The organism is Paenibacillus tengchongensis, from assembly GCF_008973665.1.
Taxonomy (GTDB): Bacteria; Bacillota; Bacilli; order Paenibacillales; family Paenibacillaceae; genus Paenibacillus_AQ; species Paenibacillus_AQ tengchongensis.
Window position 1 is genome coordinate 1 of record NZ_WACP01000019.1, and the last position, 56,200, is coordinate 56,200.

General features: G+C 54.6%; 57 protein-coding genes, 1 rRNA gene and 1 riboswitch (1 of these 59 cut by a window edge). Of the genes, 39 read left to right on the top strand and 19 right to left on the bottom strand.

The window, feature by feature from the left end; translation table 11 throughout:
- A 5S ribosomal RNA gene (rrf, locus tag F1381_RS24990) occupies positions 1-97 on the top strand; the annotation flags it as partial.
- A 1,137-nt stretch (positions 98-1,234) separates the two neighbouring features.
- Positions 1,235-2,083, top strand: coding sequence for a hypothetical protein (locus F1381_RS24995; RefSeq protein ID WP_151737553.1), 849 nt, complete (start codon positions 1,235-1,237; stop codon positions 2,081-2,083).
- A 639-nt stretch (positions 2,084-2,722) separates the two neighbouring features.
- Here F1381_RS24995 and F1381_RS25000 read toward each other — a convergent pair.
- Complete coding sequence (locus tag F1381_RS25000; RefSeq protein WP_151737554.1) at positions 2,723-4,213, bottom strand: glycoside hydrolase family 43 protein; 1,491 nt, start codon at positions 4,211-4,213, stop codon at positions 2,723-2,725.
- Between the two features lie 174 nt (positions 4,214-4,387).
- Here F1381_RS25000 and F1381_RS25005 point away from each other — a divergent pair, with 174 nt between their 5' ends.
- The 4 genes from F1381_RS25005 (at position 4,388) to F1381_RS25020 (ending at position 8,402) form a co-directional block, all read left to right on the top strand.
- Positions 4,388-5,296, top strand: coding sequence for an ArsR/SmtB family transcription factor (locus F1381_RS25005; protein ID WP_151737555.1), 909 nt, complete (start codon positions 4,388-4,390; stop codon positions 5,294-5,296).
- A 69-nt stretch (positions 5,297-5,365) separates the two neighbouring features.
- Positions 5,366-6,142 carry an NAD-dependent epimerase/dehydratase family protein gene (locus F1381_RS25010; RefSeq protein WP_151737556.1) on the top strand — a complete coding sequence of 259 codons (777 nt, stop codon included), beginning with the start codon at positions 5,366-5,368 and terminating at the stop codon, positions 6,140-6,142.
- Positions 6,143-6,411: 269 nt separating this feature from the next.
- Positions 6,412-7,521: a rhamnogalacturonan acetylesterase gene (locus F1381_RS25015; protein WP_187355559.1), complete on the top strand. Its 1,110-nt coding sequence runs from the start codon at positions 6,412-6,414 to the stop codon at positions 7,519-7,521.
- A 173-nt stretch (positions 7,522-7,694) separates the two neighbouring features.
- Positions 7,695-8,402: a DNA alkylation repair protein gene (locus F1381_RS25020; protein WP_151737558.1), complete on the top strand. Its 708-nt coding sequence runs from the start codon at positions 7,695-7,697 to the stop codon at positions 8,400-8,402.
- A 191-nt stretch (positions 8,403-8,593) separates the two neighbouring features.
- Here the strand turns inward: F1381_RS25020 and F1381_RS25025 are convergent, their stop codons facing one another.
- The gene (locus F1381_RS25025; protein ID WP_151737559.1) at positions 8,594-8,980 is read right to left on the bottom strand and encodes an SET domain-containing protein; all 387 of its coding nucleotides are present in this window, start codon (positions 8,978-8,980) and stop codon (positions 8,594-8,596) included.
- A gap of 239 nt (positions 8,981-9,219) precedes the next feature.
- On the opposite strand from F1381_RS25025, the gene F1381_RS25030 reads away from it, so the two are divergent.
- A complete protein-coding gene (locus tag F1381_RS25030) occupies positions 9,220-9,513 on the top strand; it encodes a hypothetical protein (RefSeq protein ID WP_151737560.1) in 294 nt (97 codons plus the stop codon).
- A gap of 39 nt (positions 9,514-9,552) precedes the next feature.
- Positions 9,553-9,747: a hypothetical protein gene (locus tag F1381_RS25035; protein WP_151737561.1), complete on the top strand. Its 195-nt coding sequence runs from the start codon at positions 9,553-9,555 to the stop codon at positions 9,745-9,747.
- A gap of 202 nt (positions 9,748-9,949) precedes the next feature.
- On the opposite strand, the gene F1381_RS25040 is transcribed toward F1381_RS25035, so the two are convergent.
- Genes F1381_RS25040 through F1381_RS25050 form a run of 3 tightly spaced genes read right to left on the bottom strand, consistent with a single transcriptional unit; the run spans position 9,950 to position 12,803 of the window.
- On the bottom strand, positions 9,950-10,630 hold the full coding sequence (locus F1381_RS25040) for a LutC/YkgG family protein (RefSeq protein ID WP_151737653.1): 681 nt from the start codon (positions 10,628-10,630) through the stop codon (positions 9,950-9,952).
- Between the two features lie 2 nt (positions 10,631-10,632).
- A complete protein-coding gene (locus F1381_RS25045; protein WP_151737562.1) occupies positions 10,633-12,060 on the bottom strand; it encodes a LutB/LldF family L-lactate oxidation iron-sulfur protein in 1,428 nt (475 codons plus the stop codon).
- A complete protein-coding gene (locus tag F1381_RS25050) occupies positions 12,057-12,803 on the bottom strand; it encodes a (Fe-S)-binding protein (RefSeq protein ID WP_151737563.1) in 747 nt (248 codons plus the stop codon). The genes F1381_RS25045 and F1381_RS25050 overlap by 4 nt, the downstream gene beginning before the upstream one ends.
- 171 nt (positions 12,804-12,974) lie before the next feature.
- Here F1381_RS25050 and aldA point away from each other — a divergent pair, with 171 nt between their 5' ends.
- From aldA to F1381_RS25060, 3 genes are all read left to right on the top strand, one after another.
- On the top strand, positions 12,975-14,420 hold the full coding sequence (gene aldA, locus F1381_RS25055; RefSeq protein WP_281349963.1) for an aldehyde dehydrogenase: 1,446 nt from the start codon (positions 12,975-12,977) through the stop codon (positions 14,418-14,420).
- 221 nt (positions 14,421-14,641) lie between these two features.
- Positions 14,642-14,815, top strand: coding sequence for a helix-turn-helix transcriptional regulator (locus tag F1381_RS28490; protein ID WP_187355560.1), 174 nt, complete (start codon positions 14,642-14,644; stop codon positions 14,813-14,815).
- 184 nt (positions 14,816-14,999) lie between these two features.
- Positions 15,000-15,488: a pyridoxamine 5'-phosphate oxidase family protein gene (locus F1381_RS25060; RefSeq protein WP_151737564.1), complete on the top strand. Its 489-nt coding sequence runs from the start codon at positions 15,000-15,002 to the stop codon at positions 15,486-15,488.
- 151 nt (positions 15,489-15,639) lie between these two features.
- On the opposite strand, the gene F1381_RS25065 is transcribed toward F1381_RS25060, so the two are convergent.
- Positions 15,640-15,972: a hypothetical protein gene (locus F1381_RS25065; RefSeq protein WP_151737565.1), complete on the bottom strand. Its 333-nt coding sequence runs from the start codon at positions 15,970-15,972 to the stop codon at positions 15,640-15,642.
- 526 nt (positions 15,973-16,498) lie between these two features.
- Complete coding sequence (locus F1381_RS25070) at positions 16,499-17,323, bottom strand: carbonic anhydrase (RefSeq protein ID WP_151737566.1); 825 nt, start codon at positions 17,321-17,323, stop codon at positions 16,499-16,501.
- Between the two features lie 295 nt (positions 17,324-17,618).
- Here F1381_RS25070 and F1381_RS25075 point away from each other — a divergent pair, with 295 nt between their 5' ends.
- The 11 genes from F1381_RS25075 to F1381_RS25125 all read left to right on the top strand — a co-directional run bounded on the left by F1381_RS25075 (position 17,619) and on the right by F1381_RS25125 (position 29,396).
- Complete coding sequence (locus tag F1381_RS25075; protein WP_151737567.1) at positions 17,619-17,885, top strand: hypothetical protein; 267 nt, start codon at positions 17,619-17,621, stop codon at positions 17,883-17,885.
- A gap of 69 nt (positions 17,886-17,954) precedes the next feature.
- Complete coding sequence (locus tag F1381_RS25080) at positions 17,955-18,830, top strand: hypothetical protein (RefSeq protein WP_151737568.1); 876 nt, start codon at positions 17,955-17,957, stop codon at positions 18,828-18,830.
- The gene (locus F1381_RS25085; protein WP_151737569.1) at positions 18,812-20,158 is read left to right on the top strand and encodes a B12-binding domain-containing radical SAM protein; all 1,347 of its coding nucleotides are present in this window, start codon (positions 18,812-18,814) and stop codon (positions 20,156-20,158) included. Before F1381_RS25080 ends, F1381_RS25085 begins: the two co-directional genes overlap by 19 nt.
- A gap of 24 nt (positions 20,159-20,182) precedes the next feature.
- Positions 20,183-21,637 (top strand): class I adenylate-forming enzyme family protein, encoded by a 1,455-nt coding sequence (locus tag F1381_RS25090; protein WP_151737570.1) that lies wholly within the window; start codon positions 20,183-20,185, stop codon positions 21,635-21,637.
- Between the two features lie 13 nt (positions 21,638-21,650).
- Positions 21,651-21,899, top strand: coding sequence for an acyl carrier protein (locus F1381_RS25095; RefSeq protein WP_151737571.1), 249 nt, complete (start codon positions 21,651-21,653; stop codon positions 21,897-21,899).
- The gene (locus F1381_RS25100) at positions 21,896-22,921 is read left to right on the top strand and encodes a biotin synthase BioB (RefSeq protein ID WP_151737572.1); all 1,026 of its coding nucleotides are present in this window, start codon (positions 21,896-21,898) and stop codon (positions 22,919-22,921) included. The genes F1381_RS25095 and F1381_RS25100 overlap by 4 nt, the downstream gene beginning before the upstream one ends.
- Complete coding sequence (locus F1381_RS25105; protein WP_151737573.1) at positions 22,902-24,431, top strand: radical SAM/SPASM domain-containing protein; 1,530 nt, start codon at positions 22,902-22,904, stop codon at positions 24,429-24,431. Before F1381_RS25100 ends, F1381_RS25105 begins: the two co-directional genes overlap by 20 nt.
- Before the next feature lie 36 nt (positions 24,432-24,467).
- On the top strand, positions 24,468-24,920 hold the full coding sequence (locus F1381_RS25110) for a hypothetical protein (RefSeq protein WP_151737574.1): 453 nt from the start codon (positions 24,468-24,470) through the stop codon (positions 24,918-24,920).
- Positions 24,917-26,701 carry an ABC transporter ATP-binding protein gene (locus tag F1381_RS25115; protein ID WP_151737575.1) on the top strand — a complete coding sequence of 595 codons (1,785 nt, stop codon included), beginning with the start codon at positions 24,917-24,919 and terminating at the stop codon, positions 26,699-26,701. The genes F1381_RS25110 and F1381_RS25115 overlap by 4 nt, the downstream gene beginning before the upstream one ends.
- On the top strand, positions 26,670-28,454 hold the full coding sequence (locus tag F1381_RS25120) for an ABC transporter ATP-binding protein (protein WP_187355561.1): 1,785 nt from the start codon (positions 26,670-26,672) through the stop codon (positions 28,452-28,454). Before F1381_RS25115 ends, F1381_RS25120 begins: the two co-directional genes overlap by 32 nt.
- Positions 28,455-28,562: 108 nt before the next feature.
- Positions 28,563-29,396, top strand: a complete 834-nt coding sequence (locus tag F1381_RS25125; RefSeq protein ID WP_151737577.1) for a metallophosphoesterase family protein — start codon at positions 28,563-28,565, stop codon at positions 29,394-29,396.
- 994 nt (positions 29,397-30,390) lie between these two features.
- Here F1381_RS25125 and F1381_RS25130 read toward each other — a convergent pair.
- From F1381_RS25130 to F1381_RS25140, 3 genes are read right to left on the bottom strand one after another with little or no spacing between them, the layout of a single operon-like run.
- Positions 30,391-31,653, bottom strand: coding sequence for an ABC transporter substrate-binding protein (locus F1381_RS25130; RefSeq protein WP_151737578.1), 1,263 nt, complete (start codon positions 31,651-31,653; stop codon positions 30,391-30,393).
- Positions 31,654-31,691: 38 nt separating this feature from the next.
- Positions 31,692-32,531 (bottom strand): carbohydrate ABC transporter permease, encoded by an 840-nt coding sequence (locus tag F1381_RS25135; RefSeq protein ID WP_151737579.1) that lies wholly within the window; start codon positions 32,529-32,531, stop codon positions 31,692-31,694.
- Positions 32,531-33,412 (bottom strand): carbohydrate ABC transporter permease, encoded by an 882-nt coding sequence (locus tag F1381_RS25140; RefSeq protein ID WP_151737655.1) that lies wholly within the window; start codon positions 33,410-33,412, stop codon positions 32,531-32,533. The genes F1381_RS25135 and F1381_RS25140 overlap by 1 nt, the downstream gene beginning before the upstream one ends.
- 163 nt (positions 33,413-33,575) lie before the next feature.
- Between F1381_RS25140 and F1381_RS25145 the strand changes: the two genes are divergently transcribed.
- The 3 genes from F1381_RS25145 to F1381_RS25155 all read left to right on the top strand — a co-directional run bounded on the left by F1381_RS25145 (position 33,576) and on the right by F1381_RS25155 (position 35,283).
- Positions 33,576-34,046 (top strand): VOC family protein, encoded by a 471-nt coding sequence (locus tag F1381_RS25145; RefSeq protein WP_151737580.1) that lies wholly within the window; start codon positions 33,576-33,578, stop codon positions 34,044-34,046.
- Between the two features lie 3 nt (positions 34,047-34,049).
- On the top strand, positions 34,050-34,748 hold the full coding sequence (locus tag F1381_RS25150; protein WP_151737581.1) for an SDR family oxidoreductase: 699 nt from the start codon (positions 34,050-34,052) through the stop codon (positions 34,746-34,748).
- Positions 34,749-34,974: 226 nt separating this feature from the next.
- Positions 34,975-35,283, top strand: coding sequence for a hypothetical protein (locus F1381_RS25155; RefSeq protein ID WP_151737582.1), 309 nt, complete (start codon positions 34,975-34,977; stop codon positions 35,281-35,283).
- Positions 35,284-35,408: 125 nt separating this feature from the next.
- Here the strand turns inward: F1381_RS25155 and F1381_RS25160 are convergent, their stop codons facing one another.
- Entirely contained in the window at positions 35,409-36,623 is a 1,215-nt protein-coding gene (locus F1381_RS25160; protein ID WP_151737583.1) for a sugar efflux transporter, read from the bottom strand.
- Positions 36,624-36,809: 186 nt separating this feature from the next.
- A complete protein-coding gene (locus F1381_RS25165; protein WP_151737584.1) occupies positions 36,810-37,247 on the bottom strand; it encodes a hypothetical protein in 438 nt (145 codons plus the stop codon).
- Between the two features lie 105 nt (positions 37,248-37,352).
- Here F1381_RS25165 and F1381_RS25170 point away from each other — a divergent pair, with 105 nt between their 5' ends.
- Entirely contained in the window at positions 37,353-37,790 is a 438-nt protein-coding gene (locus F1381_RS25170; RefSeq protein WP_151737585.1) for a DUF5680 domain-containing protein, read from the top strand.
- Between the two features lie 285 nt (positions 37,791-38,075).
- Here the strand turns inward: F1381_RS25170 and F1381_RS28495 are convergent, their stop codons facing one another.
- Positions 38,076-38,435 carry a hypothetical protein gene (locus F1381_RS28495; RefSeq protein ID WP_187355562.1) on the bottom strand — a complete coding sequence of 120 codons (360 nt, stop codon included), beginning with the start codon at positions 38,433-38,435 and terminating at the stop codon, positions 38,076-38,078.
- Between the two features lie 147 nt (positions 38,436-38,582).
- Between F1381_RS28495 and F1381_RS25180 the strand changes: the two genes are divergently transcribed.
- Positions 38,583-39,008 (top strand): RNA polymerase sigma factor, encoded by a 426-nt coding sequence (locus tag F1381_RS25180; RefSeq protein WP_151737586.1) that lies wholly within the window; start codon positions 38,583-38,585, stop codon positions 39,006-39,008.
- Positions 39,009-39,061: 53 nt separating this feature from the next.
- Here F1381_RS25180 and F1381_RS25185 read toward each other — a convergent pair whose 3' ends face one another.
- On the bottom strand, positions 39,062-40,000 hold the full coding sequence (locus F1381_RS25185; protein ID WP_151737587.1) for an MBL fold metallo-hydrolase: 939 nt from the start codon (positions 39,998-40,000) through the stop codon (positions 39,062-39,064).
- Positions 40,001-40,160: 160 nt separating this feature from the next.
- A riboswitch (guanidine-I (ykkC/yxkD leader) is annotated at positions 40,161-40,277 on the top strand.
- Between the two features lie 123 nt (positions 40,278-40,400).
- Here F1381_RS25185 and F1381_RS25190 point away from each other — a divergent pair.
- The 4 genes from F1381_RS25190 (at position 40,401) to F1381_RS25205 (ending at position 44,177) form a co-directional block, all read left to right on the top strand.
- Positions 40,401-40,760 carry a DMT family transporter gene (locus F1381_RS25190; protein WP_151737588.1) on the top strand — a complete coding sequence of 120 codons (360 nt, stop codon included), beginning with the start codon at positions 40,401-40,403 and terminating at the stop codon, positions 40,758-40,760.
- Positions 40,761-41,075, top strand: coding sequence for a DMT family transporter (locus tag F1381_RS25195; protein WP_151737589.1), 315 nt, complete (start codon positions 40,761-40,763; stop codon positions 41,073-41,075).
- A gap of 407 nt (positions 41,076-41,482) precedes the next feature.
- Positions 41,483-42,346 carry an aldo/keto reductase gene (locus F1381_RS25200; RefSeq protein ID WP_151737590.1) on the top strand — a complete coding sequence of 288 codons (864 nt, stop codon included), beginning with the start codon at positions 41,483-41,485 and terminating at the stop codon, positions 42,344-42,346.
- Positions 42,347-42,830: 484 nt separating this feature from the next.
- Positions 42,831-44,177, top strand: a complete 1,347-nt coding sequence (locus tag F1381_RS25205) for a GH1 family beta-glucosidase (protein WP_151737591.1) — start codon at positions 42,831-42,833, stop codon at positions 44,175-44,177.
- Positions 44,178-44,287: 110 nt separating this feature from the next.
- On the opposite strand, the gene F1381_RS25210 is transcribed toward F1381_RS25205, so the two are convergent.
- The 4 genes from F1381_RS25210 to F1381_RS25225 all read right to left on the bottom strand — a co-directional run bounded on the left by F1381_RS25210 (position 44,288) and on the right by F1381_RS25225 (position 47,717).
- A complete protein-coding gene (locus tag F1381_RS25210) occupies positions 44,288-44,920 on the bottom strand; it encodes a TetR/AcrR family transcriptional regulator (protein WP_151737592.1) in 633 nt (210 codons plus the stop codon).
- Entirely contained in the window at positions 44,913-46,115 is a 1,203-nt protein-coding gene (locus F1381_RS25215; RefSeq protein ID WP_187355570.1) for an MFS transporter, read from the bottom strand. The genes F1381_RS25210 and F1381_RS25215 overlap by 8 nt, the downstream gene beginning before the upstream one ends.
- Positions 46,116-46,318: 203 nt before the next feature.
- A complete protein-coding gene (locus tag F1381_RS25220; RefSeq protein ID WP_151737594.1) occupies positions 46,319-47,155 on the bottom strand; it encodes an anti-sigma factor in 837 nt (278 codons plus the stop codon).
- Positions 47,133-47,717, bottom strand: a complete 585-nt coding sequence (locus tag F1381_RS25225) for an RNA polymerase sigma factor (protein WP_246188198.1) — start codon at positions 47,715-47,717, stop codon at positions 47,133-47,135. The genes F1381_RS25220 and F1381_RS25225 overlap by 23 nt, the downstream gene beginning before the upstream one ends.
- A gap of 202 nt (positions 47,718-47,919) precedes the next feature.
- Between F1381_RS25225 and F1381_RS25230 the strand changes: the two genes are divergently transcribed.
- The 3 genes from F1381_RS25230 to F1381_RS25240 are packed head-to-tail and all read left to right on the top strand — an operon-like array spanning position 47,920 to position 51,145.
- Complete coding sequence (locus F1381_RS25230) at positions 47,920-49,095, top strand: COG1470 family protein (RefSeq protein WP_246188199.1); 1,176 nt, start codon at positions 47,920-47,922, stop codon at positions 49,093-49,095.
- A gap of 5 nt (positions 49,096-49,100) precedes the next feature.
- Positions 49,101-50,078, top strand: a complete 978-nt coding sequence (locus F1381_RS25235) for an ABC transporter ATP-binding protein (RefSeq protein ID WP_151737596.1) — start codon at positions 49,101-49,103, stop codon at positions 50,076-50,078.
- Positions 50,075-51,145, top strand: coding sequence for an ABC transporter permease (locus tag F1381_RS25240; RefSeq protein ID WP_151737597.1), 1,071 nt, complete (start codon positions 50,075-50,077; stop codon positions 51,143-51,145). Before F1381_RS25235 ends, F1381_RS25240 begins: the two co-directional genes overlap by 4 nt.
- 150 nt (positions 51,146-51,295) lie before the next feature.
- Here F1381_RS25240 and F1381_RS25245 read toward each other — a convergent pair whose 3' ends face one another.
- Positions 51,296-52,369 carry a M42 family metallopeptidase gene (locus F1381_RS25245; protein ID WP_151737598.1) on the bottom strand — a complete coding sequence of 358 codons (1,074 nt, stop codon included), beginning with the start codon at positions 52,367-52,369 and terminating at the stop codon, positions 51,296-51,298.
- Positions 52,370-52,545: 176 nt separating this feature from the next.
- Here F1381_RS25245 and F1381_RS28500 point away from each other — a divergent pair, with 176 nt between their 5' ends.
- From F1381_RS28500 to F1381_RS25265, 5 genes are all read left to right on the top strand, one after another.
- A complete protein-coding gene (locus tag F1381_RS28500) occupies positions 52,546-52,716 on the top strand; it encodes a hypothetical protein (RefSeq protein WP_187355563.1) in 171 nt (56 codons plus the stop codon).
- Between the two features lie 137 nt (positions 52,717-52,853).
- On the top strand, positions 52,854-53,351 hold the full coding sequence (gene spoVAC / locus F1381_RS25250; protein WP_425495297.1) for a stage V sporulation protein AC: 498 nt from the start codon (positions 52,854-52,856) through the stop codon (positions 53,349-53,351).
- Positions 53,352-53,354: 3 nt separating this feature from the next.
- The gene (gene spoVAD / locus F1381_RS25255; protein WP_151737599.1) at positions 53,355-54,389 is read left to right on the top strand and encodes a stage V sporulation protein AD; all 1,035 of its coding nucleotides are present in this window, start codon (positions 53,355-53,357) and stop codon (positions 54,387-54,389) included.
- Positions 54,386-54,736 carry a stage V sporulation protein AE gene (gene spoVAE / locus F1381_RS25260; RefSeq protein ID WP_151737600.1) on the top strand — a complete coding sequence of 117 codons (351 nt, stop codon included), beginning with the start codon at positions 54,386-54,388 and terminating at the stop codon, positions 54,734-54,736. Before spoVAD ends, spoVAE begins: the two co-directional genes overlap by 4 nt.
- A 205-nt stretch (positions 54,737-54,941) precedes the next feature.
- On the top strand, positions 54,942-56,200 hold the 5' portion of the coding sequence (locus F1381_RS25265) for a methyl-accepting chemotaxis protein (RefSeq protein WP_187355564.1). Its footprint extends 256 nt past the window's final position; 1,259 of the gene's 1,515 nt are visible here — the first part of the coding sequence; the start codon lies at positions 54,942-54,944; its stop codon lies off the right edge, out of view.

The window sequence follows — 56,200 nt, forward strand, 5'->3', positions numbered from 1 at the left end:
GGTTCCACGCGTACCCATCCCGAACACGACCGTTAAGCCCTCCAGCGCCGATGGTACTTGGACCGAAGGGTCCTGGGAGAGTAGGACGCCGCCAAGCACTGAAGACCACTGTTGATTAGTCAACAGTGGTTTTTTTGTTCATGAGTTTTTAAATAAGCAACTTGTCTGCGATGATCGACCTGCATCGCATCCACGATTTCCTCCAGCTTGCCGGTTGCTGATATCCGCATTCGTCCTGGGATCTATCACATTTTCTGATAAGCATTTTACGGAGAAGCCTATGGTAACAGAGCACGGATAAGCACTATGAGCCGGAGAATGCATTATAGATTGCAGCGCACGGAAATTAAAAAAGCAACTTGTCTACTGGCAAGTTGCTTTTTGTGTTTTAATGTCATCTAGTCTTTGTCGAGAGAGTCAGCTTCATCAAACGAGAAAGTTCTTCCGATTCCAAATTTCTACAATAATTACTTGAGTTGTTGTGATACTATATTACTAATTTATAAAAGAAAAAATGGAATGAATAAATTTTTTTAGGATGAAAGGTGTTTGACACAGGTTTATACTGCCTCGTCATTATGCCAATTATCATTATTTATCGGCTGATTATGAACTAATCCGGCATACTTTTGCTATCGGTGTTGAGGCTGTGAACACGGTACAAATGATCACAGCGGCACGGGAGTTAGGTCTTAAGTCCAAGAAAACAACCCCCCTCTTAAACGGCTGTACAAGCTGCCGTTGCCTGCCGTGCTTGCCACCCGCGACGGAACTTATCTGGTCCTCGCTAAAATTCAAGAAGAACAATTCTTAATACTTGATCCCTTAAAAGGTAAGGCCAGCTCGTTTCCAAAGAAGTATTAACTGAGCGATGGAGCGGTGAAATTATTTTCTTCTCTCCCAAAACCAGGTCAGGGCATCCCGAAAAGATCGGCATTGCCATTGGCTGCAGGCGTGACATAATGCAGGAAGGAACAGCTGGGCCAGCCAAAATGTGGTCCTTTCGGAATACAGGTACTCTCCGATAAAGGCGAGCTGTATACTTTGGAATTGGCTGGGGAAGGAAAACCAGAAGCAGAAAAATATGTAGGCACGGTCAATCAATCTTTGACAGGCCGTCTTCCTAAGGGCTCCAATCTGAATAGTCTATCTGAAGTATAAGGATGAGATAAAGCTGATCGGATCGCAATGGGTTCCGATTGCTTATCAAGAATAAATCATTCAAGCAAAAGAGGTGGGATTTGAAATCGCAAATAAGATTGGAATTGGGCTTATTGTCTTTGTTGTCTTGGCCGCTTTGGTAATGATTGCCCCGTTTCTTATTCTGGGAGGCAGCCAGCTTTTTCAAAAACTGACTTGGGGCAAGGAGGAAGAGGCCCGGCTGGCGGAGCGCTATCTGGCTGAGCAATACGGTGAATCGTTCAGTGTCATTCCGGGTTCTGTCTTTTATTACAGCTCTTTTGAGGAAACGACAATGAGAGCTTATCCTGACAGTGATCCCAGCATCACTTTTATCACGAATGTAGACCATGAAAAGATACGGATTTACAGCGATAATTACCTGCTTAACTTTTCCATGTCCAAACTCTTCAGAGAGGCTGGACTGGATAAAGAGTTTTACTACGAAGCGGATATAGAAAGGAACTTTCATGCTCCGTTACCCGAAATTGCAGCAGAGGAATGGAGTGCCGATCCAAGCGAGCAGCTCCAGTATTGGAGTGGTGAAGAGCTTCAGATTAACCTGTTCACCTATTGGAAGACAGAGGAGCCGGGAGGAGAGTTCAATCAATCTCTCATCGGCAAGATCGGGACGCTGATCGAACGAATGCATGAATATGAACTTAGGGGAAAAGTCACCCTCTTTTTTTCAAAAGCAGCAGGCAATAACGCACAGCATGAAGCCTATCTGCAAATGCTTGACCAAAGAAACAACACGGAGCTCAGGGATGAATCGCTGTATCAGCTCGAATCCACAGCCCCCTATAAATCCTGCCGGCTGCCACTGGACAATGTGAAGATCGCAGAAGAAATTCCTGATTACCTAAAGATCAATTGCAGTTCACTTTATGACTTGGCGTTGTAATCGTTGCATTTAATCTATCAAATATAGGAGGATGAACCATATGGATTTATGTTCACAAGCAGGCGACTCGTTTTGGAGGAGAACGGATTCCGTATGACTGCTTACAAAAATACGCTTACCGATGAACTGGTACTGCCTTCTCTTCTCCGGCAGACTCTTGTCCCTAGCTGCAGCACATTGCGGGCTTACTATTGCTCATTGGCATTCCGGCCCTGCCTATCAAACGGAGCAGTTTGTGGCCAAGGACGGAACCCGTATCCAAAACGCGCAAATCGAGCAATTGATTCAGGCTATGGCCACCTATACTTCGAGCACCGGTATAAGCTAGTCCCAAGCAGTCGAGGAGAAAAGGGCTGATGCTCTTCAAATTGTCGCGCAATACTGGACTATAGAAAAATAACAGCGAAGATGGGACTGCATCCCTGTGAACAACCGGAATGCAGTCCTGATAATATGGGCCATGCTCAACAGCTAATATAACAGAACAAAATTAAATAGCATTCCAGCCAAGTCATACATAACTCCTCACAAAACAGCGGCCGCATTCCGGGCCAACATAATTATGTCAGTTTAGTTTTGATGCAAACACAGCACAAAGACGGTTCTCCCGCACATCGCGGAAGAACCGTCTTTTTAAAATTACAGATACTCGCAGCTGAAGCTGGAGAATTCTGCTTCGGAGCCTTTCCCGGCAGTATACAGGCCGATCAGCACGCCCGTGAAGCCGCCGGCGACCTCGGACGAGAGGTAACGGGTCTGTGCCGTTCCGAGGAGTATCTCTCCCGCTTCCGACTGGAGGTAGAAGCTGTAACGTTCATTTGCGGACTTAATTACAAGTGTAGCTTCATTAACGTCCCCCAAATCCACGGTATGTTCAACGGATTTAATATCGCCGATGTTCAGCCGCTCAATCACCCTGTAGCCCTGCTCCGCTTTGGTGATAGCCAGATCGTAATGGTGGTTCTCATCCATATACAGGGTGATGCCTGCTTCACCAGTCTTAAGGCTGACCCGGCAGGAAATCACTGCATCGAAATCCCTCTGCCGGAGGCCGATAAAGGTCGGCGATGCCGGAGCGTCGAGTGTGACTTCGGTGCCCTTCAGCTTCAGGCTGTCTGCACCCAGCTCATAATGGTCGGCAGCGGGATGGCGGAGATAACACCAGTCCAGGTTCCAGTCCGTGTTCCCGAACGTATAGAGCTTCTTCTCCTGCTGAACGGCGCTGTCCGGAATCCGGTCGGTCTCAAAGCTCATCAGCGTAGTGCCGTTGTGCCCTGCCGTGAACCAGCCGTCCTCGCCGAAGGTTACCGGTGTCAGGAAGACCTCGCGGCCCAGGTGATGATAGGTCAGCCACCGTCCGGTCTGGCGGAAGCCGAGATGGAAGATCCACCAGTTGCCGGCCTCATCCTGAACGAGGTCGCCGTGGCCGACGCCCTGCAGCTCATAGCCGCCCAGGTTGCGGTTGGTCAGAACGGGGTTATGCGCATACGGCTCGAAGGGCCCCGTAACCGAGGTTGACCGCGCATAAGTTACCATGTGACCGTACTCGGTTCCTCCTTCCGCCGCCATTAAGTAATACAGGCCATTAATCTTGTACATATGGGGGCTTTCCAGATAACGTCCGCCTGAGCCTTGCCAGATTGAGCGGCTTGGGCTCAGCTTGCTGCCTGTGGCAATATCAATCTGGCATTGCACCACACCGCCGACGCCGAAATCATCCGTCCCGTTGCTCATAAAGAAGGTCTTCCCGTCTTCAAAATACAGATCCGGATCGATCCCTCCCTGGTCGACATAAACCGGTTCGGACCATTCGCCATAAATATCGTCGGTCCAGACATAGAAGTTCTGGCGGGTGGTATCATTGGTTGTCACCATGTAGAACCGCCCGTCGTTGTGCCGGATCGTTGGCGCGAATACCCCTCCGGAGCTGCCGACGGTGCGAAGCTGCACCTGGCTCTCGCGGGTCAGACAGTGGCCGATTTGCGTCCAGTTGAGCAGATCCTTGCTCTTGAACAGCGGCACGCCGGGAAAATATTGAAAAGAGCTGCACACCATAAAGTAGGTGCCGTTTACATTGATCACACTGGGGTCCGGATAAAAGCCCTTGACGACCGGGTTATTGTATTTCATATCATTCACCTCTTGATTAAATTCACATCTATAAGAATTCATTATGCTTGGACTCTAAGCAAATTAAACACCAATAGACTTTAACTTGCAATGGAACGGGATTGAATGTTTCAGCTAAATCAATTAAATTAATATAAATGTGATTTCAACTATGACGGGCAGGGGAATAAGAGGATGATCAGAGCGAACGGGGAACCGAAGTACATGCCGCTGTATGAAGCGCTGGCCAGCGAGGTCCGCTGGCGGATTATGGGCCTCCTGGCCGGCGGCGAAATGAATGTGAAGGATATTGCACAGCAGGTCGGGCTTAGTCCCTCCATTATTACTATGCATATCCGCAAGCTGGAGGAGGCCGGGCTGACCGGAAGCCGCAGAGCGCGGCTGCACGGAGGGACGCATAAGCTGTGCTTCCTTAAGCAGAAGACCATTGAAATTGAGCTGCCCTCCGCAGGCAGGTCCGCCAAGTTCAGCGAGCAGAGTATTCCGGTGGGACATTACACTGCGTTTGAGGTTCATCCCACCTGCGGGCTCGGTACGCATGAGAAGGAGATTGGCGTCTGGGACGATCCGCGCTATTTTCTGGACCCGGAACGGGTAAATGCGGGCATTCTGTGGTTTGGCTGGGGCTATGTGGAATATAAAATGCCCAACTATCTGCGGTCCGACCAGACGGCGGCTGCGCTGGAAATCTCGATGGAGATCGCTTCGGAAGCGCCTGGCCTCAAAGATGACTGGCCTTCGGATATCGGCTTCACCTTCAACGGCGTGTTTCTCGGTACTTGGACAAGCCCGGCGGATTTCGGACGGGCGGCGCGGGGCAAATATACCCCGGAATGGTGGCACCGCAATGTGAACCAGTACGGGCTGCTGAAGACGATTACTATCGACGCTTCAGGCACTTATATGGATGGGGAACGATTGTCGGAAGTGAGCACCGGCGACCTTAAGCTGCAGGAGCCGTTCTGGACCCTGCGCTTCTCCGTGGATGAGCAAGCCGCGAACGTCGGCGGATTAACGCTGTACGGAGCCGGATTCGGCAATCATGACCAGGATATTGTGGTCCGTGTGCAGCTTGGCGGTTAACTTGCAGTTTCACAGGTATATCGCTTCCCGGGCGGGTAATAAATAACAACGAACAAGGGAGGGATATCCATGAAACGGAAGGTGCTGCTGACCGGTGCAGCCGGTGTCATCGGAAATACCATTTACAGGGGTCTGAAGGAAGACGGAAAGTATGACATCGTCGGTACGGATATTGAAGCGGATAACGAACAGGGAATTGTACAGCTCGACATTGCGGATGAGCAGCGGCTGGCTGAATTGACCCAAGGCATTGACACGGTGCTGCATTTCGCCTGGATCAAGGATCATGATGATTTTCTGGGTAAGGTACTCGCAGGAAATGTAAGCGGCGCCTATAAGCTGATGGAAGCGGCGGTGCAGAATGGCGTGCGGCGGGTGATTTTTGCCAGCTCCAACCATGCTATGGGGTATTACAAGACGGATGAGACTCCGGGGCCGCTGGACCCTTACCGCCCGGACAGCTTCTACGGCCTCAGCAAATGTTATATTGAACTGCTGGGACGGCTGTACTCCGATCAGGGAAAAATCTCTTCCATTAATATCCGAATCGGCAATTTCCCCGGGGATGACCGCCCCCATTCCGAGCGTGCCGGGCATATCTGGATTTCGGAGCGCGACATGCTGCAGCTGGTAATCTGCTGTATTGAAGCGAATGAGCAGATGACCTACTTGAACCTGTACGGCACCTCCGCCAACAGCGACAATTACTATAACATCGATTATCTGGAGGAGCTTATTGGTTATAAGCCCCAGGATGACGCAACTGAGCTGCTGGAGCAGGCGAAGGCCGGGGGAGCAGACGTGCGCCAGGATGAGACGATATACCAGGGCGGACAGAAGGCATAGCTTCGGGATGGCCGCAGCTCCGCTCCCAGGGAAGGTCCGGGCCAGCATGACGCTGCCCGCGGGCTTTTCTGCGTACAGACATCGGGCGGTCGCTGCGGGCTCCCCCAGTTCCTCTAATTCATGGATTGGCCGCCGGCTCTTGCGGAAGCAATATAAGCGGCGTTCATTCGTATTCTGCGCATATAGGCGGAGAAGTGCAGTCATTATTGTGATATTTTAAACGATAGTTTGATCCAACCATGCTCATCAAAAAAAGGAGGATAACTATCGTGCCGGACTTGGAATTTGGCTGCGCGTTTGCGCCTGATCTCCAGTGTAAATATGATATGGCGAAGGGCTACGGCTACTCTGACTCAACCGTGCCCTCAAAAAATGAGGATTTAGAGGATTCCTGGCCGGGGGATTATTACATCCCCGCTGTCCCTTCGCTGCTGATTGATGTGCCTAAGGGAAATTACCGGGTGACGCTGACGCTGGGAGCTCCGGACCGTGAAGCGGTAACGACGGTGAAGGAGGGGCTGGGCCATTTGCGGCTGTACGAATGGAGAACCGGGGCCGGCGAGCGCGTAACGAAGACCTTCGATGTGCATGTGAATGACGGCCAGCTGAAGCTTGCTTTCGGCGGTGCGGCGCCTGCCGTGCATTATGTGGAGGTCAAGCGGATGGCAAGCATTGCTACCGTATTTCTGGCCGGAGATTCAACCGTCACCGACCAGCCGTCGGGACAATTCCCCTATACGGGCTGGGGCCAGATGCTCGGCGTGTTCCTGAACAGCGGGGTTGCCCTCGACAACCATGCCCGCAGCGGCCGCAGCAGCAAGAGCTTCATTAATGAGAACCGCCTGATCCGGATCGCCAAAAAATTGCGCAAGGGAGATTGCCTGCTCGTCCAGTTCGCCCATAACGACGAGAAGGATAATGAGGGCGGGACGCAGCCGTTCACCAGCTATCAGGCTTATCTGCAGAGATATATTGACCTTGCCCGGGAAAAAGAAGCGTACCCGGTGCTTATCGCTCCGATGCACCGGCGTTTCTTTGAGCAGGACGGGACGATCCGCAATACGCACGGCGACTATATTGAAGCTATGCGCCAGCTGGCTGAGCGGGAGAAGGTGCCGTTCGTTGACTTGGCTGCCTTAAGCAAAGCGTATTACGAAGAGCTAGGGGGGGAACGGACCAAAGAGGTGCTGCTGTGGGCGAAGCCCGGGCAATACCCGTGTCTGCCGGAGGGCGCCGAGGACAACACCCATTTCTCTGAAAGGGGAGCGGCCGAGATCGCCCGGCTGGTGGCCAAGGGGCTGATGGAGGCCCGGGTGGAGCCTCTTTGGCAGCATGTGCACACGGGTGAAGAAACGGGAGCTGCGAAAGCGTTCATTTAACGCATTGGAATGGAGGTTGGGACCAGACCAGATTCAATGGTTCGGCCTTCGCCATCGGCTCCGGTGCTGTAGCTACTGGTGGAGGATCAGCCAAATGTTACATAGGCTTGCGGCCGGATTATCCCTACAGTACACTTTCTTTAGGGTTATCTCATCATAAAGGAAGTGTGAAGATGAATCTCGAAACGGTTATGCAGGAGCTTGAGGCGCTCGGCAAGGAACGGACCAAGAAGATGTATATGTCAAACGGGGCGCACGAGCCGCTGTTCGGCGTGGCAACCGGGGCGATGAAGCCGATCTTCAAGCGGACCGGCATCAACCAGCCGCTTGCCGAGCAGCTTTATGCTACAGGGAACTACGATGCGATGTATTTCGCCGGCATTATTGCCGACCCCAACGGCATGACGGAAGCGGATTATGACCGCTGGATGGATGGTGCCTATTTCTATATGCTGTCTGACTTTGTCGTTGCCGTGACTCTGGCCGAAGCGGATATTGCCCAGCAGGTAGCCGACAAGTGGATCGCCAGCGGGGAAGAGCTGCGGATGTCGGCAGGCTGGAGCTGTTACTGCTGGCTGCTCGGCAGCCGGCCGGACCATGAGTTTGACCGGGACAAGCTTGCCGGCATGCTGGATCTTGTCAGGCAGAACATCCACACTTCGCCCGAGCGCACCCAATATTCGATGAATAATTTCTTATATTCTGTGGCGGTATCTTACGTGCCGCTTCACGATAAGGCGGCTGAAGCCGCCCGGGAAGCAGGACCGGTGGAGGTTGACCGGGGCAAGCTCAAGACCAAGCACATACATGCTTATGCCAATATCCAGAAGGCCATTGATAAAGGCCAGCTCGGATTTAAGCGCCGGCATGTCAGATGCTGACAGTGAAGCTTATCCGCCGGGGCTTTCCCTTGCTCACCACCATAAACAAAGCTGCAGTAGAACAAAAGTGCCGAGCGGCGACCCGCCATAATGGGGATCGCTGCCCGGCACTTTTTGCTGTACTTAGCATAGTTTGGCTATCAATGGTGCGAAAACTACTTTTGTGACAGTCCCCAAACAGCGGAGTGCCGTTATTCTTCCGGTTGTTCGAACCACAACAGATCCTTGCAATCGATCTCTCCGTTATAGTTGATCAGGATCTCTTCGCCTGCCTTGATATCAGTATAGGCATAGAAGTCGAAGGTATGGTTATCGAAGTTAATTTCATAGACGGCATTGGCATCGGAAGAGGAATGATTGAACAGGCTGCCATAGCCGAGCAGGATGGCCGTGTGGTTCGCGCCGTATTCAAAGGCATAATCGGCCAGAATCGTCTTTTCGATATGCTCATGGTCCTCATTCTCGTATGGAATAACGGGCGCTTCATGGATCAGCTCGCCCTTGACGATGTCCCGGGTCGCGAATACCCCGCGGTTGAATTCTCCCTTGCTGCGTTCAGAAATCATTACTTTAATCATTTGATGGTCACCGCTAGCCCTTTCCAAGTTCTGCGTTCGCATCATTGTAACCCGGCAGGCGGAAAAGGGCAAGCAGGTCAGCATTAAACCATTTCCTCATCGCCGTATAGAGAACGGGGGCAAATGGATTTAAGGGGGGCAATACCTTACAGACAGGGGTAATAAGGATGGTATATGTTGGAATCCGGGAACCGGCCGGAGAGCATAAGAGTAGCAAACTGCCAAAGGAGGCTGTAACAATGATTTTTATTGGCGGCGTAATTACAGCGTTATGCTTGCTGCTGCTGTTCATCTTCGCCTTGAGGGCAGAGGAGAAGCTTAAAGTGCTGTGTCTGGTGTCTGCATTCTTGTTCGCACTCAACGCCATCGTCTTATTGTACCGTTATCTGCCCACTATGCAGGAAGCTACAGAGGTTTCCTACTTGTATCTGTTCAGCTTAAATGCCGACCAGCTGATTCTATTCTTTAGAAGCTCGCTCCTGATCTCGCTGGTTTCATTTACAGTCTATGCTTATCAAGCTTATTATAAATGAGAGTAGAGAGCTCCATCTGGCAGGAAGGGATGTGGACGGATGGCCAAGTTTACGCGCGACAGCTACACCGCAGAACTGGCCGGAACGGAGACGGGACACCGGATCTGGTTCGTGCAGCTCCCGGCCGGAGAATTCACGCCCTTTGAGATCAAGGCTTATGATCGGGATGGCAGAATAATTGCACAGCAGACGGTTCAAGAGAAGGATGGCTATGGCTCGATTGTGCGAAAGTGATGCAGGGTGAAAAGCCCGGCTTGGCCGGCTGAAGGGACAAAGGCGCGATTACTCCGGCTGCACATACAGATGTAAGTGCAATGTATTGAATAAGCGTGCTCCTGTCCGCGCAGGCAGGCAAAACCGTGCCCTATTGATCAATAACTGCATCTGAGTTCGTTACTCGGAGTTACGGTGTAGATGTCCGAAAAGCGCCCGGCGGTCAGATCAGCACGTAAGTTGCCCGCAGAGGGCCATGGACGCCGACCACCAGCTGCATCTCAATATCGGCCGAGTTGGACGGGCCGGAGATCAGGTTGATACAAGAACCGATAGGTTCGCCTGTCATTACCCGGCGGTTCAAGTCCGCTGCGGCCTGTGTGGAGCGCGGCACGATTCGGGAACGTTCGATGACGGCGATGTAGTGCTCAGCCAGGAAATGGAAGGCCCGGCCCTGATCGGGACGGCTCTCCACGACGATGGTGCCTGACTCCGCCAAAGCGTAGTCGGCGAAGACGACGGCGGTACCCGCCGCAGCGGCGCGGCGGATGTTCTCATCGCGTCCGGCCGCCGCTTCCCAGAGAAGCGGGTCCGCAAACTTCAGACCGTACTGCGCGAAGCGCGGGTCGGCGGAGACCAGGACAGCTCCGCCGCCGTTCGCTGCGAGCAGATCATCCAGCGTCTGCTGCAAAATAACCGGGCTCGATTCAATGACCTGGGTATGAATGAAGAAGCACTGCTCCTTGAGGATGCCGACAAGCTCTTCAGTCGCCGGCGCATCCTTGCGCCCGGGCAGGAACAGCTTCGGCCGCTCCACGTGATGTATCCGTCCGCGCCCCAGCTTGGCGGCGATATGATCCAGAAAGGATTCCTGGTTGTTGTTCGAATTCAAGGATTGCTGCATGTTCACTTGCCGGCCCCTCCTTTACGATTCTCCATCCAGCTGCGGAAGCTGTCCTGCTGCCGCACGGGCTGCGGGAGATCTCTGGCGTTAATCCAGCCCTTAACGATTCCCGGACCGCGGACAATCCGGCCCCGGCTGCTGACCATGCGGCTGCCCGGGTTCGCCAGGCGCAGCACCTTGCCGAACAGGGAAGGGGAGGACAGCACCCGGGATGCCGCCTTCATCTGCAGCCGGTCGGCGGTGCCGGTCCGGCCCTGCTCCACGATCTTCTGGCGGTGGCGGATGAGCTGCTCATGCAGCGGAATCTTGACCGGGCAGACATCCGTGCAGGCAGCGCACAGGCTGGAGGCGTAAGGCAGCTCCTTGTAGTTGTCGTATCCGCCCAAGAGCGGCGTAATCACCGCACCGATCGGCCCCGGGTAGATCGACCCGTAGGAGTGGCCGCCGATGTGGCGGTAGACCGGGCAGACATTGAGGCAGGCTCCGCAGCGGATACACTGCAGGGCTTCGTTGAATTCGCTGCCGAGAATATCGGAGCGGCCGTTGTCCACCACGACCAGGTGGAACTCCTCGGGGCCGTCCGCTTCTCCCGGCGCAGAGGGGCCCATGACGGTGATGTAGCTGGTCAGCTTCTGTCCGACGGCGCTCCGGCAGAGCAGATTATCCAGCACCTCCATCTCCTCCAGGCTTGGCACGATGCGCTCCATCCCCATGACGGCGATATGCGTCTTCGGAATCGCGGCGGTCAGGTCACCGTTGCCCTCATTGGTGACCAGATTGATCGCCCCCAGATTGGCGACGGCAAAGTTGCAGCCGGTAATGCCGATGTCGGCCTCCAGGAATTTCTGCCGCAGCACCTCCCGCGCGAAGCGGGCCAGGTTCTCCGGCGTTTCGTCCCCCTGATAGCCCAGCCGCTCGGCAAAGACCCGGCGGATCTGCTTCCGGTCTTTGTGCAGCGCAGGCGCGACGATATGCGACGGCGCTTCCCAGTCATCCACCTGCAGAATGTACTCGCCAAGATCCGTCTCCGTCACCTCGCAGCCCATCGCCAGCAGCACATGATTCAGCTCGATCTCTTCTGTGACCATTGATTTAGATTTCACAATCCGCTTGGCGCTCTTCTGCTCCACAATGCGGCCGATATAGGCACTCGCTTCCTCCTTGGTCCGGGCAAAATAAATATGCCCTCCGCGCCGCTCAATATTTGCGGCCAGCTCCTGCAGGTAATAATCGAGATGCTTTAAGGTATGCTGGCGGATCTGCTGGCCTGCCTTCCGCCACTCTTCCCATTCTCCCAGCGCGGTGGCCGCCGTCAGGCGCCGCGTCTTCAAGCTGTCCTGGGCCGAGCTGACTGCGCTGCGCATAAACGGGTTGTCGATGCCCTCGGCGGTCCGCTCGCTGAATTTGCGGTTATCCGTTTGCAGGCTCATAGGCTTCTCCCTCCCTGTGCCGCAGCCGGCACGCAGTTCAGCACCTCGGCGATATGCATCACGCGGATGGACCGGCCATTCCGGGAGAGGCGGCCGCCGATGTTCATCAAGCAGCCCATATCGGCGCTGATCAGAATATCTGCGCCGGTCTCGGCCACGCAGGCGCATTTCTCATCGACCATCTGCGCGGATATCTCCGGCATCTTCACCGAGAAGGTGCCGCCGAATCCGCAGCAGTTGTCGCTGTTCTTCAGCGGCTCTAGCCTCAGGCCTTCCACCTGCTCCAGCAGCTGGAAGGGCGTTTCCTTCTCCCCTAGCAGCCGGGTCATATGGCAGGAGCGGTGATAGGTCGCTACGCCCTCCAGATGGGCGCCGACATCGGTAACGCCGAGCACATGCACGATGAACTGCGTGAGCTCATACGATTTATTTTTCAGCGAAATCGCTTTCAATTCCCATTGCGGATCACCCTGGAACACCTCGGGGTATTCATGAAACATGGCGATACAGGAACCCGAAGGACCGACTACATAATCGGAATGCTCGAACGCGAGCATCATATTCTTCATCGCAAGCTTGGAGTCCTCCAGATAGCCGCTGTTATAAGTGGGCTGCCCGCAGCAGACCTGCGAGGCCGGAAAATCGATGTCACAGCCCAGCCTTTCCAGCACTTCTACCATTGCTTTGCCTACATTCGGGAACATCAGGTCAACCAGACATGTCGAGAAAATGCTGACTTTCATCGGAATCCCTCCACCTTGGCATTTGCACCTCTGCAACTCTAGCTTAACTCAAATAGTCAATATAAAACAACACAAAAAAAGCCGGTAAATGTGAATATTGTTGACAAAAAAGATTGATAACGTTTACAATTAAATGGGAAACGAACAATCGAACTTGGAGGGGAAGCGACAGTGGAACAGCATCTGATGTACATTAACGGCCAATTTACGGAGTCAGAGAACAAGGAATGGATGGACGTAACGAATCCGGCAACGGATGAAGTGATTTCACAGGTTCCCAAAGCCACCAGAAACGATGTGATCCGGGCCATTGATGCGGCGGAAGCGGCGCAGGCAGCCTGGGAAGAAACGCCGGCGGTGGAGCGCGGCAAATATCTGCATGCGATTGCTGATGGCATCCGCGCCGAGAGTGACGCCATTGCCCGGCTGATTTCCGAGGAAGTGGGCAAGACGCTGGAGCTGTCTACCGTTGAAGTTAATTTTACTGCAGATTATATGGACTATATGGCAGAATGGGCGCGCCGCTATGAGGGCGAGATTGTTCAAAGTGACCGGGATAATGAGAATATTTTTGTATTTAAGCGTGCGATCGGCGTAACGACCGGCATTCTGCCGTGGAACTTTCCGTTCTTCCTGATCGCCCGCAAGATGGCGCCGGCCCTCATCACCGGCAATACCATTGTCGTGAAGCCAAGCGTGGAATCGCCGAACAACGCCATTGCTTTTACCAAGATCCTCGATAAGGCCGGCCTTCCTCCCGGCGTATTCAATCTGGTAACCGGCAGAGGCGGTGAGGTCGGCAACGAGCTGGCCAGCAATCCGAAAGTGGGTATGGTCAGCCTTACCGGCAGCGTGCCTGCCGGACAGAAGGTGATGGAGGCCGCAGCGGAGAACATCATTAAGGTCAGTCTGGAGCTCGGCGGCAAGGCGCCGGCGATTGTCATGGACGATGCCGACCTCGATCTCGCTGTCAAAGCGATTGTCGATTCGCGCGTCATCAATACAGGTCAGGTATGTAACTGTGCAGAACGCGTATACGTGCACGAGAACATCAAGGATGAGTTCACTAAACGTCTGGTCGAGGCGATGCAGGCGGTTAAATACGGCGATCCGCTGAAGGAAACGGATATCCAGATGGGGCCGCTGATCAACAAGGCCGCGCAGGAATCGGTGCAGCAGAAGGTGGACCGTGCCATTCAGGAAGGAGCGAAGCTCGCTTGCGGCGGCAAGAAGGTTGATGGTGTAGGCGCCTTCTTCGAGCCGACCGTACTGACGGGTGCCACCAATGAGATGGAGATCGTGCAGGAGGAAATTTTCGGTCCCGTGATTCCGGTCATTTCCTTCAAGACGCTGGATGAGGCGATTGCTCTGGCCAACGACAGTGAGTTCGGGCTGACCTCGTCGCTCTATACGCAGAACCTGAACGTGGCGATGAAGGTCATCAAACGCCTGAAATACGGTGAAACGTACATCAACCGCGAGAACTTCGAGGCGATGCAGGGCTTCCACGCCGGCTGGCGCAAATCGGGGATCGGCGGAGCCGACGGCAAGCATGGCTTGAACGAATATCTGCAGACCCAGGTGGTCTACCTGCAATATGACAAGTCGGTGAACTAAGGATATGCTGCGCTAAGGCGATAAGAGAACTGATACTAATTATAGTTTAAAAAGAGGGGGCCTCCCGTCAGCCGTGAAACCGGCTGCTTGGGAAGGTCCCCTTGTTTAGTGCGGCTCAGGGCCACGCCTGCCCGGGCATGACACCTTGGTAGCCCGGTGTCTCAAACTCCGCGCTCCGCACCTCGGTACGCCACGCCATACGATCTGCCTTTCTATTTGAGATGAGATTAAGCACAACCCTCATGGGACTGCATCCCGCGTTTCTGATCAATCCGTCCGGATTCGTATCGGCACTGCGGATCGAGCGGACCTGCCGGCTGCTTGGCGAGACGCGGCTGTCCCTGGATAGAGTCGCGGAGCAGTGCGGATATGAGAACGGTTTTTACCTCAGTTAGGTGTTCCGCCGGAAGAAAGGAATGAATCCGTCCCAGTACCGGAAGCTGCATCAGGTGTAGCCTATCCAGGCGGCTGAATCTGCCCCTTGCCTGAGGCGGCCGATAGGTTTTGCGCCAAACGGGTAATATATTATATGTGTTTGGAGCACCTAACCATAATCCGGAAAGAAAAGAGGCGACTAGCATGACTGCAACGAACCAAAGTCACAAGGAAGCTGTGGAAACCGTCAGAGACCTGATCAAAGGGATCGATACGGCGATGTTTACGACGATTTCTCCCGAAGGGCTGGTCTCCCGTCCGATGAAGACTCAAGAGGTGGAATTCGACGGGGATTTGTGGTTCCTGACCAAGAAGGATACCAGCAAGTTTGATGAAATTCTTCATGATCCCCGGGTGAACGTGGTTTACGCCGATAAATCCTATGTTTCAATACGCGGCGTGGCCAGAATTGTGAATGACGTGGCAAAGAAGAAGGAATTCTGGAATGCAGGCTATGAGGCTTTCCTGAAGACCAGCTATGATGATCCGAATGTGATTCTGATCCAGGTGCATGCCGAATCGGCGGAATACTGGAAGAGCGGCAATCTGGCCGAGAAGGCGACCTACATGTTCAAGCGGCTGACCAATCAGGATACAGAGCAGTCGGATATGAATCAGACCATCAAGCTGTAATGGATAAACGGGGAACGTGAAAATAGCAGCCTGCCGGGGAGCCTGCCGAGCCTGTCCCGGCAGGCTTTTGGTACGTACATACAAAGCCATAGATGCAGCAGGCTGCCGGAACTTGTATCCAGCGGCCTGCATGGTTCAGGAACCAGCGCCCTTACAGCTTGTGCAGCCTCAGGATATCGGCAGAGCATTCGACAATGTCAACCGAATGGGGGGCAGAGCCCGGCGCTTGACCCGCTGGTTGATAAGTATACTGAATCCGGCATTCGCCACCCTGCTGCTGCCATTCACCGGCGACCGGCTCCAGTCCCCCGCTGCGCCCAGGAATCGTTCTGATAAAAGTGCCGTCCGGTTTAATCTCCAGCTGTTCCCGTGCGCCGGCAGCAGCTAAGGAATAACCTGCTGGGCGGAAGACTGTCACTCTTCCGTTGTCCTCTTCGAACGAATGCTGCCATGCGCCGAACACTTCCTGCGGCAATGTTTCCATAGTTATCACTTCCTCTAATGTTAATCTTGTATGGCAACCTACAGCGTTTGTTTTTGAAGCATTCAGGCAATCCTATTTATCCCTCTCTTTGGTGAAAATATTCACTTTTATGATCCTAAACCGGCGATCCCCTATACAAAAAAATGCAGCCTGATTTCTTGATTAAAGAAATCAGGCTGCATTTAAGATCAGTATTCTTCTATTTAATAAACATAGTAATTTCCGTAGATTGTATTCGACGAATGAGTGATGATAGCCAGTGCGTAAAGCTGATTCGTAAGCACGCTGAATGTCAGCTGACTGTTGGTATCTTTAAATTCGCCTGTAATCGTATGAGAATCTGTCCACTTGTCATTTTGGTCCAGGAGGACATATTCGACAGTGGGTTTACTTCACCTGGAACAGTGAATCCCCCTCGTACTCCATATATTATAATTAATACATAAAAGGCGTTTCGTGTAACATATATTCTGTCATATTCCGTTGGTGGTCTTAATTGACAGTTAGTGCAGGAACGATGATCCGTTTACTGATCCGCCACGACCTCCCGGGCACCCAGCGCCTGCACAGGCCGGTTGTCATGCGGGAAAATGGCGGCGAACCTGCCGATCTGCTCCGCAGACCACTGTACCGGCTGTTCAAGCACGACCCACTGAACTCCTTCGGTGCAAGGCGGAGTCGTCAGTGAACCCTGATAACGGAAGGAATGGAGATCGGCAGGCAGCAGCTTGGCCAAATCAAAGGTGCCATCTACGGTAACCTCATCCTCGCTTTCCTCCGCCGGAAGCAAAGACCACAGTTTATTCAGTTCCGCATGCTCTTCTCCCTCGCTAATCATCACCCCCAGCACAGCCAGGGCACCATCTTCACTTTTATGCACGAAGTGCAGCTCCATCGCGGCATGCTTGCCGTCCACCTCATGCTCGCTGGGCAGGTGGAAATGAAATTGCTGCAGCGTATAGGTCTTTCCTTCCAGGTTCAACCGGTTATCCTGATTCTGCAGGTTAACCTGGATCGTATGGCCATTGTTGATCATGGAGACCTGCGAGGGTCTGTATTCTGGCTGAATCGGAGCCAGATTTGCGGCTTCCTTGATACTGGCAGGCACGATATTGACCGGCGATTGCGCTTGGCCGGTACTGCAGGCGGTGTACAATTCGTCCAGCTCGGCCCAATGCTCCGGGGATGTGTCGCCGTCGTAGGACCAGTGGACCTGATGGGCACCCGCAGCCGCTGCGGGCCTTGGCGCTTCTGCGTTGTCTTCAGGAGGGGTGTTATTGCCGCAGCCCGCAGCTGCCGCGAGGCACAGTACAGGCACAAGAAGCCGCAAGCCTCTTTTGATGCTGTTCATAGCGTAGCCTTCTTTCTCAGGGAGTGAATGGAAACTTTAATTAGTTTATTGTAATAAATGGGATTAGTGATTTAAGTGAAAAAAGTCATATTTATATGCATAAATAAACTATTTAAGCAAGAAAAGTATAATTAACACCAATAAATGTTTATTTTTTACAAAGGAGAAATTAATCTAAAAATAAATATATATGGATATTATTGACAAAAAAGTATCAAGAAAGTAAGATGAGTGCAACCCACATACTTACACATCGATTTTCTTTATAGCTCTATAAGGAAAGGAGGTGACAGTTATGACGGCAGTTGCTGCAGTGCAGACAGAGGTCTTGTTTTCCGGTTTGCTTGAGCGCATGGAAGATATCGATTTTGTTAAACAATTTGCAGGAAATCCGGATGCGGCTTTGAAGGAAGCCGGCCTGGGTATCAGTCTGGCCGATTTCACCAAGCAATTGGGCGCGAATCCGCAATTATTCGCAACGATTGTTGATAAACTCTCCAGTAATGTGGAATTCATCAACAAATCAAACATTGCCATGAGTTCATGCGACCAACCGATGTAATAATTATACTTACTGTTGAGCTGAGTATGGATTCCCCCATACTCAGCTTTTAATTAAGGAGAATGAAACATGGATACGGAAATCCTGCACATGGCTTCGCTTGCTGACCTGGAAGAAATGTCAAAGCTGAATATCCCTTTTATGAAGGAGCTTGCTGCAGAGATTCAGGCCTGGCGCAGCGGACTTATCCGGTGGGACGTGCTCAGGATCAACAATACCATTATGGGATGCCACCGGACGGTTTTGCTGTCAGGCTGGGGATTCCTGTACGGTGTGTATGTCCGTCCCGAGAACCATAATATCTGGAGCTGCTACAAGCTTGTTCAGCATGCGGTGGAATCGTTGTCGGCAAGCATGACTGAAGGCTTTATGACCTGGATTGACGATATGCCCTCCTGGAAGTCTGTGATGATGAAACGACTGGAATTCAGTGCTTCAGGCACGCCGGTGTACCGTTTGTTTTTTGAGGACAGCGGACTGCAGAAGCTGCGGAAGGCGGAGCTGGCTGACGACTCCTGCCGCTGGCGGCTGGCCGTTCCGGGAGATAGTGCCGCTATAACTGATCTTGCACAGCATCAAAGCTCGTTCATCGACAGCGTTAATCTGCAGCATGACTTCGAGGATGCCAACGCCGGCTGGTATGTCGGAGAGAACATCCGGGGAATGGCCGCGGCGATCCGCTGGTGTATCTATGGAGATACACTGTTCTTAATGTTTACCCTTTCCTCCAGTCCGGAGCTGGATATAACCGCAGCAGTGATTCAATTGCTGGCTGAAGTGGACCGTGACGGCATCGCCACATACAGAATTAATCTGGAATATCTGCGAAAAATCACCCTCTTGCGTCTTTCGGGCTTCTCGCCCTACACCAATGAATGCGGCCATGAGACGAATTACTTGTACAAATCCATTAAAGGGACAATCCTATGCGAAACTACAAAGTAATGCTGGTCAACCTCAATTCGCTGCCGGGTCTGGGATTTAGCCCTGTGTTTCCGGTCGGAGCCAATTATATCCGCTCATTGCTGCTGGAGATGGGCGCCGAGGTATCTTTTATCGACTTTGTAAGGCGGCCGGATTGGCTGGAAAGCCTGGACTTTGCTGACGGGGAATTCGACTGCATCGCCTTCTCTATCAGAAATCTGGATTCCATGGAATTGGATGGGGAGTATCTGGTGGATGATTATCTGAAAATGACAAACTTGATTATAAATCGGGGAAAGCAGCGGAATCCCCATGCGAGAATTCTGCTGGGAGGCAGTGCCCTTTCCGCCTATCCGGAAGGGTTAGCCGAAGTCTTTCCCTATGATGCCGCGATAACCGGCGACACGGAGGAAAGCTTATTTCAGTTTATCCGTAATCATATCAGGGATATGCAGGGAGAACGGCATATCGCTATTGCCGGGGCTTGCCCTGAACGCTTCGCTTTTGAAATCAGATATGAACCGGACCTAGTGCGGGCCTATATGGCGATCGGGGCAGGACAAATCGGCATTCCTACCCGGTGCGGAGGCCGCTGTCCGATGCAGTGCATTTATTGCTCCTACGGCCTGCTTGACCGGGACACCAATTATACCCGGTCCCTGGAACATTTGCGCAGCGAGATTCTTCACCTGTACGAGATCGGTGTAAGAGAGCTTTTTTTTACGGACTCCATCATCAATATTTCGCCGGGCCATGCCCGCAATCTTTGCCATTTGCTGATAGAGCTCAACCTGCCCGGCCTGGAATGGACCGCATACGCCAGGCCCACGGTAAATGAGGAGTTTCTGCGGCTTGCCGCACTTTCCGGCTGCAAGGCCTTGAGCGTTTCGTTCGATACCTTCTCTCCCGAAATGCTGACCAGTCTCAGAAAAGGGTTCTCCGTTCAATCCGCCGGGCGGTTTATTGAGCTGTGCAGGAAGTATGAAGTCAACCTCATAGGCCTGCTGTTGTTTGGCGGACCGGAAGAAACGGAGTTGACCGTCAGGGAGACCTGCGAGTTTGCCAACCGTTATCTGGAACCGGGACAGCTGTTCTTCTCCTTCGGTATCCGGGTCTCACCGGGAAGCGGACTGCAGACGCTGCTTGGACAACCCGGGGATGAACTGCTGGCTCCGCATTTTTTAGGCTTCGATGAGCGGATCTTTGATTATGTGCTGACTCATCTCGACGGTCGGTTCGTATCTATGAATCTGCTGCTCAAGATCAGCAAGTGGCGCGCTGCCTATAAACAAATGAAGCCCAAAGCAACCGCACATCCCCGTCATACGATGGTCTGTCCGGAGCTATAAGCCCCTTCAAAGAGGTGAACTTTAATGGATACGTTCAATGAGTATTTGGAGCTGTGGGCGAACCGCAGAAGCGAAAGCCTCGCACTGGCGGATGCGGAGCTGGAACTGACTTATGGCCAGCTCCTGTTCAAGGTTCGCGAATTGCAGGGCTACCTGTACGGGTTGGGGCTGCGCGAAGGCGACATCGCCGGAATATCAAGTCCCCGCAGCGTTTCCCTGGTGCTTCTGTACCTGGCTGCTTTAGGATTGGGGGTATCTGTCGTCCCTCTGCCTGAGCAAGGAGAGGCAGGGCAGATCCGCAAGATCCTGGATTTGATTCCTATGAATATCGTTATCCGGTATGAAGGATACGCTGACCCGGATAACCGGCAATATTCCATAGCCAGAATCAGCAGGGCGGCCCGTGACTGCGGAGAGGAGACCTGCGGCGTATTTATCCCCTATCAATTGGAGGGAAGCTGCAGCGGATTTGTCTCCCACGTTAACGAAGCCCATGCCGTCTACTATAACCTCACCTCCGGCTCCACCGGCGATGTCAAAGCCGTCCGCACAGGAAGCAGGGAGCTCATCCGCAATGCCTTACTGGTCAATGAGCGTCTGCCGCTCGAGAACGGGGACTGCTACTGCTGTTTATTTGCTACGGATATGCATCCCCATGAGTTGTTTACCCGGCCCATCATCTTCGGAGCCTGCGGTCTCGTGTTAGCCAATCATGATTTGCGGGGCTTCGGCCGCCATATGCGGCACCGGCAGATCACCCACTTACTTGCCACTCCCCATACCTTGTCCAATCTGCTAAAGCTGTGTCCCGCCGAAGAGGACTGGCAGAGTATCCGTTATCTGCTCGGAACCGGAGAACATGTTCCCTATAACCTTAGAGAAGGGTTTTATAACCGGATAGGGAAAAAGCTCATTTCCGTGTGGGGATGTACAGAGGCTTCAGGGATCGTACTCGTCATGCCGGAAGACATGTTTCTGGAGCAGGAGAGCATTCTCGGACTTCCCGTGCCCGGATATGAGCTGCAGATTGAACCGGACAGCGGCGAATTGCTGATCCGCGGAGAGTGCGTCATGAAGGGGTATTGGAGCTGGGCGGGCCGGCAGCCCGTCGACTTGAACGGCTATTATCATACCGGGGATACGGTTATGCGGAACAGTGAAGGCGTGTTCATATTTACAGGCCGGGCAGACTCTTTTATCAAGGCGGGAGGAAGACGAGTCTCTCTGCATGCGCTTGAACAGGAGCTTAGGAACATTGACGGTATAGGAGAGGTTGCCGCAGTCTATTCGGATACCAGTCATACTGTGGGCATCTTTTATTCAGAAGGAGTGCACCGCCGGCAGCTGTACCCTGAAATTCTCCGTTTCCTGAACCAGGCGCTTCCGTTCACGAAATTCCGCGTGCTGGGCTGCAGTGAGTTGCCGAAGCTTACCAGCGGGAAAGTAAACAAAAAAACATTGATGGCAAAGCTTCACTAAGGAGGAGCTGTATATGGAACCCCGGGAGTTCGTCTATCATTTGCTCTGCAGCCATTTTTCCGTGCAAACCTCAGGTATTCATCAGGATATGAAGCTGCGGGATTTGGGGCTGGACAGCTTTGATATTTTCTTTTTTGTTGCTGAATTGGAGAAGGAGCTGCAATGCAAAATTCCTGATCCGGACTTAATGACCTTTGAGCGGCTTAAGGATGTCATCGGATATATGGAGAAACAACAAGGGAAAGCGGGGGAGCGGGCTTGAACAAAGAAGAGATTATTCAGCTTTTGGGAACTGCCGGGGCCGAGCAGCAGCTGCTTTTTGAGCAGGCGCGGAATATTAGGAACGAGCACTTTCCGCAGGGTGTTTGCATCCGGGGCGTAGTGGAAGTGTCGAATCTGTGCATATGCAATTGCGATTACTGCCCGATGCGGCGCGACAATCTGAAGATGAACGAGGTGTTTGCATTAGACGAAAGCGAAATTCTGGGGGCTGTGGAACAAATCAGAACTTGCGGGATTCATACAGTCTTTTTGCAGGGAGGGGAGACTCCGGCAGGTACCCGAATGCTCGGAGGCGCGATCCGCAAGATCCGGTCCATGTTCGGGGATGAGGTGAATATCATTCTGAACCTGGGTGTGAAATCGGCCAATGAATACGCCTATCTGTATGAGCAGGGCGCAACGGGATATATTCTCAAATTTGAGACCAGTGACCGGATCAATCATGAACGGCTTCGCCATGAATCCCTCGATAAACGGCTGGAAGCGATTCGGCATTTGCTGGACATCGGATATGAGGTGGGCACCGGGATGATTATCGGCTTGCCTGGACAGACCCTGGACAGTATTGCCGACGACATTCTTCTGGCCCGGTCGCTGAATGTGCAGATGTGCAGTGTTTCACCTTTTTTGCCGGCGCCGCATACACCGCTTGGGAGCTGCCCGCACGGTTCCATCAACCTGTCGCTGAATGCCATCTCCATCATGCGGATCTTGTCGCCGGATTGGCTCATTCCTTCGGTAAGCGCACTGGAGAAGATCCGTGCGGGCGGCCAGGTTGCCGGGCTGAATGCCGGGGCCAACGTAATAACGGTAAACTACACGCCGAAGCGGGAATCCGGCAAATACCATATTTACGGTGAGAACCGTTTCGTAGTTACCCTGGGGCACGCGCTGCAGACGATTGCCGGAGCCGGACTCCGTGCTTCAGACGTATCCGTGAATCCGGCATCGGCGCCGGGCGCTATTCCGAAGGAGACGGATCATGAAATTGTATCAAGCTAAGCCTTCCCTGTTATTGGTCGACCAGGCCGGGAGGAATGCCGATGCTCCTGCCGGTTTACCGTTGTTTCCTTCTTATTATGTACGGGATACTGTTAACCGCAGGACGGTCGCCTTGGAGGCGGACATCTTCCAGTTGCTTACGCTGCTGATTCAGCCTACCTCTTATGCCGAGCTAGCCGCTCATTACGGGGAAGAGGAACTGCAGGGAATCCTGGATTTTTTAAATGAGCAGGAATTACTGTCGCCCGGTGCACCGGCAGCAGGCAGCGCCAGGCTGCTCCGGAGCGGCGGAGAGGCTCATCTGCAAGGCATCCCTCTGGCCCCCCGGACGGTGATGATCAACTGTACTCCCAAATGCAACTTGCGCTGTAAGCACTGTATCGTATCCGACAAGCACTACAAGCAGCAGGATATCCTGAGTCTGGATGATATGAGGGGATTTCTCGATGATCTCGATGCCTATGGCGTAGAGAATCTGGTGCTGTCGGGCGGGGAGCCTCTGCTGTGGCAATCGATCTATGAAATCATGGAAGATTCCCTGAACAGAAGCTACACGGTGGTTCTGTATACCAACGGCATGCTTATTAACGAGAAATGGCTGACGTTGTTCCGGCGGATTCAGGACCATAAGCCCGGCGGCCTGAAGCTGCATGTTTCGCTGGATGGCGGAACGCCGCAGACGCATGATAGCATCCGGGGAGTGAAGGGAAGCTTTCAGCGGATTACCGCTTCGCTTGAAGTGCTTAGCCGCCGGGGGATACCGGTAGCCGCCGTCGAAAGCATGGCCACTGCAGACCTGTACCCCGAACTTGAAGCGTTAATCTCTGTTTGCCGTCAATATCATGTCCACAGCCTGTATCTGCACCCCGTATTCAACTTTGACGGCAATCCGCAGATTCAAGAGCTGGAGCTGGATATGGATACCCGCGTTCGGTTCCTGCAGCGGATGAGTGAGCTATCCGCCGGCAGTCCCGGTGTCGAGCTCCGCTACAGCGACCCCTACTTTCCGGCGGGCCTTTTTCAGGAAGGACAGTCACGACCCCGGAGCGCCGCGGAGGAATTTCTAAACCGTATTCTCAGCGGGGATCACACGGTAATCGGCGAGTATGAGGTGAAGCCAAGAGATCCGGCGGTATTGATGAATTGCGACGGCGGAACCAGCCAAATGTTCGTCGATTACAACGGCGATGTCTATCCTTGCATGATTTATGCCAACTCGGGCAAGCCCGTTGACCATTGCGGGAATGTGACAAGAAATTCATTGCCGGAGGTCTGGAACTCTGAGGGCATGAACCGGGTAAGAAAGGTGAATACCCGGGAGGAGCTTACGGTTTGCGGAAAATGCGATTATTTCGACCGGTGCGGGCCGGCTGTCAAGAAGTGCAGAATCGCCTCGGAAATCGCATTGGGGGATTTCATGGGACCTTCCTATTTGTGCGTGAAGTATGCCGCCGAGTTGGGAATTGCCCCGCAATTGCTTGCTTCCTATCAGGAAGCTCTGCCGAAGTAACGCGGTTGTTATGGAAACGCAGGGAGAGGAAAAGCCATGAAGCGAAGATTATGGAACGGGTTCTCGTATTTTTTTATCAGAACTCCGATTGCCGCCCTGCTGATCATTGCCGGTCTGGGCGGAGGATTATTTGTTTGGATGAACAGCACGTATCTTCAGCATGACCTTACGGTCCCTGGAATAATGGTTGAGGAGGAGGACCGCATGCTTGTACGTGTGCAGGGCGATTATGATATGTCCGAAATCAGGCTTCAGGATATCACCCATTGGTATCTCAGCGCGGACGGAGGACGGTATCCGGGGACGATTGTGGATGTGGAACAGCTGCCGGAGGATCGAGCCCTGGACATCGAAGTCAGCCCCGGAGCATGGCTGCAGGCGAAGCTGGAAGCCGGAGAGGCTCCATCCGGACAGACCGTTTATGTTGATCTCCCGCAGGGCAGGCGGAGTCTATGGTTCAAAATGATTCATAAGGGAGGGAGCCTATGAGGGGGACCTTTTATGAACAGATGAGATCGCTTTGGCCTATCATCCGCAAATACAGATGGAGCTTCCTGAATCTGTTTCTCTGTGTGGTGGTTACCTCTGTCATCGGGATGGTTTACCCGTACATCTTCGGATTGCTGGTAGACGAAGTATTCTATCACCGGAACTTATCCTTCCTGACCTATATCGTCATCCTGTACGGCGTTATTTTTGCCGGGGAGCAATGCCTGCACATTTGCTTCAACAGCGTTTGGGCGTATCTGGCCACCCGTTTCTCATTCGATATCCGCAAAAAGCTGTACGACAGGCTGCTCACCTTGCAGCCGGCGTTTTTTACGACCAGCAAATCCGGGGAGCTTATGGCTGTCATTAACCGGGATACCGAAGAGGTTATGGCCTTTATCCATCTGAATGTATTTTTTCTGGCCGCCAATATCATCAAATTGCTGACGGCGGCGGCATTTGTTCTGTATGCCAGCTTTTATATGGGACTGCTGATGCTGGTGGTCATTCCGGCCGTTGTATTCGTAACGATGGCGTTCAACCGGGTGTTGAGAACAAGGCTGACCGAGCAAAGAGACCAGTACGGCCGTTTGATGAGCTGGTGCCTCGAAATGCTGTCCGGATTGCGGGATATCCGTCTGCTCGGCGCCGGCAAATACAGCTCCCGAACCTTTGTACATATGCTGATCCAATACATGCGCGTAAAGAACCGCTCCGGCAAACTGGAGTGGGCTGCGGAGAGAACCGTAAGCCTGATCAGCCTCTGCTCTGACCTTGCCTTGTACATCACAGCAAGCTATCTGATCATCCATCAGCATTTGACGCTCGGTGTGTTTATTGCAAGTATCGAATATTTTGCCAAGGGAAGCGACCTGCTGCAGCGGATCAGCGGCGCAAGCCGGAGTATCCAGCGGAATAAAGTGGCGGTCAGCCGCATCTTCTCTTTGCTGCAGGAGCCGGAGGAGGAGCAGCGGAGTGGCGCACCCGGCCTCCGGATTACGGAGGGGGAAATCGAATTTGCCAACGTCTCCTTCCGGTACAGGCCGGATACTCCCGTATTACAGAATATCAGCTTCAGCGTTAAGGGCGGAACGACAGTAGCGGTTGTAGGCAGGAGCGGCAGCGGGAAAAGCACTCTGATCTCGCTGCTGCTCGGCTTGTATAAGCCTGATTCCGGGGAGATCCGGATTGATGGCACCCCTATCGAATGCTGCAGTCTGCATTCCTTGCGCCGGGCGGTGTGCGCTGTTGCCCAGGAGCCCTTTCTGTTTGAAGGGACACTGCGGGATAACCTGCTATGGGGAAGCTCTTACCAGGAGGATAAGCGGCTATGGACCGCCTGCGAGAAGGCCTTCATTGCCGGATTTATCCGAACGCTTCCGGACGGCCTGGATACTATGATCGGGGGAGACAACAGCCTGGCGATGTCCGAAGGGCAGAAACAGCGTATCTCGCTTGCCCGCTCATTCTTGCGGAAAGCACGGATTGTCGTGTTCGATGAAGCCACCTCGGCACTGGACGGGGAGGCGGAAAGGGCTGTTCGCTCCCACTGGGACAGCATTGGCGGGAGCACCACAACGATTATTATTGCCCACCGGTTATCAACGATCCTCCATGCCGACAAAGTAGCCGTCATTGACCAGGGGCGGATCGCTGCTTACGGCCATCATTTGCAGCTTCTGGCAGACAGCGAAATTTACCAGAGACTGTTTTATGAGCAATATCAGGAAAGCGGGGCAGGGGCGGAATATGAAGACATCACTGCACAATATCAGGCTTAAGCTGCATTGGGTCCGTGCCTTCAGTGTACAATGGCAGCGCCGGAGATCCAATTTTGGCTGCCTTATCGGATTTAAGGCTTTGCTTCTCGGCCTGGGGCTGGTTGCCCCTTTGCTGTTCAAGCTCTTGATTGACCGGGTCATCGTGAACGGGCAATTAAACGCGCTGTGGCTGGTTTGCTCGGGGTATGTTGCCGTCTACATTGCCCAAACCGCCATAACCGGAGCTCAGGCGTTTGTAGGCAACAAATTCACCAACCATCTGACCTTTGCCGTCCGTTCAGCCGTCTGGAGCCGGTACATCACTATGCCGTTCAGCGAATACAGCCGGATGAATACCGGCGATCTGAAAGGCCGGTTGGATCAGGATGCGGACGCGGTAGACCGTTTGTTCAAAGTGCAGCTTCTGGAATACGGCTACAGCTGCGCTTACCTGCTGGCCGGCGCAGCTATGATGGCGGTATTCAGCTGGAAGCTGGCCCTGGTTGCTTTGCTGATGGTGCCCGTATCGTTCTGGATTACGCACAAGCTCGGTGTCGGGGCAAGGCGTGTCTCCGCCGACTACCGGCAGGTTTATGGACAATATGAAGGCTGGCTGCAGCATTCCCTTCAGCATTGGCGTGAGATTAAGGTGAACCGGATGGAGAAGCGGAGCTCGCTCAGATTCACGGAATATTGGCATGCCATCAGCAAGGTTTTTTTTCAGAAGGAAATGTATTGGTTCATGAACCGCGTTCTTCAGGAGTTCAAGGACTTGTTTATTACGAGGATGAACCTGTACTTTCTGGGCGGGCTGCTGATCCTGCACGGGGAGATGACGATCGGCAGTCTGCTGGTGTTTATGAAATACTATGAAATGCTGTTTACGCATCTGGGAATTATGAACGATCTGGATATGCAGTTTACCGGCGACCTTCCCGGTCTCGATAAGATTAAGACGCTGCTTGCGGATGAAGCACAGGGTGTGCGTAAAGAACGGCGGGCCCTCTTAGAAGTTCAGCCCGGCGATACCGTTCTGAGCGCCAGCGGGGTCTCCTTCGGTTATGAGGGAACAGCTGCTGTTCTTCAGAATATTTCCTTAGATATCAGGTATGGGGCGAGGGTAGCTATCGTGGGGCGGAGCGGCTCCGGTAAAAGTACGCTGGTGAAGCTGCTGCTGGGAATCTATGCTCCGCATGAAGGGAGTATCCGGCTGGCCGGGAAGGAGCTGCATCAGATCGGCGAAGCGGAATTGCGGCGGATGGTCGGCGTGGTGATGCAGAATCCGGCCATTTTCAATCTGTCCATTCTGGAGAATGTCAGGCTAGCCAGGCCGAAGGCCTCCACAGCTGAAATTGAAGCGGCCTGCAGACAGGCGGACATGGATGAATTTATCCGCAAGCTGCCGCAGGGATATGAGACCGTAATCGGCGAGAGGGGTGTGCAGCTCTCCGGCGGCCAGAAGCAGCGGCTGGCCTTGGCAAGGGTCTTTCTGTCCGACGCCCGGATCATCCTGTTGGATGAAGCAACCTCCATGCTGGATCATGTCACGGAAGCTTCAATACATCATGCTTTTGCCAATCTGCCTGCTGACCGGACGGTAATTACCATTGCCCACCGTCTCTCATCGGTCATGTATGCAGACGATATTATGCTGCTGGATCAAGGTCGGATAGTGGATCAGGGCAAGCATCAGAAGCTCTGGGAAGATAATGGACTGTATCGTTTGCTGTTTGAGCAACCTGCCGGGACGGGCGTTTCTTCGCCTGGACGTTGACTCTTGGGACAGCAGCGGGACAGGAAGCCAATCCGCGGCGGCCGCGGTTCGCTTTGGCTTTCGGCTGAATATGATTGCTGTAAATCCATTTCCGGGAGTGTGTGTGGGATGAGAAGAGCGGCAAAGCCCGTCAGCCAAAAGCGTCCATCGGCAAGACCTGCGGTACCGAAACGCCGCATGGCCCGCAGAACGAGCGCGGTAAACGTCAATTTTGCGGTCATCGGCGATAGCCATGTAGGATTTGGCAACAGCTCCGCCATCTTTAAGAACCTGCTGCCCAAAGCGGTGAGCGGGGGGAACAAGCGGTTTGTGATTTTCGGCGGGGACAATACTCAGGCAGGGGCCAATCACGGCGCGCAGGCGGCAGCGTATTACCAGGATTTCAAGAATACAGTCGACTCTACGCTGGGAAACATTCCTTATAAGGCTTCGATCGGCAATTGGGAGGCCAGCACCCGGCCTCTGTTTACGCAATATTTGGGGGCGGTAACGGGACAGCGGGATTTTCCGGGAACGCAGGGGAAGGTCAAGTATGTGTGGCTGGATTGTGCGCTGGGAGCCTTTTCGGCGGACAGTCTGAGGCTGCTGCGGAATCTGGGCGATCAGTACTACTACATTATTGATTTTCACTGGCCGCTGCGGATAAGCGGAATTACCGTGGACAGCAGCCATGTGCTGAGCGCGGCGGAAACGGCCAAGTTCTTTGCGGCGATACCGGCTAAGGTTAGAGACCGGGTGCTGGCGATCTTTACGCATCACGGGCATAAGTTCTACCGGAAGCTGAGCAATATTTACAGCGGCTATCCTAAGACCAAATTCTTCGTCACCGGCTGCTCAGGCGATTATAAATGTAAACCGGACGGCAGCCGGGGCTATTACAATGCCACAATAACGATTAACGGCAGCAATTACAGTGTGGATGCTTACCGGGTACAGGTGTAGTAGTATAGGCCGTACTCTGCAAAAGCCGCTTTCTCTCACAAAATTGATTTTTCGCATACAAAGGTTCGTTTACCCTCGCGGTGGTCCATTGTATTCGATTTTTCGCATACAATGGGTCTGTTTACGCTGATGGTGGCAGAATGTATTCGATTTTTCGCATACAATGGGTCTGTTTACGCTGATGGTGGCCCATTGTATTCGATTTTTCGCATCCAATGGGTGCGTTTACGCTCGCGGTGGCCCATTGTATTCGATTTTTCGCATACAATGGGTGCGTTTACGCTGACGGTGGCCCATTGTATTCGATTTTTCGCATCCAATGGGTGCGTTTACCTCGCGGTGGTCCATTGTATTCGATTTTTCGCATACAATGGGTGCGTTTACCCTCGCGTAGGCCCATTATATTTGATTTTTCGCATACAATGGGTCCGTTTACGCTGACGGTGGCAGAATGTATTCGATTTTTCGCATACAATGGGCTTGATTACGCTGACGGTGGCAGATTGTATTCGATTTTTCGCATACAAAGGGTGCGTTTACGCTCGCGGTGGCCCATTGTATTCGATTTTTCGCATACAATGGACCTGATTACGCTCGCGGTGGTCCATTGTATGCGATTTTTCGCATACAATAGGCCTGTTTACCCTCTTGGTGGCCCATTGTATTCGATTTTTCGCATACAATAGGCCTGTTTACCCTCGTGGTGGCCCATTGTATTCGATTTTTCGCATACAATGGGCCTGATTACGCTCGCGGAGGCCCGTTGTATTTGATTTTTCGCATACAATAGGCCTGTTTACCCTCGCGGTGACCCATTGTATTCGATTTTTCGCATCCAATGGGTGCGTCTTCTGTTGTTTCCAGCTGGTATAATTGCACAGAATAAAACCGCCTACTAATCTTAGCTTAGTAGGCGGTTTGGTCGTACAAAACTGCAGCTAGCGACCGTGACCTCGGAGGTCCAAGCCAGAACTAATCTTGACAAGCACCCGAGTTACTGCACGCTCAAATTATCCCAGTTCTTCTGGAACTCCTTCAGCATGCCTTCTTTGGTCAGCTTGCCGCCGAGGTAGCCCTGGATGCTGCTGGACAGCTCGTTGGGCATCCCGTTCGGCAGGCGCGACCAGTTCCAGGTCAGAGCCTGGTCTTTATCGGTATAGGCCAACACTTCGGCGCCGAGCGCGCCGAGGTCCTCTTCCGTTCCCTCGATGCTGTCAAGCGCCGGGATGAATTGAAACTCCTTGGTGATGTACCGCTTGCCGGTATCGGAGGTAACCATCCAATCAAGGAAGACCTTGGCCTCTTCCTTCACCGGGGAGTTCTTGTTGATGACCCAGTTGCTGGGTACCCCGACGTAGAGCTTATCGTTATCCTCTGCCGTGTCGTCAATCGGCATCGGCAGGATGCCGAGATTCAGGTCCGGGTCGATGCCGTCAATCTGGCCCTGGGTCCAGTTGCCCTGCTGCATCATGGCCGCTTCGCCGCCCGCCAGCATCGTGACCTGGGTATTATAGTCGGTGGACAGCGGATTCGGATTCCCGAACTCGACGGTCAGATCCAGAAGATCCACCCACTGGCTGAAGACCGGGTCATCCGCAAAGGTCTTCGAGCCGTCGGTCAGTCCGGCGATGAAGGCGGCTGGGTCGGGCTGCTGGGCAAAAGCCACGTTCACATTGTGATTGCCGAGCACGAACCACTCCTGATAGCCGTTGGCAAAGGGCGTAATCCCGGCATCCTGCAATTTTCGGGCCGATTCCCGCAGCGCGCTTAACGTCACCGGCTTCTCGGTAATGCCGGCCTGCCGGAACAGGTCCTTATTATAAATGAAGCCGTATCCTTCAAGGTTCATCGGCATGCCGTAGAGCTTGCCGTCCACGGTCATCTGCTCGGCAGCCAGCGGCTTGACGTCCGGCGCCCAGCTTTCTCCGCTGAGATCCTCCAGATATTCCAGCCACATATCGCGTTCATTGTTGCCGCCGATGGTGAAGATGTCCGGCTCGTCCCCCGACGAGAACTTGGCGCGCAGCGAGGCGCCGTAGTCGGTGCCGCCGCCGACCGTCTGAATGTCCAGCCGGATCTCGGGGTGCTCCTTCTCGAACTCTGCCTTCATGGCAGTCAACGCTTCGGCGATCTCCACTTTGAACTGGTAAATATGCACGGTTGTCACTCCATCTTCATCGCTTCGGCCGCCGCATCCGGAGAGCAGCAGGGCCGGCAGCAATGCAGCGGAGAGGAGCCATCCACTTGTTCGTCTCATCATGCCTCATCCTTTCTGTCATTTTGCCTCGTTACGCATCAGCCCTTGACCGAGCCCTGGGCGATTCCTTCGATAATATATTTCTGCATCGCCAGGAAAAAGATGACGACCGGCGTTATGCCCAGCACCAGTCCCGGCAGCGCCAGATCCCACTGCTTCGTATATTGGCCGAAGAAGGTGTAGACGGCGATCGGAATCGTCCGCAGCGCCGGGTCCTGCAGAATGAGCGAAGGCATCAGGTAATCGTTCCAGATCCAAAGGGTGTTCAGGATGATTACGGTGACGATAATCGGCTGCATCAGCGGCAGCACGATCCGGAAGAAGGTGCCGTAAGGGCTGGTTCCGTCGACCTTGGAGGCTTCCTCCAGATCGATCGGCACCGATTTGACAAACCCGTGGAACAGGAACACCGTCATCGGTGCGCCGAAGCCCAGGTAGGCCAGGATCAGTCCGGCGGTGGAGTCCATGAAGCCAAGGCCGCTGACCACCTGCACGAGCGGAATCATAATCGCTTGAAATGGAATAACCATAGCTGCAACAAGCGCCACATACAGGACACGGTTATAGAGAATGTTGTTGCGGACCATTTTATAAGCACACATGGAACAGAGGAAAGCCAGCAGCAGGTTGCTGACAACCGTGACCACGAGTGAATTCACAAATGCATGCGGGAAGTTCGTTGCATTCCAGGCCTCACGGTAGTTGCTCCATTGCAGTGCCGCCGGAAGCGCTGCCGAATCGGACAGGATATCGCCGTAGCTCTTGATGGAGTTGACCAGCAGGAAATAGAACGGAACGAGGAACACAATCGCCAGCAGAATGCAGACCAGTTCCACCAGCAGCATCGGCATATTCCATTTTTTTGCGGTAGTTTCCATTACAGCTCCACCTCTCTTTTCTTGGTTGCCCGGACCTGCAGCATGGAGATGACGGCTACAATGATGAAGAAGATAATTGCCTTGGCCGAGCCCATCCCGAACCGGCTGATCGTATAAGCTTCATTGTAAATATTGAGCGCCACCGATTCGGTTGCCTTGAACGGGCCGCCTTTGGTCAGCGCCAGATTGAGGTCAAATACCTTGAAGGACCAGGAGATGGAGAGAAACAGGCAGACCGTGACAGCCGGCATCACCAGCGGAATCATCACATGGCGCAGTGTCTGCAGCCGTCCGGCACCGTCCACCTTGGAGGCTTCAAGGAGTCCCTTGGGTACATTGTTGATCGCCGAGATGTAAATCACCATGAGATAGCCGGCATTTTGCCAGACGAACACAATGACTACAGCCCAGAAGGCGGTACTCTCCGTACCGAGCCATGGAAGATTGAAGAAGGACCAGCCGGTGGCCGCTCCCAGTGAGGCAAAGCCCCGCACGAAAATAAACTGCCAGATGAAGCCCAGCAGCAGGCCGCCGATCACATGGGGCACAAAGAACACCGTGCGCAGCACATTGCGCGTAAACAGCTTGCGTGTCAGCACATAGGCGAGGGCGAAGCCGAGCAGATTGGTCAGCACGAGGCCGAACAGCGTGAATTTGGCGGTAAACCAGAACGAATTGAGAAAGGACGGATCCTTGGTGAAAATATGCAGGTAATTCCGCAGGCCCGCCCATGACGTATGCTGCGAGATGCCGTTCCAGCTGGTGAACGAATAGTACAGTCCGAGAAAGAACGGAATCAGCACGATCACAAAGAAAAACAGGGAGGTGGGCCCGACAAAAATAAACTGCTGCATCAGGCGCGATCTTTTTTTACGGTCCATCATTCTTCACCCCTTATCGGTAAGTTAAACATTTCATTTAATAACCGGATTGGCGAACAGGCGAATCAACAGCAGGACGGTAACAACTGGAACCCCCGGCTTGACAGGGCTGCAGTGTGTAGGTAAGGTAGACACGTCGGAGAACAAAAGGAGGCGTTTACAATTGTCGGAATTGCTGGGTAAACCTTTTATTACACAAATCGGTATTCTCGTTCATGACATTGAAGCGACAAGCAGAGCGTACGCAGATTTCCTGGGTGTGGACAAGCCGGAGATCGGGCTGACGGATACGGCCGACATCGCGCAGACCCGCTACAACGGTGCACCGACAGAGGCGCGGGCGAAGCTGGCTTTCTTTGACCTGGGCTCAGTGCAGCTGGAGCTGATCGAACCTGATCATGAGCCAAGCACGTGGCGGGATTATTTGAACGAGCATGGGGAAGGGCCGCATCATATCGCTTTTGTGGTCGAGGGAATGCAGGAGAAGATCACGCTGTTTGAAGGCAAGGGCTTTCCGCTGCAGCAGAAGGGTGAATATCCGGGCGGCCGGTATGCCTATATGGATACGTTCAAGGATTTGAAGGTCATTGTGGAGCTGCTGGAAAATGATAAAAAGCGAACCGGGGAGGGGTAACCGATGAATATTCTGATTACCGGAGCGGGACGCGGGCTTGGGGCCGAGCTGGCTGCCGAAGCGCTGGAGCGCGGGCACCGCGTCATTGCGGGAGTACGCACTCCGGAAGATCCGGGCCCGGCACTGACCGGACTGGCCGACGCGTATGGCGAAGCATTGACGGTAGCTTTGCTGGATGTACGGGATGAGGAGGGCATTGCGGCACTGGCCGCCGGCCTGCGGGAGCAGGGGGTGGCGCTCGGCGCCATCATCAACAATGCGGCGGTGCTGACTGCCCGCGATACGCCGATTGAGGAACTGGACTTCCAGGATATGCTGCTGACGATGGACATTAATCTGTACGGGCCGATGCGGGTGGTCAAGCATTTCCTGCCGCTGCTTACAGCGCCCGATGCGTCAATCATCAACGTATCTTCGGAAGCGGGAAGCATCACGAATGCTTATCCGGGGGACTATCCGTATTCCATTTCCAAAACGGCGCTGAATATCTTCTCGCAGCAGCTTCATGTATATCTGCGCGAGCGGGGTGTGCACGTGCTGAGTGTGCATCCGGGTTGGATGCATACGGATATGGGCGGATCGTCCGCACCGACGGACCCGCGCCGCAGCGCCGAGGGGATTCTTGATCTGCTGGAGCAGCGGAAGCCGCCGCAGGAGCATTTCCGGTTCGTCGATTATACTGGCAAGGATATGCCGATTTAGACAGAACTTTAGGGGAAAACCTAAAATGATAGAATAAAAAGGGACAGCAGTTTCCAAATTGCTGTCCTTTTTTTGATTTATATGCGAAATTATAGTTTTACAACAAATATTTTATATAATTTGATATCTTAAGAATGATTATGAAGAAAATAGCAATAAATTGTTGACCATTGGCTATATATTCAATATAATGTAATAGTATTCCAAATAGAAAGGAAGATAAAGTGTGAAGAAGAAAATAATGTTAGGTATTTTAACTGTTGCTGCTTGTTTTACTCTTGGATCCACTTCCTTTGCCGCCCCGTCTCCAACTGTTAGCTCTGTAGAACAGAATGCTGTAGTAACACCAGCTGCTACAAAGTACATTACTTATCAGACCATTTTACCGAAATCGTTATTCCCTACATTGAATGATATTCCTACGATAAACAGCTATTATGTCGATGGTTATAGTGGACAGTTGACCCTTATTTCCATTGATGCAATTACAGCCTATACTTGGACTGTTACTTATGGCGGATGGGTTACTAATTAATTCATTTGAGATGTTTGACACGATAGTGAAAGTGGCTTTAACGTAATAAAAAGCTCCTCATTTAGCAAACAGGTGATGAATCGCCTGCAGCTGTATGAGGAGCTTTTTTTGTGGAATATAGTTATTTACAAACTAACATTATTACTATCCTGTTTTCCATTTGCTGCGCGCTGCGGAAGCGCCAGCAGGACAAACGCGAGCAGGAACAGCAGCACGCAGAACCAGTACGCATGGCGGTATCCCGCCCACTCGGCGGCGGCTCCGCCCACCAGGCTGCCGGCCAGCCGGCCGATGGTGGTGGAATTGGAATACAGCGTCGAGGCATAGCCGGGCTGCTCGGGCAGCAGGTCCTGAATGTAGCTGATGCCGATGGCCGAGACTACGGCGACAAAGAACGCCAGCAGCACCTGGCCGGCGATAATCTGCCACAGCTGCGTGGAGGCTAGTACGACCAGGTAGTAAATGCCGCCCAGTACGATTCCCCAGCCCATCAGTGTGCGGTTGGAGTATTTGGCCGACAATACGCCGAGCATCAGCATCAGCGGAATTTCCAGCAAAGCGCAAATGCTGGCCACCGAAGCCACATTCTGCGTGCTCCCGTCCAGCACATTGATGATGAACAGCGATATGTTCAGGTTATTGAGCCAATGGGCGGAATACAGCAGAATCAGCACAATGAACGGAATCAGCACGCTGCGGTTGTGGTGCAGCTTGGCAGGCTGCCGGGCAGGTACGGCTGCCCGTCTCCCGGCTTCCGGCGGCTTGGCCCGCAGGTACAGCGAGCAGGCATTGATGAGAAAGATCAGCGCGGTACTGATGAAGATGCCCGGGAATCCGAAATATCGGATCAGAACCGATCCGGCCAAGGGTCCGATAATAAAGCCCAGCGAGAACATTGAGCGCAGAAACGAATTGGCAAAGGCGTGATCAGAGGAGTTGCCGGCATTGACCGCTTCGCGCGCGCTTGCGAAGAGCTGCGGCATGGCGGGCGCCCCGATGGCGGTGAAGAGGGTCATATAAGCCAGCAGGATATAAAAGTCATGGATAAACAAGTATCCTGCATAGGCCAGCGCATTGAACAGCATGGCAGCCACCATCAGCGCTTTGCGGTTCAGCCCGCTGTCGGAGCGGCGGGCGATGACCGAGCTGAGACCCACGCCGGCGATGAGCGTGACGGCCGTAAACAGGCCGAAGGTAGCAGCCGATACGCCCAGTCTGGTCGTGAAATAAACCGCCAGAAACGGCGAACTGATCGAAATGGCCATGCCCTGCAGCATCATGGTGACGGTAAACAGGGTGTAGCCGGGAATTTGAAACAGCTTATGTATTCGTGTGAGCATGACTGGACGAGTTCTCCTTTGTGCGGCCGGCCTGACGGCTGCCTGGTTATACGTTGCTGCCTGGTGAAACGCTCATTACTCTGTGATCCAGATGCTTCCGAGAATGAAATCAATCGTCTCTTTGTTGCGGCTGTACGCTTCCTTGCTCATCTGGATGCTCCCGCCCAGCCCTCTCGTGTTGTAGCCTTAGGCGCTTAGCTGGTTAGGATCGAACACGAAAAAAATACTGATATCTTCACAGCGGTCGTCGATATATTGCCTTCCCGTCAAGCCGCTTCCGGTCTCGAAATCTTCCACCAGGGAGCCTCCGGGATTACTCCAATCTATTGTCCCTATTTGACCATAGATACTGATTTGCTCCCCCGGCTGGTTATCCACCGAAACTGTGATGCCGGAGTCCGGCAGGCCTTCCCAATCGGCAGTGGGCTCGTAATTCTCCGTCCCGTATTCTTCGTAACTCCATTCTTGCGGAATGCTGACAGCGAAGTTGAACCGCGGATTTTCATATATGATTACGCTGTCCGGCAGAGTGCTTGCGTTGTCCGGGCTGCCCGACGGGCAGCCGCTCAGCCAGATGCAGGATAAGAGCGGCAACACAAGTCTGTTCAGTATACCATGTTTCATACAGATACTCCTCTCAAGAATCTGTGACAATAAGATGAGATTAATCACGGTCCGTCCGGAACGTACGTTCTATAATTGTCGGTAAAAAGGGAGGTTTTACCCGGGATGAAGGCAATCGAGCAATTTCTGATTACGGCAAAGCAAGCCACTTATGCGGGCAAAGGCCCGGCAGCGGAACCGACCCGCCCTCAGTCGCATGATCTGCAATACAGCGAAGGGAATCTGCAGTATATCGATACTTATTTAGGCTCGGCCAAGTTTGCCGGTGAAGAAGCGCTCTGGAAGGACGGCCGCCCGTTCTGGGCGATGAACTACATCGGCCGCGTGCTGGATGAAGGCTTCAGCAGCGATTTCCTGAAGGAGGCGCTGCGCCATGTTCCGGCGGACATGCCTTTTAGAGGACCTGCTGTCTTCCGGAGGGAGCGGTATACATACAAGTGCACAGTCAACGGAGATTTTGCCTGGTTCAGCGGCCGCGAAGAGATATGGTCCGGAGAAGTACGAGTGTATGAGTGTGTGTTTCATGGGGGAGAGATCGATTAAGCCTGTGCCGCTATTTGGTCAGGCAAGCTTTTGCACCAGACTTGAGCCGCCAGTGCCTATAACCAACGGACTGTACAGACGTTATTGGCCAAAAATAAGCGATTTGCAGGTGTATCGGACACAGTGGGCGTTATTGCTGGCATGTTGGCATAATGGAGAGCTGATTCACCTGCAATAAGGTCACTCGTGTCAGTTACGGTGCCCAATAAACGTAAACTTGAGAAATAAAGGCAATGGAGTCCGTAAACGCTGCGGCGAGGTGTGCAGGGAAGCGGCGAGGCGGGTTTAATCGCCGCCGCCCCCACCTCCACCACCGCAATCGCCCCCGCCCCCGCCGCCGTCTCCGCCGCTCCAGCCCCCGCCGTGGTCGCCGTGACCGCCGCCCCAGCCGCTGTCGTGGTGATGCCCGTGGTGTCCATGATCCCCGTGGTGGCCATGATGCCCGTGATGCCCGTGGTTATCTTTGTTGTCGTCCGTCCACAGCAGCGGATTGGCACCTGCAGCGAAGAAGCTGTCCGCCGGGTTGTTCCGTCTGCCCGTGTAGCGGCTGTTGCCAGCGCGCCCTCCAAACCTGTCCCTGTCGCGGAGCACCCCCCGCACTATAACAACAGCAATTACCAACATGATCGCGACAATTAAGCCCATAACGAACACTCCTTAATGAGAGTAAGTGTACAGCTTAAGCAAGCTGATTGTACCATAATTTAGTTCTTGAATTAATAAATGTTTTTTCTTGCTTAATACAACATTTGGGGGTATTCATTTGTGTTATAGGCAGAAGGGAGGAGAGAAATGGTGTCATCAGAAGAGTCCAGGTTAACAGACATATACAACAGGCATGTTGATATGGTCTTACGAATTTGTTTTATGTTTTTGAGAGACGAGGCTGACTCAGAAGACGCTGTACAGACAGTATTTCTTAAACTGATTCAAGCGGGTAAGACTTTCAACGATCTTGAACATGAAAAAGCATGGTTAATAGTTACAGCTCAAAACCATTGTAAAATAATTATTGAGCTTCTTTACCTTTATTATTTTGAAGGGTACTCGAGTAAAGAAATTGCTGATTTGCTGAGAATAAAAGATAGCACTGTTCGTACCCAGCTTAGGGTCGGGAGAAAGCAATCTAAATTGCATCAGCAAAGCAGCTTTAGCTGTTATTGCAGAAAGGAGCTCTTGGCCCGGATTCGGGTCGAGGGCTCCTTCTTTTGCTTCTGACTGGTACGTTAAACGAGCCATCCCTTATGGAGCATGGGGCAGCCGCTCCGGTGTTACTCCTGCTCTTGAAGCAGAAACTCCAGATTGCGGGTGAAGACTCCTGCCGCCTTCCAGTCCCTGTAGGCATCCGGCACGGGAATACCGGCAATATCGGCGTCTGTGCCCGCCGCCTGCAGCGTGCCGATAAGGTTCAGGAGGTCATGGATGTATTGGCGCATGGCGCCGATACAAGAGGCGTTGCTAACGGGGCCATGGCCGGGGACGACGGTTCTGGCCCCCAAGGCCTCCAGCCGGTCCAGTGCACCGAGCCAACTATGCGGATCGCCGTCTTGAAACAGGGGGTGATTGTAAGCGGCGATCACATCCCCCCCGAAAATCAACGCATCCGCTGGGGAATACAGGACAGAGTCGCATACGGTATGGGCCTGTCCCAGCGACAACAGCTCGACGCTGCGTTTGGTACCGCGGATCGTTAACTTACTCTCGTACGTCAGCTCCGGGCAGGTGATGGTCAGCGTTTCAATCGATTCCTGAATCTCCAGCAGAACCTGCCGTTCTCCGGACAGCCTGGTGCGCACGGCGGTATCCGTCTCGGCGGCGAGCTTGTCCGAGACTGCGGAGAGATCCGCCGCCAGCTGCGGCAGCAGCGGCTGCATCCGCGCCAGCCAGGCGGGCTGGGTCTTCAGCATCATTTCACGTGTGCGGCTGGTGGACACAATAACTGCCCCGGTAAAATGCTGGTTGCCCCGCACATGATCGCCGTGCCAATGGCTGTTGACCACATACTTTACCGGCTGCTCTCCGAACAGTTGGCGTGCCGCTTCGGACAAGTCTTTGCCGGCTTGCGGTGTATTGAAAGTGTCAAACACCAGAATAAAGCCGCCCATATCGATGATACCGGCGTTGCTCATGGCTCCGCCCGTCTCGGTGGCTTCGAGGGCATAGATGCCTTCTGCAAGCGGAACGGGAGTGAAGTGGCGGGAATGGAACATAATAATGACCTCTTTTCAACGGGAATTAGGATGATTTTACTATTTCAGAAAATACATGAAAGCGACAAATGTGGTTTCGAATGATCTGAGTCTGCATTAGCCGGTTAACTGTGCTTGCATTTCATCCGGTTATTTGCTAACATACAATGTAACTTTATACGGACTGGTTCTCTAGGGTTCCGCGGCCATTGGCCGGCCAGGTCCGAGGGAGAACGCACAACCCCCCTTAGCGGGAGCGGGCATTGTGTCAACACGGAGGGATAAAAGCCCGGGAGGTATCGCCAGTACTGGCGATGACCTGCCGGGCTTTTATTTTTTTCTGATGGAATGATAATTTCGGCATTAAAACCGGCGGCCCCGGAACCAGTCTTAGCTGTAAAGGAGACAGGAGGAGAGAAACATGAATGCAACAAGCAGAGCGTGGTTAACGATCGTAGGAGCGGCAGTATTTGAAGTCATATGGGTTATCGGTCTTAAGCATGCGTCAACGGTGCCGGAATGGGCAGTGACGATCGTGGCGATTATTATCAGTTTCTCGGCATTGATCTGGGCCAGCGGCCGGCTGCCGGCGGGTACGGTGTATGCTGTTTTTGTAGGTCTGGGAACGGCGGGTACGGTGGTCTCGGACATGGTATGGTTCGGGGAGCCGCTGCGTGTGCTCAAGCTGGTGCTGATCGCTATACTGTTGGCCGGTGTTATTGGTCTGAAGCTTGCGGGCGGACATGAAGCCGAAGCAGAAGAAGTTAAGGAGGTGTCCTAAATGGATTGGGTAATGCTGATCGGCGCAGGGCTATGTGAAATGGCCGGGGTATCCATGATGGCGAAGCTGCAGAAAGACCGCAGCATGCGGACACTGGCGCTGCTGATCCTTGGTTTTGGAGCGAGCTTTATACTCCTATCGCTGGCGATGCGGACATTGCCGATGGGCACGGCCTATGCCGTCTGGACCGGAATCGGCGCGGCCGGCGGGGCGGCCATGGGCATGCTGCTGTACGGCGAGCCGCGGAACCGGGCGCGTATTCTCTGTATCGCACTCATACTGGCAGCCGCCATCGGTCTGAAGCTGGCGGGGTAAGGCGGTTAGAGCATGGAAAGTGAAGAGCGGACTATACCTATGCGCGGGGCTTATGCGTGAGGATCATGCGCCGATTTCATGCGCATAGTGATGATACGAACGGGGTCATGGGTGAAAATTTTTGGCGTATAAGCGGTACGGACACCAGAGCCGTTAATTAGAGAATGCTCCCGGCAAAAACGGTTTTCCCGGCCAATAGCGTCACCTCGGTCCGTTAATCCGCATAAACCGGCCAATGTTAATAATTAGCGTCACCTCAGTCGGTTACACTTCCTGTTCGCCTGGCGGCCAAGCCAGGGACACTACCATAGAGAATGTTAAAGATTTAGACAACTGTACGATGTTTTGAAGGGTTCAACATGGTAAGTATAGTTAGTATACAATCCATTCCTAAGGAGACTTCCATTATGAACAGGAACATACAGAACCGGATTACGCTGCAGGATGGGGCTTCCGTGCCGAGGATCGGCCAGGGAACCTGGTATATGGGTGAGGATCCGTCCAGACGGAGCGAGGAAATAGCGGCCTTGCGGCTGGGCGTTGAACTCGGCATGAATGTCATCGATACGGCTGAAATGTACGGGGAGGGCCGTGCCGAGGAGCTGGTGGGCGAAGCGATCCGGGGCATCCGTGACAAGGTGTTCCTCGTCTCCAAGGTGTATCCGCACAACGCCGGCAGGGACAATCTGGCCCGCAGCTGCGAGAACAGCCTGAAGCGGCTGGGTACAGACCGTCTGGACCTTTATTTGCTGCATTGGCGCGGAGATGTTCCGCTTGCCGAGACCGTTGAGGGTATGGAACAGCTGGTGGCTGCCGGCAAAATCGCCCGATGGGGTGTCTCTAACCTCGATACCGACGAGATGAAGGAGCTGGTGAACCTGCCGGGCGGTAACCGCTGCGCCGTCAACCAGGTGCTGTATCATCTCGGTTCCCGCGGCATTGAGCATGAGCTCCTGCCCTGGCAGAAGGGGCGAAAGATGCCCCTGATGGCTTACTCGCCGCTCGCCCAGGCGGGTACACTGCGCCTGGGTCTCACAGAGAACCAGGCAGTCCGGGAGATTGCCCGCAATCACGGGGCAACGCCGTTGCAGGTTATGCTCGCCTGGAGCATTCGTGAAGGCGATGTCATGGCCATCCCGAAGGCCGGTGACCGCCGGCATGTGGCCGAGAATGCGGCAGCGGCGGACATCCGCCTGAGTGAGGAGGAGCTGTGCTTGCTCGACGACGCATTTCCTCAGCCGGCCTGGCGGGTGCCGCTGGATATGATCTAGAACGCTGCAGGCACATGTGTCTGATGAATGCGAAAGAGCGCGGCTTCTAGCGCAGCGGGGGCGTAAGCGCTCCCGCTTTTTTTTTGCAGAAACAGAACTGTCGCCGTTGTTCACTCCAAGGATTATGGGGCAAAGATCGCCATCATATATAAGAAACAAAAATGCCGATACATTGATTCCGATGCCCAAAAGCGCGCATATCTGTTTTTTTGTGCTTAAGCCCCCTTATTCCGACAACGAATCCAATAGGGCTAATACAGAAGAGAGAAATAGCGCCGATACCATCTCCAGGCTGGCCGGCTTTAAAAGTAGGTCTCTCTCATGGCCTTTGTGCTGCATCCTTTGGCTACTCAGCCTTATGCATTCGCTGGTCTAATGATCAAACACCAGGTGAAAGTTTGCTGTAAAGTTTGCTATAATGAACAAAATCATTTATAACAAACTGCACTTATGCTAACAGAACTAACAGGGGGTCAACTGCCGGATGAATACGATTACTTTTCCCCGCGATTTTGTTTGGGGCGCAGCTACCGCTGCTTATCAAATTGAAGGCGCCTATGAGGAGGACGGACGGGGCCTGTCCATCTGGGACACCTTTGCACGGGTTCCCGGCAAAGTATGGAACGGCGACAACGGGGATACGGCCTGTGACAGCTACCACCGCTACCGGGAGGATATTGCCCTGATGAAGGAGCTGGGCATTAAAGCGTACCGTTTCTCCATCGCCTGGCCGCGTATTTATCCGCAAGGCACCGGAGAGGTGAATCCGCGCGGAATCCAGTATTATCACGATTTTGTGGATACGCTGATCGAGAACGGCATCGAGCCGGTCTGCACGCTGTACCACTGGGATCTGCCGCAGGCGCTCGAAGAGCGGGGCGGCTGGCGCAGCCGGGAGACGATCGATGCGTTCGCCCGCTACAGCGAGACCTTATTCCGGGAGTACGGCGGCAAAATCAAGCACTGGTACACGATCAACGAGCCCTGGTGCGCATCCTTCCTGTCCCACTATTACGGTGAGCATGCGCCGGGGGACAAGGATCTGCAGACAGCAGTCAACGTGGCGCATCACCTGCTGGTAGCCCATGGGCGGGCGGTGCGGGCCTTCCGTGAACTTGGAGCCGAGGGGCTGATCGGCTATGCGCCCAATGCGACCTGGATGGAGCCTTACAGCAACCGGGCCGAAGATAGGGCAGCATGCGAGCGGCAGAACGGCTGGTTCATTGAATGGTTCATGGACCCGGTGTTCAAGGGCGAATACCCTGCTTTTCTGGTGGAATGGTTCAAACAGGCGGGGGCGGAGCTGCATATCGAGAACGGTGACATGGAGCTGATCAGCGAGCGGATCGACATGTTGGGGCTTAATTATTACAACGGTTCGGTGGCGCGCTTCGATGACAACGGCGGCTTGATGCAAATCCGCACGGTTGATGTGGGCTACGAGCACACCGATATCGGCTGGCCGATTTATCCGCAGGGCTTCTATAATGTCCTAAACCGCATCCGCGGGCTGTACGGGGATATTCCGGTCTATATCACTGAGAACGGGGCCTGCTACAACGATGAGCCGGAGGCGGGGGCCGTAGCAGACCAGAAGCGGATTGACTATATCCACAAGCATCTGATTCAGCTGGACCGTGCCATCTTGTCGGGCATTCCGGTTAAGGGGTATTTTTCCTGGTCGCTGATGGACAACTTCGAATGGGCCTATGGCTACTCCATGCGGTTCGGGCTGATTCATGTGGACTACAAGACGCTGGCCCGGACGCCAAAAGACAGCTACTACTGGTATCAGGATGTCATTGCGCGCGGCGGTATCGAGATCGGGTAAAGTGCCAGCCGCACCTATACCGGCACCACCAACGGAACGTCAGGAAGCCTCCAAGCAGCAGCTTGGAGGCTTTTTTGCATCTGGTGCACCTTTTTTTGCCCTATAAAAGCTTACTCCGCACCGCCTGCACTCAGATGCTCTAGCAGCATCTGCACAAACCGCTCCTGGATCACCGGCTCTTCCGGGGCCAGCGGGGTCAGGCTGAACTTCTGCAGCATCCCCATCATGGCGGTAAAAATAAACCGGGCCGTCCCGGGCGCCTCCAGCTCAGTTTTCAGAGACCCGTCGGCTACACCGGCTTCAATCACTCCGGTCAGGAAATGGTGCTCTTTGTTGCCGCTGACGAAAGCATCGTACCGTTCACTCAGCTCCGGCTTGGTACGGTAAGCTTCGTAATGAAGGTCAAACAGCAGGATGAATTTGATGTACTCGGGATGCAGCCGGGCGTACTCTGTCCAGGCCTTCAGCATCGCCAGCAGCTTGTCCCGGCCGCTCCCGGCCGTGTCTGCCGCCGATTGCACTGCTTCCGTCATGTTCTCCAGCAGCTCCATCTGCACCTCCAGAACCAGCTCATCCATGGACTGAAAATGCTTATAGAAGGTGACCCGGCTGACTCCGGCCAGTCCGCACACCTCTTTGATATTGACGTTGAGGAAGCTCTGTTTCATGCACAGCTCTTTGGCGGCGGAGATCAGTTCCCCGCGGTTCCGGCTCTTCAAATTCTGGTGCCAGTTCTCAGTCATGGGCAGCGTTCCGTTCTTTATGGGAATGGGGGATGTTCACCGTCAGGCTTAGGGCGATCATCAAAATGAATGCACCAAAAATATAGGGCGAATGAACTTGTTTGTCAAACAGGACCCCGGCGATCACCGGACCAAGAATATTGCCCAGGCTGGTGTAGGTAGTGCTCAAACCGGAGGCGTAGCCCTGGCGGTTTCCGGCTGCATTCGCGATCAAAGTGCTTACGGTAGGCCGCAGGAACGCATTGAATGCAAAGAAGAGGGCAGATACAACGAGCAGATAACCCAGGTTGACGCGGATCAGCATCAGCAGGAGCGCGAGGGCGGTCATGATCAGTGACATGCGGATCAGCGTCTTCTCGCCGAATCGTTTGATGAACTTATCGAGCAGCCAGACCTGGACAATGATGCCGATTACGGCCCCGAGTGTGATGATGAGAGAGATTTTGCCGGCGTCCAGCCCGTATTTGCGTTCAACGAAGAGAGCGTATACCGTCTCGTAATTGACCAGCCCGAACGTCATTACGAGAATCAGCAGGAGGTAGCGGAAGTAAGGGGTCCGGAAGGAATCGATCAGCGGTTTGAGGAGCGGCTGTCTTTGCTTCGTTTGACCGCGGACGGTCCGGTGCTCGGTCTGCAGTGTCTCCGGGAGGAACAGGGTCAGGAGTGTAGCGGCCAGGCTCAGTCCCGCGGCAAAATAATACGGTACCCTCAGACCGAATCCGGCGATCATCCCGCCCAGTCCGGGGCCCAGCACCATGCCCAGGTTCATGGCGGCACCCAGGTAGCCCATGCCTTTGGCCCGCGTCTCTTGCGTGGTGATGTCTGCGACATAAGCCATATTGGCGGGGACCATGAGGCCCACGCCCATGCCGCCGACGAACCGGGCGAAATAGAGCAGGGGCAGGCTGTGCGAAGCGGCGAAGAGAAGGTCGGAGATAACAGTCAGAAAAAGACCGGCGACGATCAGCTTCTTGCGCCCCCAGCGGTCCGAGAGCTGGCCGCCGACCGGCGAGAAGATAAACTGGGCAGCGCCGAACGCGGCGACCAGATAACCGGCTGCCGTGCCGGCCACGTCAAATTGCTTGAGATAATCCGGGAGGATGGGGATGACCATGCCCTGACCCAGCAGGGCAATAAACATATTGAGCATGAGGATGAAGAGCGGGTACTGAATAGAACGATTTTTTGAATGAATCATGCAGTTCTCTCCTTATTTACACTGTGTAACTAATTACATAGTGTAAACAATAACGACATGAGAAGCAACAAGTTATTACATGGCCGCCCTTGCGGAAAGGAGGACATGAGCAGGCCGGGTCGGAGGCATTACTCCTTGACCCGGCCTGCCGGTTTGTTTGCATATTATAGCGGCGGATGCTCTGATGCTATATGGCAGCGTTACGGCTTCGGCAGCGGCAGCCAGACGGCATCCGGGGAGGTGGGGCGCTCGCTGCCGCCGGCCGGCTCGACGGTCAGCGCGAAATTCTCCGCATCGCCGAGCTGGCGGTCCTTGATGTACAGATGGCCTTTGGCGGCTTCGATCTGCAGCAGGCCCAGCGCATCGCGGCGGCCGTTATTGACCAGCCATGCCTGCAGCGAGCGCTGATCGCCGAGGGCGACATCGTCAATCAGCACGAACAGCTCTCCCGAATCGCCGTTGTACCAGACATTGCCGGAGAACTGGTCACGGCTGGCCTGATCCAGCCTGTAGGACACCGTCTCGGGACGGTTCATGACAGCAAGAGCCTGCGGCTCGTAGCTGTTGATATAACGCGTGCGCTCGGCCCTGCCGTCTGCCGGGCTGTACAAGCCGCGCAGCAGAAATAACAGTGCACCGCACAGGACCAGAGCCGCCGCACCGCCGCGGTAATAGGCCTGGCGGTTCTTCAAATGCCGCCGCCAGTAGGTGTAACGGACACGCCGCCGGATGCTCCTTCTGACCGCATCCCGCGGCAGAAGGATGGCCGGGTCTGCCGCCGGTCCGGCGCTGCCGGCCTCAAGGGCCTCTGCGGCAACGGCGGCAGCCCTACGGTTGTCCGGCTCCGGTGCGGGCGGGGCCAGCAACGGCCGCCAGATACGCACCGTCTCCGTGCACGACGGGCACTGCTCCAAATGCCGGCGCATCCGTTCCTGTCTGCTGCCGGCGGTCTGGCCTTCAATCCAGTCAATCCACTCTTCTTCGCTGTAGTGTTGCGCACTGGACTGCCTGGTGCTACCGTTTTCGGGCCGGTTCATGCGGCTCCCCTCCTTCCGGCTGGTCGATCCAGCCCTGCTTAATGAGCTGCCTTCGCATATTGGCTATACCGTATTTGATCCATGATTTGACGGTTCCCAGCGGGACACTCCAGGAATCGGCCAGCTCCTGATGGGTGTGCGCCGCGTAGTAGGAGCCGAGAATCGCCTTTCTCTGGTTGGCCGGAAGACACTGCAGCGCCGAACCGAGCGCCTCGCTTTGCACCTTGTGGAGCACGGCTTCCTCCTGGCCGGTCACCGATTCATCTTGCCGCAGAATATCGGGGTCGGCCAGCGGCTCCGCCCGCGACTTGCGGCGCTGCCTGTCAATGCAGCGGCTGCGGGTCATTACCGCAAGCCAGGCCTTGAGCGAGCCGCGCTGCGGATCATACGTCCTGCCCCGCCGCAGCACCTCAAGGAAGATATCATGGCAGATGTCCTCCGCCTCCATCCGGTCCTGCGTCTGTCGGTAAGCAATCTGCAGTACATACGGAGCATAGCAGGCATAGAACTCGTCAAAGGCATCCGTGGAGCCTTCGCACATCAGGACGAGTAAGTCTGCCATCCTTTCATTGCAGGATTCCATAGGTGTTCCGCCGCCTCCGTTTCTTTCAAGTCAAAAATTGATGCCGGGAGAAGCCTCTTCTTTTTTTGTACCACTTGCGGACGATTTTTTAAAGATGTGCAAAAATTTATTTTTGACCGTAAATCCATACCGCCTTCCCGTGCGTATCTTTGTCGGATAAATCATGAAGGAGGAATTCGTTATGCGTTTCATGCGCACCACATTCCGCAAGCCGCTGGCAATGCTCCTCATTGCGCTGCTTGCCCTGGCTTCCGGTTCCGGTCTCGGTCTGCCGAAGGCCGCCGCTGCCGGAGCCGTCGAGCTGTATACCCCGTATCTTGAGCTGTCGGCAGCGCCGGGCGAGTCCATCACTTACCCGATCGATGTCATCAACCACGGAAGCTCCACGGCCCATGTGGGGTTATCCTTTCAAACGGGAGGGAACGCTTGGGATTATGAGCTGACCGCCGGCGGACGCCAGGTGCAGCAGCTCGCCGTTAAGGCCGGGGAGTCGCAGAGCGTCTCGCTGCAGTTGGAGGTCCCGCTCGAAATTGACAAGGGCAGCTATTCGTTTGCTGTTGCAGCATCGGGACACGATACACTGGCGCTGAAGGTCAACGTCTCGGAACAGGGGACCTTCAAGACCGAGCTCACCGTAGACCAGGCCAACATGCTGGGCCATTCCGATACAACCTTTACATACAGCGCGGTGCTGAGCAACCGTACGGCACAGACGCAGTCCTACGCGCTGTCTGCGCAGGCGGAGGCCGGCTGGGACGTGCGCTTCAAAGCCGACGGGAACAGCGTAACATCCGTCGAGCTTGAAGCGGGCGCGCAGAAGACGATCAGCATCGAAGCCCAGCCCCCGGAGCAGGTAAAGGCGGGTACCTACAAAATCCCGGTGACCGCTTCGACATCCACTGCCAGCACCGATACCGAACTTGAAGCGGTGGTTTCCGGCACCTACGGCATCCAGCTCAGCACCTCGGATAACCTGCTCAGCACCGACATTAAGGCAGGCGGCGAACGGCGCATTGACCTGGTGGTTACCAACACGGGCAGCGCAGCCCTGGAAGACATCAGCCTTAGCTCATCGGGAACGCCTACCGGCTGGGAGGTCTCCTTTGAGCCGTCGAGCATCCGTTCGGTGGAGCCCGGTGCGTCTGCAACGGCACAGGCGGTGATCAAGTCGAGCGACAATTCGCTCCCGGGGGATTACGCGGTAAGCTTGAGTGCCTCGTCGCCGTCGAAATCGGCCTCGGCCGACCTGCGCGTTGCCGTTAAGACCTCTGTACTGTGGGGCTGGATCGGGGTGCTGATCATCGCCGCTGTGGTGGGCGGCATCTACTACCTGTTCCGCAGATTCGGAAGACGGTGAATCGTATGGCGGAGAGCGTAATCGAACTGGACGGCCTGACCAAGCAATACGGCGGTTTTACGGCTGTCAACGGCCTCAGCCTCAGCATCGCCAAGGGCGAAGTCTTCGGCCTGCTCGGGCCGAACGGCGCCGGCAAGACCACCACCATCCTGATGATGCTGGGCCTGACGGAACGCACTTCCGGCAGTGCGCTCATCTGCGGCTTCGATCCTGCCCGGTCGGCGCTGCAGGTGAAGCGGCGTGTCGGCTACATGCCGGATGACATCGGCTTCTACGAGGACCGCACCGGCCTGGATAACCTGATGTATACCGCCCGTCTGAACGGCATTGCGCCGGCCGAAGCCCGGCACAGCGCCGAGGCGCTGCTGGAGAAGGTGGGGCTTGCGGCCAGCGGCAAAGCCAAGGTAGGCACCTATTCCCGGGGGATGCGCCAGCGCCTGGGCCTGGCCGATGTGCTGATCAAGAACCCGGAGGTCATCATTCTGGACGAGCCGACGCTCGGCATCGACCCGGAAGGGGTCAGAGAGCTGCTGGCGCTGATCTCGGATCTTAGCCGCAACGAGGGGATCACCGTGCTGCTCTCGTCCCATCAGCTGCAGCAGGTGCAGCAGATCTGCGACAGGGTCGGGCTGTTTGTGCAGGGGAAGCTGATTGCCTGCGGCGATATCGCCAACCTTTCCAGAGAGCTGAACCAGGAGCTGCACGCAGAGGTGGAGCTGGCCGCCCAGCCGTGGACACCTGAGCTTGCAGACCGGCTGCTGGCGCTGGAGGGAGTGCTCGGGCTGAATACGGGAGAATGGAAGGGGGAGAATGCGCCGCCAGGAAGCATATTGGCAACTCTGGAGTGCGACCGCAATCTGACCTCTGCCATCGCCTCCGAGGTGATTACCGCCGGTGCGGAGCTACATTATATCCGGCGCAAGGAGCCGGGGCTGGATGAAATCTATCACCGCTACTTTGAGAAGAAGGAGGAGGGGGCATGAATGCAAAAGCACAGAGTCTTGAGCTGCTGACCCAAATCCGGCAAAGGTTGAACAGTCTGCTGCGCCGGGGGGCCGCTCCGTCCGGAGCCCGCGATCTTCCTGAACGGAGCGGTAGCTCGGCTTTCTGGGTAATGGTGCAGAAGGAGCTCGGCGACCATATCCGCAGCTGGCGGTTCACCATCCTGATCGGCATTATTGTGCTGGCTTGTATCGGCTCGGTTTATTCCGCGATCACCTCGATCCGCGATAGCGGAACGGGGCAGGGGACCGGAGGCAGCTTCCTGTTCCTGAAGATGTTCACCAGTAGCAGCGGCAGCCTCTCGATTCCGACCTTCACTACGTTCCTGTCGTGGCTTGGACCCTTAATCGGCATAGCACTTGGCTTCGATGCCGTCAATTCGGAGCGCAACAAGGGGACGCTTGGACGATTGATGTCCCAGCCGATCTACCGTGACGATTTCCTGAAGGCCAAATTTACGGCTTCGCTGATCCTGATTGCGGTTGTCGTGTTTGCGCTGGGATTTCTGGTAACCGGCCTCGGGCTGCTTACCATCGGCTATCCGCCGACACCGGAGGAATTCTGGCGGATTCTGTTCTTCCTGATCATTGCCGTCGTGTATATCGGGTTCTGGTTGAATCTGTCGATCCTGTTCTCCATCCGTTTCCGCCAGGCAGCAACCTCGGCATTGTCCGGTATTGCCGCCTGGCTGTTCCTGACGCTGTTCTACAGCATGATCATTAACCTGATTGCCAGCGCCACTGCGGTCCCGGAGACCGCCGCACTCAGCAAGCAGCTGCGCCATGCGCATTTCATACTGGCGCTGAACCGTTTGTCGCCGACCGAATTATTCTCGGAGACAATTACCACCATGCTGTCGCCCGGGATCCGTTCGCTGGGTCCGTTGACGATGGATCAGCTGGTGGGTGCAATCTCGGCACCCTTGCCGCTGGGGCAGAGCGTACTCCTGATTTGGCCGCAGCTGACAGGCCTGCTTGCCGAAACTATGGTATGCTTCGGCATTTCCTATTACCTGTTCATGCGCCAGGAGATCCGTTCGCGCAATTAACCGCCAGCCTTCTCTAATCCATATAAGAAACCAGCCGCTGTGCACCCAAAAAGCCGGGCAGCGATTCCTCCAAGTAACGGGGAATCGCCGCCCGGCTCATTTCATTGCAGAACTAGATCGGACTGTCTATAGGGATGAGAAACTTCCCGCTTAACTGTGCTCGAGAATCGTCTGCAGCGTGGTGCGGTCGAGCCCTTCGACCAGCTTCACCAGCAGCTCCTTGGCCGCGTCGATGTCATCGCTGTGGATGATGGAGGTCGCGGTATGGATATAGCGGGAACAGATGCCGATAACAGCCGACGGCACGCCGATGCCGCTGACATGCACCTGGCCGGCGTCAGTGCCGCCCTGGGAGACGAAGTACTGGTACTTGATCTTGTGGGTATCGGCCGTATCCTGCACATATTCGATCAGTCCGCGGTGGGTAATCATCGTCGGATCGAAAATACGCAGCAGCGCGCCCTGGCCCAGCTGCCCGAACGCCTGGCGGTCGCCGGTCATGTCGGCTGCGGCGCTGGCGTCCAGTCCGAAGAAGATGTCAGGCTGCAGCAGATTGGCCGACGTGCGCGCACCGCGCAGACCGACCTCTTCCTGGACGGTGGCTCCAGCGTATACCGTGTTCGGCAGCGGTTTGCCCGCAAGCTCCTTCACCAGCTCGATGGCCAGACCGACGCCGTAACGGTTGTCCCAGGCCTTCGCCATAATCTTTTTCGGATTGGCGAGCGGGGTGAACGGGCAGACCGGAAGAATCTGCTGCCCCGGCTTAACGCCGAAGCTCAGCGCTTCCTCGCGGCTGTCGGCTCCGATATCGATGTACATCTTGGCGATATCGCCCGGTTTGTTGCGGTCCTCGGGGCTGACCAGATGGACCGGCACACTGCCGACAACGCCGTTGATCGCACCCTGCGGCGTAAAAATCTGCAGCCGCTGCGAGGCCACCGCCGCCGCCAGCCAGCCGCCTAGCGGGGTGAAGCGGATCATGCCGTTATCCGTGATGCCGGTAACCATAAAGCCGACTTCGTCGAAATGCCCGGCGACCATGATCTTAGGGCCGTTGGCTTCGCCGCGCAGCACGCCGAACAGGCTGCCGAGGCGGTCCTGCACGAATTCATCGGTATAAGGGGCCAGCTGCTCCTTGACGTAGGCGCGAAGCTCGCGCTCGAAGCCGGGCGCAGCCGGGAATTCGGTGAGTGTTTTAAACATATCGAGGGTTTCCTGATTCATGTCGATCTCTCCTTTGCTGTTCTTTAACTATAAGCTAAAGTTCATCTTATCCAGTATGAACATTGCGGACGGAATTGTCCACGCTATGGGGGAAGGAACACCGGGCACCGCCTCCGCGAATAAGATAAATGCGGAGGCTCTGCAGGCAAAGAGCCGCGGAAAGGAAGCGAACGCTTATGAAAGGTGCAGGAAGCCGGGCCGGCTCTCCCGGACAAGGCTTCGCCGGCAGGGTGCAGGCTGTCCGGCTGCGGCGGACTATTCCCCGCCGGTATGGTCCGCCGAGCGAGGCAGTGCTCATTATGATCCTGTTCTTGCTGCTGGTTGTAGTGCTGTTGTATTTTTCCTGAGCGCCTGGTGTCATAACGGAGCGGCATCCGGCGAACAATAAGGAAAAGTTTTCGCGAAAGCAAAAGAAAACCGGAGGAGATGTCCGGGTGCCTGGCATCCGGACTTGTCCCCGCCATCATTCCAGGAGGTGTCCCCTTTGCCGGCCAAAACGAAAACTTCCGGTGTCAAGCTCCGTTTAGACACAATGACCCCCCAGGACTATGAAAAATTGTCCAAGCCGTACGTACCCTCCCGTCCCGTATTCAAGAACTGCGTCCGTGCTTTTCTCTCCGGCGGACTGATCTGTGTACTCGGACAAGGCATCCAGGAGGCCTTTATGGCCATCTTCGGGATGACCTCCCGTGAGGCCGCCAGCCCTACGGTCGCCGTATTGATTCTGCTGTCGGTCATACTGACCAGCTTCGGGGTCTATGATAAGCTGGCCCAATGGTGCGGGGCCGGAACCGCAGTACCCGTAACTGGCTTTGCCAACAGCATGTGCTCGGCTGCGCTGGAGCACCGTGCCGAAGGGCTTGTGCTCGGCGTTGGCGCGAATATGTTCAAGCTCGCCGGCTCCGTAATTGTGTTTGGTGTCGTGGCGGCCTTTGTGGTCGGCATAGTCTATGCCATTATGGGCTGGGGAGGTTCGCACTAAACGATGGAACAGCTCGGCAGCCAGACCTGGCTTTATACCACCCGTCCCGTAATCGTCGGCGCTTCCGCCGTCGTTGGCCCCGAAGAGGGCGAAGGCCCGCTTGCTTCGGATTTCGATTTTATCTATGATTCCCTGAAAATGGGCGAGAAAACCTGGGAGAAGGCGGAGCGCGCCCTGTTTGAGAAGGCGGCCAAGCTGGCAATTATGAACGCCAAGCTGGAGCAAGACCAGCTGGAGTTTTTTGTCGGCGGTGATTTGATGAACCAGATCATCAGCAGCTCTTTCGCAGCTCGAAAGCTCTCCGTACCTTATCTCGGGGTGTTCGGCGCCTGTTCTACCTCGATGGAGAGCCTTGCCATCGCTTCCATGATTATTGATTCCGGGGGCGGGAAATATGCGCTGGCCGGCACCTCAAGCCACAACTGTACCGTCGAGAAGCAATTCCGCTATCCGACGGAGTATGGCTCTCAGAAGCCGCCGACCGCCCAGTATACGATTACCGGCTCCGGCTGCGCCGTGATCGGCCGCAATGACGGCAGCCCGGGCGGCATCCATGTGGTGTCGGCGACCATCGGCCGGATCATGGACCTCGGCTTGACAGACCCGTTCAATATGGGCGCGGCGATGGCGCCGGCTGCAGCCGATACGATCACCGCCCATTTCCGTGATACCGGTCTTTCGCCGGGATATTACGATCTGATCGTCACCGGGGACCTGGCATCCGTCGGCCTGCCGATTGCCAAGGAGCTTTTGGCCAAGGAAGGCATCCCGATGGAGCAGACGACCTTCAATGACTGCGGTCTGCTGATTTACGATATGGACAAGCAGAAATATGTCATCGCAGGCGGAAGCGGCTGCGGCTGTTCGGCAACCGTGACTTACGGGCATCTGCTGAAGCGGATGCGCAAGGGAGAACTGAAGCGCGTGCTGATTGTGGCTACCGGCGCACTGCTCTCGCCGCTGTCTTATCAGCAGGGCGAAAGCATTCCCTGCGTTGCGCACGCTGTAGCGCTGGAGAGCGGAGGTGAAGAAGGATGATTTATTTGTGGGCTTTTCTGATCGGCGGGGCGATCTGCGTAATCGGCCAGCTGCTGATGGATGTGTTAAAGCTGACGCCGGCGCATACGATGAGCACCCTTGTAGTGACGGGAGCCGTGGCGGATGCGTTCGGCCTTTACGATCCGCTGGTGAAATTCGCCGGCGCCGGGGCGAGCGTACCGATTACAAGCTTCGGCAACTCCCTGGTGCACGGGGCGCTGACCGAACTGGAGCGGGATGGCTGGGTCGGCGTGGTTACAGGTATATTTGACGTAACCAGTGCTGGGATATCCTCGGCGATTGTTTTCTCCTTTCTGGCAGCGCTGGTTGTCCGCCCGAAGGGCTGAAGGAAGCTGAAGCGTATATAGTGTGCAAGGACCGCCTGCCGGCGGTCTTTTTAATAGAACAGTTCAAGCCGAAGCCCCACTTTGTGGGGTTATTTACATTGTTAAGAGCTGTAATGGGGATAACATTCGGCCAAATGTTAAAAAAAAGTCGAAACTTGACGATATATTCTTAGATTCATGCAAAATATGGCGGAGGATGTGCAGGATGTTGAACAATCAGCGTAAGATTGAGCTTTTTTGGACCAGAAACAAAATTATTATTGGCGCTTTTTGGATAGTCTGCGCTGTGGCAGTGGTGCTGGCCTTCCAGCTTCCCAATCTGTGGGTATCCAACGTTCCGGCTGTTCTGATGGCTGCAGCGGTAACGTACTGTAACATGAAGCGCAAAGGGGTACTGGTCATTCCCTGGATTTTTACCGGTCTGCTTACACTGCTCGGTGTATATTTGACCATTTATGAAGTGAATGCGCTGGTTGTTCTTTTGTTATGTTCAGTGCTGTTATTCTACCCGGAGTATAAATATTTCGCCGTTGCCGCCGGCTTAAGCACGTTGAATCTTCTGGTGCAGCTGAGTGTGACCGGTGAGTTCGCTACCTCTGAGGATAAGCTGATGGCTTATATGAACGAATTCGGCGTTTATCTGCTGATCAGCGGCGTTCTGATCGTAGTCGCCTACCTGAACCAGAAGCTGATCCGGCACAGTGAGGCGCAGCGGGAAGCGGTGGAAGCAGCCGGAAGCAAAATTGAATTCATGCTGGACCGCGTAAAGTCGGCGGTAGACGGCCTTTATAAATTTACGGGGAACTTCAAGGTAGAGGTAGAGATGGCCGGAGCCATTACCAACGAGGTGGCGATTGGATTCCAGGAAGTGTCCAAGGGGATTGAGTACCAGGCCGGGAGCATCTCCGAGATTACGGAAGCGATCTCTGTCTCTGACCGGCATATCCGCGACGTGGCCGGCTATTCGCAGGAAATGAAACGGCTCTCCGGCGAGACGGCTGCGGTCAGCGAGCAGGGGAGCGGCCAGGTCGCAGTGCTCACCGGCCAGTTCTCACAGCTGCAGCAGGTCATGGAGCAAACCACAGCCCAAATGCAGGAGTTTGCGGACCGGGGACAAAATATACACGATATGCTGGACGGCATTATGCAAATCTCCAGACAAACCAATCTGCTGGCGCTGAATGCGTCAATTGAAGCGGCACGTGCAGGCGAGCATGGCCGGGGGTTTGCGGTGGTAGCCGGCGAAGTGCGCAAGCTTGCCGAGAGCTCCGGACAGACTGCGGACGAGATCAGCGGAGTGATCGCGGCGCTGCAGCGCCAAACCGGGGAACTGCTCGGATTGTTCGAGCACAGCCGGGAGCTGCTGGTGGAAGGCAGCACTTCGATGCTCAGCACCGAGCAGGTGTTTCAGGCGATCCAGAGCAACACGCATAATGTACTCAACCAGGCGGGCGAAATTGAACA

What these genes read in the sequence shown, in the direction of transcription:
- F1381_RS25005 (WP_151737555.1), top strand. Translation starts at nt 4,388, where the DNA reads ATGATCAGAGCGAACGGGGAACCGAAGTACATGCCGCTGTATGAAGCG.
- spoVAD (WP_151737599.1), top strand. Translation starts at nt 53,355, where the DNA reads ATGGAACAGCTCGGCAGCCAGACCTGGCTTTATACCACCCGTCCCGTA.
- F1381_RS25105 (WP_151737573.1), top strand. Translation starts at nt 22,902, where the DNA reads ATGAAATTGTATCAAGCTAAGCCTTCCCTGTTATTGGTCGACCAGGCC.
- F1381_RS25110 (WP_151737574.1), top strand. Translation starts at nt 24,468, where the DNA reads ATGAAGCGAAGATTATGGAACGGGTTCTCGTATTTTTTTATCAGAACT.
- F1381_RS25095 (WP_151737571.1), top strand. Translation starts at nt 21,651, where the DNA reads ATGGAACCCCGGGAGTTCGTCTATCATTTGCTCTGCAGCCATTTTTCC.
- F1381_RS25040 (WP_151737653.1), bottom strand. Translation starts at nt 10,630, where the DNA reads ATGCAGCAATCCTTGAATTCGAACAACAACCAGGAATCCTTTCTGGAT.
- F1381_RS25120 (WP_187355561.1), top strand. Translation starts at nt 26,670, where the DNA reads ATGAAGACATCACTGCACAATATCAGGCTTAAGCTGCATTGGGTCCGT.
- F1381_RS25200 (WP_151737590.1), top strand. Translation starts at nt 41,483, where the DNA reads ATGAACAGGAACATACAGAACCGGATTACGCTGCAGGATGGGGCTTCC.
- F1381_RS25125 (WP_151737577.1), top strand. Translation starts at nt 28,563, where the DNA reads ATGAGAAGAGCGGCAAAGCCCGTCAGCCAAAAGCGTCCATCGGCAAGA.
- F1381_RS25085 (WP_151737569.1), top strand. Translation starts at nt 18,812, where the DNA reads ATGCGAAACTACAAAGTAATGCTGGTCAACCTCAATTCGCTGCCGGGT.
- F1381_RS25045 (WP_151737562.1), bottom strand. Translation starts at nt 12,060, where the DNA reads ATGAGCCTGCAAACGGATAACCGCAAATTCAGCGAGCGGACCGCCGAG.
- F1381_RS25210 (WP_151737592.1), bottom strand. Translation starts at nt 44,920, where the DNA reads ATGACTGAGAACTGGCACCAGAATTTGAAGAGCCGGAACCGCGGGGAA.
- F1381_RS25190 (WP_151737588.1), top strand. Translation starts at nt 40,401, where the DNA reads ATGAATGCAACAAGCAGAGCGTGGTTAACGATCGTAGGAGCGGCAGTA.
- F1381_RS25020 (WP_151737558.1), top strand. Translation starts at nt 7,695, where the DNA reads ATGAATCTCGAAACGGTTATGCAGGAGCTTGAGGCGCTCGGCAAGGAA.
- F1381_RS25065 (WP_151737565.1), bottom strand. Translation starts at nt 15,972, where the DNA reads ATGGAAACATTGCCGCAGGAAGTGTTCGGCGCATGGCAGCATTCGTTC.
- F1381_RS25240 (WP_151737597.1), top strand. Translation starts at nt 50,075, where the DNA reads ATGAATGCAAAAGCACAGAGTCTTGAGCTGCTGACCCAAATCCGGCAA.
- F1381_RS25220 (WP_151737594.1), bottom strand. Translation starts at nt 47,155, where the DNA reads ATGAACCGGCCCGAAAACGGTAGCACCAGGCAGTCCAGTGCGCAACAC.
- F1381_RS25195 (WP_151737589.1), top strand. Translation starts at nt 40,761, where the DNA reads ATGGATTGGGTAATGCTGATCGGCGCAGGGCTATGTGAAATGGCCGGG.
- F1381_RS25035 (WP_151737561.1), top strand. Translation starts at nt 9,553, where the DNA reads ATGGCCAAGTTTACGCGCGACAGCTACACCGCAGAACTGGCCGGAACG.
- F1381_RS25115 (WP_151737575.1), top strand. Translation starts at nt 24,917, where the DNA reads ATGAGGGGGACCTTTTATGAACAGATGAGATCGCTTTGGCCTATCATC.
- F1381_RS25060 (WP_151737564.1), top strand. Translation starts at nt 15,000, where the DNA reads ATGACTGCAACGAACCAAAGTCACAAGGAAGCTGTGGAAACCGTCAGA.
- F1381_RS25000 (WP_151737554.1), bottom strand. Translation starts at nt 4,213, where the DNA reads ATGAAATACAATAACCCGGTCGTCAAGGGCTTTTATCCGGACCCCAGT.
- F1381_RS25025 (WP_151737559.1), bottom strand. Translation starts at nt 8,980, where the DNA reads ATGATTAAAGTAATGATTTCTGAACGCAGCAAGGGAGAATTCAACCGC.
- F1381_RS28500 (WP_187355563.1), top strand. Translation starts at nt 52,546, where the DNA reads ATGAAAGGTGCAGGAAGCCGGGCCGGCTCTCCCGGACAAGGCTTCGCC.
- F1381_RS25130 (WP_151737578.1), bottom strand. Translation starts at nt 31,653, where the DNA reads ATGAGACGAACAAGTGGATGGCTCCTCTCCGCTGCATTGCTGCCGGCC.
- F1381_RS25225 (WP_246188198.1), bottom strand. Translation starts at nt 47,717, where the DNA reads ATGGCAGACTTACTCGTCCTGATGTGCGAAGGCTCCACGGATGCCTTT.
- F1381_RS25205 (WP_151737591.1), top strand. Translation starts at nt 42,831, where the DNA reads ATGAATACGATTACTTTTCCCCGCGATTTTGTTTGGGGCGCAGCTACC.
- F1381_RS25080 (WP_151737568.1), top strand. Translation starts at nt 17,955, where the DNA reads ATGGATACGGAAATCCTGCACATGGCTTCGCTTGCTGACCTGGAAGAA.
- F1381_RS25245 (WP_151737598.1), bottom strand. Translation starts at nt 52,369, where the DNA reads ATGAATCAGGAAACCCTCGATATGTTTAAAACACTCACCGAATTCCCG.
- F1381_RS25140 (WP_151737655.1), bottom strand. Translation starts at nt 33,412, where the DNA reads ATGGACCGTAAAAAAAGATCGCGCCTGATGCAGCAGTTTATTTTTGTC.
- F1381_RS25180 (WP_151737586.1), top strand. Translation starts at nt 38,583, where the DNA reads ATGGTGTCATCAGAAGAGTCCAGGTTAACAGACATATACAACAGGCAT.
- F1381_RS25160 (WP_151737583.1), bottom strand. Translation starts at nt 36,623, where the DNA reads ATGCTCACACGAATACATAAGCTGTTTCAAATTCCCGGCTACACCCTG.
- F1381_RS25090 (WP_151737570.1), top strand. Translation starts at nt 20,183, where the DNA reads ATGGATACGTTCAATGAGTATTTGGAGCTGTGGGCGAACCGCAGAAGC.
- spoVAE (WP_151737600.1), top strand. Translation starts at nt 54,386, where the DNA reads ATGATTTATTTGTGGGCTTTTCTGATCGGCGGGGCGATCTGCGTAATC.
- F1381_RS25030 (WP_151737560.1), top strand. Translation starts at nt 9,220, where the DNA reads ATGATTTTTATTGGCGGCGTAATTACAGCGTTATGCTTGCTGCTGCTG.
- F1381_RS28490 (WP_187355560.1), top strand. Translation starts at nt 14,642, where the DNA reads ATGAGATTAAGCACAACCCTCATGGGACTGCATCCCGCGTTTCTGATC.
- F1381_RS25170 (WP_151737585.1), top strand. Translation starts at nt 37,353, where the DNA reads ATGAAGGCAATCGAGCAATTTCTGATTACGGCAAAGCAAGCCACTTAT.
- F1381_RS25165 (WP_151737584.1), bottom strand. Translation starts at nt 37,247, where the DNA reads ATGAAACATGGTATACTGAACAGACTTGTGTTGCCGCTCTTATCCTGC.
- F1381_RS25070 (WP_151737566.1), bottom strand. Translation starts at nt 17,323, where the DNA reads ATGAACAGCATCAAAAGAGGCTTGCGGCTTCTTGTGCCTGTACTGTGC.
- F1381_RS25150 (WP_151737581.1), top strand. Translation starts at nt 34,050, where the DNA reads ATGAATATTCTGATTACCGGAGCGGGACGCGGGCTTGGGGCCGAGCTG.
- F1381_RS25050 (WP_151737563.1), bottom strand. Translation starts at nt 12,803, where the DNA reads ATGAAAGTCAGCATTTTCTCGACATGTCTGGTTGACCTGATGTTCCCG.
- F1381_RS25235 (WP_151737596.1), top strand. Translation starts at nt 49,101, where the DNA reads ATGGCGGAGAGCGTAATCGAACTGGACGGCCTGACCAAGCAATACGGC.
- F1381_RS28495 (WP_187355562.1), bottom strand. Translation starts at nt 38,435, where the DNA reads ATGGGCTTAATTGTCGCGATCATGTTGGTAATTGCTGTTGTTATAGTG.
- F1381_RS25135 (WP_151737579.1), bottom strand. Translation starts at nt 32,531, where the DNA reads ATGGAAACTACCGCAAAAAAATGGAATATGCCGATGCTGCTGGTGGAA.
- F1381_RS25185 (WP_151737587.1), bottom strand. Translation starts at nt 40,000, where the DNA reads ATGTTCCATTCCCGCCACTTCACTCCCGTTCCGCTTGCAGAAGGCATC.
- F1381_RS25075 (WP_151737567.1), top strand. Translation starts at nt 17,619, where the DNA reads ATGACGGCAGTTGCTGCAGTGCAGACAGAGGTCTTGTTTTCCGGTTTG.
- F1381_RS25010 (WP_151737556.1), top strand. Translation starts at nt 5,366, where the DNA reads ATGAAACGGAAGGTGCTGCTGACCGGTGCAGCCGGTGTCATCGGAAAT.
- F1381_RS25230 (WP_246188199.1), top strand. Translation starts at nt 47,920, where the DNA reads ATGCGTTTCATGCGCACCACATTCCGCAAGCCGCTGGCAATGCTCCTC.